This is a genomic window from Streptomyces sp. NPDC001292 (assembly GCF_042896465.1).
Classification (GTDB): domain Bacteria; phylum Actinomycetota; class Actinomycetes; order Streptomycetales; family Streptomycetaceae; genus Streptomyces.
The window spans coordinates 112,685-155,311 of record NZ_JBIAXG010000016.1 but is presented as its reverse complement, the minus strand read 5'-3'; the positions used below and the strand labels follow the sequence as shown (position 1 = coordinate 155,311).

At 71.1% G+C, this 42,627-nt stretch carries 39 protein-coding genes, 2 tRNA genes and 2 pseudogenes (1 of these 43 running past the window's edge); 23 read left to right on the top strand and 20 right to left on the bottom strand.

Going from position 1 to position 42,627, the window contains the following annotated elements; genetic code table 11:
- Nucleotides 1-90 precede the first annotated feature (90 nt).
- The 6 genes and pseudogenes from ACFY4A_RS19220 to xerC all read left to right on the top strand — a co-directional run bounded on the left by ACFY4A_RS19220 (nucleotide 91) and on the right by xerC (nucleotide 4,316).
- Nucleotides 91-573 carry a GNAT family N-acetyltransferase gene (locus tag ACFY4A_RS19220; RefSeq protein WP_390830581.1) on the top strand — a complete coding sequence of 161 codons (483 nt, stop codon included), beginning with the start codon at nucleotides 91-93 and terminating at the stop codon, nucleotides 571-573.
- Between the two features lie 1,728 nt (nucleotides 574-2,301).
- Nucleotides 2,302-2,618 (top strand): annotated as a pseudogene (locus ACFY4A_RS19215) (SpdD-like protein).
- A gap of 90 nt (nucleotides 2,619-2,708) precedes the next feature.
- Nucleotides 2,709-2,888 (top strand): hypothetical protein, encoded by a 180-nt coding sequence (locus ACFY4A_RS19210; protein ID WP_390830580.1) that lies wholly within the window; start codon nucleotides 2,709-2,711, stop codon nucleotides 2,886-2,888.
- Nucleotides 2,889-2,893: 5 nt separating this feature from the next.
- Nucleotides 2,894-3,130 (top strand): hypothetical protein, encoded by a 237-nt coding sequence (locus tag ACFY4A_RS19205; RefSeq protein WP_390830579.1) that lies wholly within the window; start codon nucleotides 2,894-2,896, stop codon nucleotides 3,128-3,130.
- A gap of 158 nt (nucleotides 3,131-3,288) precedes the next feature.
- Nucleotides 3,289-3,585: pseudogene (locus ACFY4A_RS19200) on the top strand (replication initiator); the annotation flags it as partial.
- Complete coding sequence (gene xerC, locus ACFY4A_RS19195) at nucleotides 3,582-4,316, top strand: tyrosine recombinase XerC (RefSeq protein ID WP_390830578.1); 735 nt, start codon at nucleotides 3,582-3,584, stop codon at nucleotides 4,314-4,316. The pseudogene ACFY4A_RS19200 and the gene xerC, both read left to right, overlap by 4 nt.
- 164 nt (nucleotides 4,317-4,480) lie before the next feature.
- Here the strand turns inward: xerC and ACFY4A_RS19190 are convergent.
- The 7 genes from ACFY4A_RS19190 to galU form a co-directional block, all read right to left on the bottom strand.
- Nucleotides 4,481-4,554 (bottom strand) — tRNA-Ala (locus tag ACFY4A_RS19190).
- Between the two features lie 75 nt (nucleotides 4,555-4,629).
- The gene (gene glpR, locus ACFY4A_RS19185) at nucleotides 4,630-5,838 is read right to left on the bottom strand and encodes a gephyrin-like molybdotransferase receptor GlpR (protein WP_390830577.1); all 1,209 of its coding nucleotides are present in this window, start codon (nucleotides 5,836-5,838) and stop codon (nucleotides 4,630-4,632) included.
- Nucleotides 5,839-6,033: 195 nt separating this feature from the next.
- On the bottom strand, nucleotides 6,034-6,660 hold the full coding sequence (locus ACFY4A_RS19180) for a GNAT family N-acetyltransferase (RefSeq protein WP_390830576.1): 627 nt from the start codon (nucleotides 6,658-6,660) through the stop codon (nucleotides 6,034-6,036).
- A gap of 20 nt (nucleotides 6,661-6,680) precedes the next feature.
- Entirely contained in the window at nucleotides 6,681-7,223 is a 543-nt protein-coding gene (locus ACFY4A_RS19175) for a molybdenum cofactor biosynthesis protein B (protein WP_390830575.1), read from the bottom strand.
- Nucleotides 7,220-7,732: a cyclic pyranopterin monophosphate synthase MoaC gene (moaC, locus tag ACFY4A_RS19170; RefSeq protein ID WP_326802854.1), complete on the bottom strand. Its 513-nt coding sequence runs from the start codon at nucleotides 7,730-7,732 to the stop codon at nucleotides 7,220-7,222. Before moaC ends, ACFY4A_RS19175 begins: the two co-directional genes overlap by 4 nt.
- An 85-nt stretch (nucleotides 7,733-7,817) precedes the next feature.
- Complete coding sequence (gene glp, locus ACFY4A_RS19165; protein ID WP_390830574.1) at nucleotides 7,818-9,140, bottom strand: gephyrin-like molybdotransferase Glp; 1,323 nt, start codon at nucleotides 9,138-9,140, stop codon at nucleotides 7,818-7,820.
- Nucleotides 9,141-9,145: 5 nt separating this feature from the next.
- Nucleotides 9,146-10,072 (bottom strand): UTP--glucose-1-phosphate uridylyltransferase GalU, encoded by a 927-nt coding sequence (gene galU / locus ACFY4A_RS19160; protein WP_390830573.1) that lies wholly within the window; start codon nucleotides 10,070-10,072, stop codon nucleotides 9,146-9,148.
- Nucleotides 10,073-10,175: 103 nt separating this feature from the next.
- Here galU and ACFY4A_RS19155 point away from each other — a divergent pair, with 103 nt between their 5' ends.
- A complete protein-coding gene (locus ACFY4A_RS19155; protein WP_390830572.1) occupies nucleotides 10,176-10,790 on the top strand; it encodes a 5-formyltetrahydrofolate cyclo-ligase in 615 nt (204 codons plus the stop codon).
- Nucleotides 10,791-10,885: 95 nt separating this feature from the next.
- Here ACFY4A_RS19155 and ACFY4A_RS19150 read toward each other — a convergent pair whose 3' ends face one another.
- Nucleotides 10,886-13,711, bottom strand: coding sequence for a penicillin acylase family protein (locus ACFY4A_RS19150; RefSeq protein WP_390830571.1), 2,826 nt, complete (start codon nucleotides 13,709-13,711; stop codon nucleotides 10,886-10,888).
- A gap of 215 nt (nucleotides 13,712-13,926) precedes the next feature.
- Between ACFY4A_RS19150 and ACFY4A_RS19145 the strand changes: the two genes are divergently transcribed.
- From ACFY4A_RS19145 to mscL, 6 genes are all read left to right on the top strand, one after another.
- Nucleotides 13,927-15,438: a potassium/proton antiporter gene (locus tag ACFY4A_RS19145; protein ID WP_390830587.1), complete on the top strand. Its 1,512-nt coding sequence runs from the start codon at nucleotides 13,927-13,929 to the stop codon at nucleotides 15,436-15,438.
- A gap of 202 nt (nucleotides 15,439-15,640) precedes the next feature.
- The gene (locus ACFY4A_RS19140) at nucleotides 15,641-16,936 is read left to right on the top strand and encodes an MFS transporter (RefSeq protein ID WP_390830570.1); all 1,296 of its coding nucleotides are present in this window, start codon (nucleotides 15,641-15,643) and stop codon (nucleotides 16,934-16,936) included.
- 67 nt (nucleotides 16,937-17,003) lie between these two features.
- A complete protein-coding gene (locus tag ACFY4A_RS19135) occupies nucleotides 17,004-17,327 on the top strand; it encodes an FmdB family zinc ribbon protein (RefSeq protein WP_390830569.1) in 324 nt (107 codons plus the stop codon).
- Nucleotides 17,328-17,402: 75 nt separating this feature from the next.
- Complete coding sequence (locus tag ACFY4A_RS19130; RefSeq protein WP_390830568.1) at nucleotides 17,403-18,236, top strand: S-methyl-5'-thioadenosine phosphorylase; 834 nt, start codon at nucleotides 17,403-17,405, stop codon at nucleotides 18,234-18,236.
- 245 nt (nucleotides 18,237-18,481) lie between these two features.
- The gene (locus ACFY4A_RS19125) at nucleotides 18,482-19,054 is read left to right on the top strand and encodes a hypothetical protein (protein ID WP_390830586.1); all 573 of its coding nucleotides are present in this window, start codon (nucleotides 18,482-18,484) and stop codon (nucleotides 19,052-19,054) included.
- Between the two features lie 63 nt (nucleotides 19,055-19,117).
- On the top strand, nucleotides 19,118-19,576 hold the full coding sequence (mscL, locus tag ACFY4A_RS19120) for a large conductance mechanosensitive channel protein MscL (protein ID WP_390830567.1): 459 nt from the start codon (nucleotides 19,118-19,120) through the stop codon (nucleotides 19,574-19,576).
- A 28-nt stretch (nucleotides 19,577-19,604) separates the two neighbouring features.
- Here mscL and ACFY4A_RS19115 read toward each other — a convergent pair whose 3' ends face one another.
- Nucleotides 19,605-19,775 carry a hypothetical protein gene (locus ACFY4A_RS19115; RefSeq protein ID WP_390830566.1) on the bottom strand — a complete coding sequence of 57 codons (171 nt, stop codon included), beginning with the start codon at nucleotides 19,773-19,775 and terminating at the stop codon, nucleotides 19,605-19,607.
- Nucleotides 19,776-19,893: 118 nt separating this feature from the next.
- Here ACFY4A_RS19115 and ACFY4A_RS19110 point away from each other — a divergent pair, with 118 nt between their 5' ends.
- On the top strand, nucleotides 19,894-20,922 hold the full coding sequence (locus ACFY4A_RS19110) for a P1 family peptidase (protein ID WP_390830565.1): 1,029 nt from the start codon (nucleotides 19,894-19,896) through the stop codon (nucleotides 20,920-20,922).
- Between the two features lie 206 nt (nucleotides 20,923-21,128).
- Nucleotides 21,129-21,875 carry a DUF6227 family protein gene (locus ACFY4A_RS19105; RefSeq protein WP_390830564.1) on the top strand — a complete coding sequence of 249 codons (747 nt, stop codon included), beginning with the start codon at nucleotides 21,129-21,131 and terminating at the stop codon, nucleotides 21,873-21,875.
- 22 nt (nucleotides 21,876-21,897) lie between these two features.
- Here ACFY4A_RS19105 and ACFY4A_RS19100 read toward each other — a convergent pair whose 3' ends face one another.
- From ACFY4A_RS19100 to ACFY4A_RS19080, 5 genes are all read right to left on the bottom strand, one after another.
- Entirely contained in the window at nucleotides 21,898-22,152 is a 255-nt protein-coding gene (locus tag ACFY4A_RS19100) for a hypothetical protein (RefSeq protein WP_390830563.1), read from the bottom strand.
- A 111-nt stretch (nucleotides 22,153-22,263) separates the two neighbouring features.
- Entirely contained in the window at nucleotides 22,264-24,492 is a 2,229-nt protein-coding gene (locus ACFY4A_RS19095; protein WP_390830562.1) for a fructose-specific PTS transporter subunit EIIC, read from the bottom strand.
- Between the two features lie 136 nt (nucleotides 24,493-24,628).
- On the bottom strand, nucleotides 24,629-25,576 hold the full coding sequence (gene pfkB / locus ACFY4A_RS19090) for a 1-phosphofructokinase (protein ID WP_390830561.1): 948 nt from the start codon (nucleotides 25,574-25,576) through the stop codon (nucleotides 24,629-24,631).
- A complete protein-coding gene (locus ACFY4A_RS19085; RefSeq protein ID WP_390830560.1) occupies nucleotides 25,573-26,334 on the bottom strand; it encodes a DeoR/GlpR family DNA-binding transcription regulator in 762 nt (253 codons plus the stop codon). The genes pfkB and ACFY4A_RS19085 overlap by 4 nt, the downstream gene beginning before the upstream one ends.
- Nucleotides 26,335-26,596: 262 nt before the next feature.
- Nucleotides 26,597-28,120, bottom strand: a complete 1,524-nt coding sequence (locus ACFY4A_RS19080) for an MFS transporter (RefSeq protein WP_390830559.1) — start codon at nucleotides 28,118-28,120, stop codon at nucleotides 26,597-26,599.
- Between the two features lie 61 nt (nucleotides 28,121-28,181).
- On the opposite strand from ACFY4A_RS19080, the gene ACFY4A_RS19075 reads away from it, so the two are divergent.
- Nucleotides 28,182-29,207 carry a helix-turn-helix transcriptional regulator gene (locus ACFY4A_RS19075; protein WP_390830558.1) on the top strand — a complete coding sequence of 342 codons (1,026 nt, stop codon included), beginning with the start codon at nucleotides 28,182-28,184 and terminating at the stop codon, nucleotides 29,205-29,207.
- A 499-nt stretch (nucleotides 29,208-29,706) separates the two neighbouring features.
- On the opposite strand, the gene ACFY4A_RS19070 is transcribed toward ACFY4A_RS19075, so the two are convergent.
- Nucleotides 29,707-30,705 carry an RNA polymerase sigma factor RpoD/SigA gene (locus ACFY4A_RS19070; RefSeq protein ID WP_390830557.1) on the bottom strand — a complete coding sequence of 333 codons (999 nt, stop codon included), beginning with the start codon at nucleotides 30,703-30,705 and terminating at the stop codon, nucleotides 29,707-29,709.
- A 436-nt stretch (nucleotides 30,706-31,141) separates the two neighbouring features.
- A complete protein-coding gene (locus ACFY4A_RS19065; protein ID WP_390830556.1) occupies nucleotides 31,142-31,933 on the bottom strand; it encodes a dioxygenase in 792 nt (263 codons plus the stop codon).
- A gap of 125 nt (nucleotides 31,934-32,058) precedes the next feature.
- Here ACFY4A_RS19065 and ACFY4A_RS19060 point away from each other — a divergent pair, with 125 nt between their 5' ends.
- A complete protein-coding gene (locus ACFY4A_RS19060; protein ID WP_390830555.1) occupies nucleotides 32,059-32,592 on the top strand; it encodes a MarR family winged helix-turn-helix transcriptional regulator in 534 nt (177 codons plus the stop codon).
- Between the two features lie 108 nt (nucleotides 32,593-32,700).
- On the opposite strand, the gene ACFY4A_RS19055 is transcribed toward ACFY4A_RS19060, so the two are convergent.
- Both ACFY4A_RS19055 and ACFY4A_RS19050 read right to left on the bottom strand, forming a co-directional pair.
- Nucleotides 32,701-34,245, bottom strand: coding sequence for an MFS transporter (locus tag ACFY4A_RS19055; RefSeq protein ID WP_390830554.1), 1,545 nt, complete (start codon nucleotides 34,243-34,245; stop codon nucleotides 32,701-32,703).
- Between the two features lie 229 nt (nucleotides 34,246-34,474).
- Nucleotides 34,475-35,128 (bottom strand): TetR/AcrR family transcriptional regulator, encoded by a 654-nt coding sequence (locus tag ACFY4A_RS19050; RefSeq protein ID WP_390830553.1) that lies wholly within the window; start codon nucleotides 35,126-35,128, stop codon nucleotides 34,475-34,477.
- 364 nt (nucleotides 35,129-35,492) lie between these two features.
- Here ACFY4A_RS19050 and ACFY4A_RS19045 point away from each other — a divergent pair, with 364 nt between their 5' ends.
- From ACFY4A_RS19045 to ACFY4A_RS19030, 4 genes are all read left to right on the top strand, one after another.
- A complete protein-coding gene (locus ACFY4A_RS19045; protein ID WP_390830552.1) occupies nucleotides 35,493-36,788 on the top strand; it encodes a M6 family metalloprotease domain-containing protein in 1,296 nt (431 codons plus the stop codon).
- A 143-nt stretch (nucleotides 36,789-36,931) separates the two neighbouring features.
- Nucleotides 36,932-38,569, top strand: coding sequence for an IclR family transcriptional regulator C-terminal domain-containing protein (locus ACFY4A_RS19040; RefSeq protein WP_390830551.1), 1,638 nt, complete (start codon nucleotides 36,932-36,934; stop codon nucleotides 38,567-38,569).
- A 56-nt stretch (nucleotides 38,570-38,625) separates the two neighbouring features.
- A tRNA-Arg gene (locus ACFY4A_RS19035) sits at nucleotides 38,626-38,698 on the top strand.
- Between the two features lie 113 nt (nucleotides 38,699-38,811).
- Nucleotides 38,812-39,159 (top strand): hypothetical protein, encoded by a 348-nt coding sequence (locus ACFY4A_RS19030; RefSeq protein WP_390830550.1) that lies wholly within the window; start codon nucleotides 38,812-38,814, stop codon nucleotides 39,157-39,159.
- 88 nt (nucleotides 39,160-39,247) lie between these two features.
- On the opposite strand, the gene ACFY4A_RS19025 is transcribed toward ACFY4A_RS19030, so the two are convergent.
- Nucleotides 39,248-39,952 (bottom strand): tyrosine-type recombinase/integrase, encoded by a 705-nt coding sequence (locus ACFY4A_RS19025; RefSeq protein WP_390830549.1) that lies wholly within the window; start codon nucleotides 39,950-39,952, stop codon nucleotides 39,248-39,250.
- A gap of 535 nt (nucleotides 39,953-40,487) precedes the next feature.
- Entirely contained in the window at nucleotides 40,488-40,769 is a 282-nt protein-coding gene (locus ACFY4A_RS19020) for a helix-turn-helix domain-containing protein (protein WP_028808341.1), read from the bottom strand.
- 466 nt (nucleotides 40,770-41,235) lie between these two features.
- On the opposite strand from ACFY4A_RS19020, the gene ACFY4A_RS19015 reads away from it, so the two are divergent.
- Both ACFY4A_RS19015 and ACFY4A_RS19010 read left to right on the top strand, forming a co-directional pair.
- Nucleotides 41,236-41,475, top strand: coding sequence for a helix-turn-helix domain-containing protein (locus ACFY4A_RS19015; protein WP_320585495.1), 240 nt, complete (start codon nucleotides 41,236-41,238; stop codon nucleotides 41,473-41,475).
- A gap of 131 nt (nucleotides 41,476-41,606) precedes the next feature.
- On the top strand, nucleotides 41,607-42,627 hold the 5' portion of the coding sequence (locus tag ACFY4A_RS19010) for a DUF3631 domain-containing protein (RefSeq protein ID WP_390830548.1). 233 nt of this gene lie beyond the right edge of the window; 1,021 of the gene's 1,254 nt are visible here — the first part of the coding sequence; it begins with the start codon at nucleotides 41,607-41,609; the stop codon falls past the right edge of the window.

Here is a 42,627-nt window from a genome sequence, read left to right as displayed (position 1 = left end):
CCTGACGGCGATTCGGCTTTCCCTGCCCTGCTCCGCAGGAGTCCGTTTCCTCCCCGGCCTGAAGTCCGGGGTATCCACGGAGGAATCCCGATGAACATCCGCCCCGTGCCCTTCGACCACCCCGACGCCGTCAAGCTGAACGACGAGGTACAGGCCGAGTACCACGTCCGCTACGGCGACGGTGGCGACGCCACGCCCCTCGACGCGGCCGACTTCCGGCCGCCGAACGGCGTGTACCTGATCGCCTACGACGAGGACGGCACCCCTGTCGCCACGGGCGGCTGGCGCAGCCAGGACAAGAACGCCGAGGGCAACGTGGACGGCGACGCCGAACTCAAGCGCATGTACGTGATCGAGTCGATGCGCGGCCGCGGTCTGGCCCGCCGTATCCTCGCCGTCCTGGAGGACGACGCCCGTGCCGCCGGGCGCCTCCGCATGGTCCTGGAGACCGGCGACCAGCAGCCGGAGGCCGTCGCCCTGTACACCTCCAGCGGCTACGAGCCGTGCACGAAGTTCGGCTACTACCGGGAGTACGAGTCGAGCATCTACCTGGCGAAGCCGCTCCAGTCCTGACGCGAGGCCCCTCCCGCCAGGGCGCGGCGGGAGAGGCGCTCAGTGGGCGCTACCAACTGTAGTGGATGACGTTGCGCAGGGTGGTGGGCGCCGCGCCCGCCGCCTGCTTGACCAGGGTCACACCCTCGGTCCCCATGAACTTCCCGGGTTCGGAACGCGGCCCGGACCAGGCAGCGCCGAACCTCGGGTCGTTCTGGCGGGGTATCTCGGAGGGCCCGAAGGTGTCCGGGCAGATGGGCGTCGTGACGGACGCGCCGCCCCCCTGGCCCTCAACGCTGACGGTGACGTCACCGCACTCGGCGACCCCGGGCGGCGTGTCCCCCGAGCGGCCTTTTTTGATAAGGCCACGACAAGCAGGCTACGGACACCCATTCGGCACGAGCCGCGCTTCTCCGGATGTGCACGTTTTTTCACCGGAGCCGCATGATCTCCGCGACCACGCAACACGTCAAAGCCCCGGTCGGTGATTCCCGACCGGGGCTTTGAGCTGCGTGGACCTGAGGGGATTTGAACCCCTGGCCCCCTCGATGCGAACTACGGGCGCGACGGTCTTTGAGGTTATGTGCGCTGGTTGCAGGGCGCGCTGGCGGTCTGCGCCGGTCACCTGCGGTTGACGCGGTTGCTGTACCTCACTGCTGTACCGCCACCAGCTTCGCTGGGCCTCATCCTCGCCAGGTCGATCACGGTCCCGCTGAGGACCGGAGAGATCCCAGCCTGACAACGGTCTACCGGCCGCTGAGGGCCGATCTCGTCCAGCCGTGTTCGTCGTTGCTGGTGTCAGCCGGTGGTGTCAGGCATCAGCCAGGCCCACCACCGCCGCCAGGGCCGGCGGGGAAGAGGCAATTGATGAGGCCTACACCTAGGCCGAGGTCGCTGCCGCCTTGTCGCGCGGTGCTATGAGATCAGATAACCGATAAGTGCCATGAGGACGACGAATGCAAGGACGCATGCCAGGGGAACCCAACCACCAGCGATCCGGCCCGGCCAAGCCGCAGCCCGCTCCTTGGCTTCCAGCCCCGTCCACACAGTGCCCATCCGGGTGATCGTCAAGGTTGCGACTCCGGCGAGGGCCCAGAGCACCCCGATCACGACGAGTGCGATTGACCCCACGATAGCCCCGAGTACGAGCATAAATGCTCCAAGCAGGGACGCATTGCGGCCCTCGTTCCGGATCGTGTCTTTCGGGTTCTCCGCATCGAAGTGGAGGTGCCCATCTCGCTCTGCTGTCGGCGTCAGGGCAAGCCCTCGACGCCAGCCGCAAACGCATGAGCCGCGCTTCGCCATCTTCTTTCCACAGGCCTTGCAGAGCACCTGGGTCGGAGCCCTCGCTGGAGTGTTCGGTGTGGACATCGTGCGCCTCCCTGGATCAGGAGAAGCTCTCCCTTCCAGTCCACCTCCGACAAGGCTGGAGTGCATGCCGGACCCCAATCCTGGGGGGTGGCTAGGAACGCCGGGTTGATCAACCCACCACCCTCCCCAGCTCCCATCCCGTACGCCGTCGACCCACACACCGTGGAGCGGGCGTGGTTCATGGCGTCCAGGTGGAGCGCGCCACTGCACGAACGACCCGAGGGCCGCGGTCGTCGGCTGGCTCGGCGTCAAGCTCATCCGCCCGCCGGCCTGGCTCATCGCCGTGCTCCTGCTCGGCGGCTTCCTCCTCGCCGACAGCGTCTTGGCCCCCGCCATCAACGGCCTGATCAAGTAACCCTCTCGGAAGGGAGTCCGACCATGCTCCGCCCGAAGATCCCGACTATGCCCACCCCGACCGGGCACGTCACCCCGCCGGCCCCCGTCGAGCCGACCGCCATCGTTCCCGGCGTCCAGGCCTCGCCGGTCGCCTCGACGGCCCCGGCGCCGTCCCGCCCGGTGGTGCAGCTCACCCCGGCCCCGTGCTCGCCCTCGTCGGCGGCGGTACCGCCGTCGTCCCGGTAGTCGGCGCCGTCCTCGTCTCCATGCTCCTGGCGGTCGCCATCACCGGCGTCTCGGTCGCCGTCGTCGCCGTCGTCCTGCGCTCGCTGCTCGCCTCCGAGACCAAGCGGCGCTGACCGGCCCCCGGAGCGGCCTCAACCGCCAAGTTTCCGCCGCTCCGGGCGCCTCCCCTTCCCGATCCACGGACCAGAAAGGCACGGCCCATCATGCCCCAGAGCAACCCGAACATGCCGATCTGCCGCGACTGCGACGGCTTCGCCTCCGTCGCCATCGACACCGGCACTGGCCACCTTGACGGCACCCGCGCCACCCTCCGCATCGACTGCCCGTCCTGCAAGGGCACCGGCTACACCCGTCCCGCCGCCCTCATCCGCGTCGGGAGGTGATCGGCGTGAAGAGCCTCACCACCTCGGCGCACATCGAGCCGGACACCCGCTTCCGCGTCACCCCCTTCGCTGACCGCGCCAACCCCTTCGTCAGCCTCCGCATCGAGGGCGACTCCATCGAAATCGCGTTGATCGCCTCCGCCGGAACCTCTACGGCCCTGCGCAACCTGGCCACCGCAGCGATCGAAGCCGCCGGCGCCCTGGACGCCATCACCACCGACGCACCGGAGGTGGTCGCGTGACCGACACCGCGACCTTCGCGGGCCTGGACCCGATCACCCTGGGGGACCTTCTCCGGGTGGCCGGGCTCCCCGGCTTCGACCGCTGGCAAGACCAGATCCAGCGCACCGGCGGCTGCTCTGACCCCATTCATCTGCGCGGCTGGGTGGTCCACAAGGACATGCTCGGCCTCCGCGGCCACTTCTCGTCGAAGTCCCGGCGCTACTCGACCACGCTCGGCGCCCTCCGCCAGGCACGTGCCGACTACCGCGCCGCACAGGAACGCGCCGCTCTCGGCCTGGACGACGTCGAGCCGGACACCGTCCTCGTCCTCGCCGACTGGCAGTACGCCGGCCACGGCCACACGCCCGGCGAATCGGTCCTCGCCGCCTCGATCGCCCGAGACATCCAGATCAACCGAGAAACCGCCCGTGAAGCCCTGCAAGACCAACTCAAATGGGAGGAAGCCGCAGCATGACGACAGCTGTGATCACACGCAAGTGGTACACCACGGCGGAAGTGGCCGAGATGCTCGGCTTCGGCCTGTCCAAGACCAAGATGCTCGTGCTGACGGGCGAGATCCGCTCCGCCCTGACCAACGCCATGACCGAGGAACTGATCTCGAAGAACGTCGCGGCCCTGGTCAAGGTGCGGTCGGCGCGCAGGACGAAGCGGCACCCGTGGTCGGTGGAAGAGGCTCGTCAGTTCCTTGAAGCGGCGAGCGCGGCCCATGACCCGCTGTACGCGGCCTACGTGCTGATCCTGGTTCTGGGCTTCCGACGCGGTGAGGTGCTGGGGCTCACCTGGGAGAACGTGAATCTGGACGCCGGTGAGATCACGGTGCAGATGCAGCTACAGCGGATCAATCGGCGCTTGGTCCATGACGAGACCAAGACCGAGGCGTCGACGGCGACGCTCCCGCTTCCTGAGATCTGCGTCGCGGCCCTGCAACGGCGACGGAAAGAACAGGACCTGTCCAGGCAGGCGGCCGGGGAGCTGCGGTCGACCAACGACTTCGTGTTCACGACTCGCTACGGCACGCCGTTCGAACCGCGCAACTTCAACCGTCGGTTCATGGACCGCTCCGCTCGCGCCGGCGTCCGCCGAATCCGGCTGCACGACACCCGGCACACCTGCGGCTCGCTGCTCGCTGCCCTGTACACCCCCGCGTCGCCATGCAGACCCTTCGGCACAGCAAGATCGCAGTGACCATGGAGGTGTACACGCACGTCCCGTCCGAGGCGACTCGACGGGCGCTGCGGAAGCTGGGCAAGTACCTCGGGAAGCAAGATCCGAAGTAGTTGCTGTACTTCGCTGCTGTACGACACGTCAAAGCCCCGGTCGGGAGATCCCTACCGGGGCTTTGAGCTGCGTGGACCTGAGGGGATTTGAACCCCTGGCCCCCTCGATGCGAACGAGGTGCGCTACCGGACTGCGCCACAGGCCCTTGCAACGAGTGAAACTCTAGCATCCTCGCCCGGGTGGTCGGTAATCCGTTCCCGGGCTGGTCAGGGGGTGGGGGTCACTCGTTGGCCGCGCGGGGGCGGTCTCCGTCCTCGTACTGGTCGAAGAGCGGGGTGCGGCCGCGCTCGCGGGAGCGGCGGGCCGAGGCGGCGCGGCGGGCGTCGGTGCGGCCGTCGGCGGCGGGCCTGTCCTCCGCGGGCGGCGCGGGTTCGGGCGCGGCCGGGGCCGTCTCCTGCTCCGGCACCGCGGCGGACGACCGCGCCGAGCTCCATGCGTCCGGCGCGCCGAGGTCCACGTCGGAGGTGGCCCGCGGGGCGACCGGGGCGGTGACGTAGGTGGGCAGCGGCACCGGAACCGGGTCCCAGCTGTCGCCCTGGCCGGGGCGGCGCTGGCGCTCGCGTTGCTGGTCGAGCCATTCGGCGTGGTCGGTCTGCTCGACCAGGGCGCGCCGATCGGCGGCGAGGGCGGAAAGGTCCGGGTCCGTCTCCGGCTCAGGCCCCGCGTCCGGCTCGTCCGCGGCGGGGTCGAGGGGCGTACGCCGGCGCGGCTGGCGGCGGCTCTCGCGCAGCCGCTGCGCGGCGACCTCGGCGCGGCGGCGGTCCATCTGGTAGGCGAAGCGGCGCCGCTCCTGGGAGCGCAGGTACGCGATGTACGCGCTGAGCAGCACGGCGGGCACTCCGGGCGCCCACAGGAAGGTGAGCCCGCCGACCGCGGCGACGATCGCGCCGAGGGTGAAGGCGAGGAAGAGGATGACGGTGGTGCGCCTGCGGCGCGCGAGGACCTTCGAGCGCCGTGCACGCGCCGCGGACACCTCCGCGCGGGGCGGGCGCCGGGCCGCGGGGACCCGCGGACGCGCGGACGCGTCGGCGGGCGGGGCCGCCACCGGGGACGCGGTCCGGGCGGCCGGCTTGGCGGTCCGGTCGCGCTCGTCGCGGCCGCGGACCGGCTCCCGCTCGTCCCGGGCCGGCGGCTGCTGCCGCTCCGGCGACCGGTACGGGGGCATGGCGAAGGCCCGGACGTCCACCGAGTCGGTGACGACGTCCGGCTCCCCGTCGACGGGCTCCCCCTCCTCGGCGGAGCGCGCCCTGAGGTCCCTGGCGTACCGGCGCTCCATCCCCGCCCGTCCGGACAGGAACCGGATGGCGGTGCTGAAGCGTTCCGTCGGACGGGCCTCGTTCAGCTCGTCCTGCCTACGGAGCCACATCGGCACCAAGTAGGCGGCCCAGGCCCCGACGATGACTGCGTAGATGAGGCCGCTGCTGCTCACGCCTCACACGGTAGAGGGGTTTGCATGAGGCCATCTGCCAATTGCGCCGGTGTGTCGCACGATCTGGCTGATATTTCGAACTTTTTTTGCGATCGATGTGATCAGCAGGGCGTCAAGGACGCGAATTCAATGCCACCCGGGCGATCGCGAGCAGGTCCCGTACAGATCACGCGCCGATCAATTTCGAACACTCATTCAATTTCCGGGTGGAGCGGGATTCTCCTTCGGCGCGCGCAGGGCACGGATGCGGCGCCAGCGGTTCAGCAGCCCTTCGGGCACCTCTTCCGCGGTGAGCGCGAACACCATGTGGTCGCGCCACGCACCGTCGATGTGGAGATAACGCGGCCGCAGGCCCTCCTCGCGGAATCCGAGTTTCTCCACCACCCGGCGGCTCGGCCCGTTCTCGGGCCGAATGCAGACCTCGATGCGGTGCAGTCCGACGGTGCGGAAACAGTGGTCCACAACCATCGCCACGGCCGTCGGCATCACCCCGCGGCCGGCCACCGACTCGTCGACCCAGTAACCGACGTGGCCCGAGCACATCGAGCCCCAGGTGATCCCGGCGACCGTCAACTGCCCGACCAGGCGCCCCTGGTACTCGATGACGAACGGCAGCATCCGCCCCGCGTGCGCCTCGGACCTGAGGTGGCGCACCATCTGCCGGTAGGTCGGCCGGTGCGTGATGGGCCCGCCGGGCGTGGGCGGCGGAATCGTCGCCTCCCAGGGCCTGAGCCAGTCCCTGTTGCGCCGGTTCACCTCGCGCCAGGCCCGCTGGTCGCGCAGCTTTATCGGCCGGAGGACGACATCGCCCTCCGCGAGCACGACGGGCCAGGATGGGCTGTTCAGCTCGCACCCCCACTACCGGCACCGGGTCTGACGTGGTCGCCGCCGCGCAGCTGGTCGACGGCGTGCGTCAACAGGGTTTCCAGGACGGCCAGTCCGTCCTTCACCCCGCCCGTCGAGCCCGGCAGGTTGACGATCAGCGTCCGTCCGGCCACTCCGGCCAGCCCCCGGGACAGCGCCGCGGTCGGTACCTTCCGCACGCCGAACGCCCGGATGGCCTCCGCGATTCCCGGCACCTCGGTCTCGATCACCCGGCGGGTCGCCTCGGGCGTGCGGTCGGTGGGCGAGACGCCGGTGCCGCCGGTGGTGACGACGGCGTCGTAACCGGCCTCGACGGCGGCGCGCAGCGCGGCCTCCACGGGGTCTCCGTCCGGTACGACCTGCGGCCCGTCGACGGCGAAGCCGAGGCGCCGAAGGCCGTCTGCGACCAGCGGACCACCCGTGTCCTCGTAGACCCCGGCGGCGGCCCGGTTGGAGGCCGTGACCACCAGAGCGCTGTACGGCGCGAGCGGTGCGCCCGAGGCCGATGCGTCCCGTGTCATGCCCGGCTCCAGTCGCCCGACTTGCCGCCCGTCTTCTCCTCCACCCGTACGTCCGTGATGACCGCTCCCTTGTCGACCGCCTTGACCATGTCGATCACGGTGAGCGCGGCGACGGACACCGCGGTGAGCGCCTCCATCTCGACGCCCGTACGATCCGTGGTCTTCACCGTGGCCTCGATCTCCACGGCGTCGTCCGCGACCGACAGCTCCAGTCTCACACCCGACACCGACAGCGGGTGGCACAGCGGGATGAGGTCCGGGGTGCGCTTGGCGCCCATGATCCCGGCGATCCGCGCGGTGGCGAGGGCGTCGCCCTTGGGGACCCCCTCACCGCGCAGCAGCTCGACCACGCGGGGCGAGACGAGGACGCGACCGCTGGCGCGGGCGGTGCGCGCGGTCACGTCCTTGCCGGAGACGTCGACCATGCGGGCGGCGCCCGCGTCGTCGATGTGCGTCAGCCGGTCCGGCGCTGGGGGTCCGGGGGTCTCCCCCCGGGAAGGCACAGTCATGATCGTTGGGGCTCCCGGTCCGTGCCCGCCGCCGTGCGGCGCACGGGCCTGTTGTGCGCGACACGGTACCGCCACCCCGCACGGCTCAGCCGAGCAGGACCACCTCGACCTCCGCACCGGGCTCGACGGCCTCGGCGTCCTCGGGGACGACGATGAGCGCGTCTGCCTGCGCGAGGGCGGCGATCAGATGGGATCCGGCGCCCCCCACGGGCCTGACCTCGCCGTCGGCGTACACCCCGCGCAGGAACTGCCTGCGTCCCTTCGGGGAGCTCAGCGCCCGGTCCGCGGCCAGCGTCGCGCGCACGGTCGGCCGGTGGACGTCCTGAAGCCCCATCAGGGTGCGGATCGCGGGGCGGACGAACAGCTCGAAGGAGACGTACGACGACACCGGGTTGCCGGGCAGGGCCAGCAGCGGGACGTGGTCGGCGCCGACGGTCCCGAAGCCCTGCGGCTTGCCGGGCTGCATGGCGAGCTTGCGGAACTCCACGCCGCCGCCCGGCTCGTCCTCGTCGCCGACGTGGGACAGCGCCTCCTTCACCACGTCGTAGGCCCCCACGCTCACCCCGCCGGTGGTGACCAGCAGATCGGCGCGGACGAGCTGGTCCTCGATGGTGGACCGCAAGGTGTCGGCGTCGTCGGCGACGGCGCCCACCCGGTAGGCGATGGCGCCCGCGTCCCGGGCGGCCGCGGTCAGGGCGAAGCTGTTGGAGTCGTAGATCTGGCCGTCGCCGAGCTGCTCGTCGGGCTGGACGAGTTCGCTGCCGGTGGACATCACCACCACGCGCGGGCGCGGCCGCACCAGGACCGTGCCGCGGCCGATCGCGGCGAGCAGCGCGATCTGCGGCGGCCCGAGGACCGTACCGGCCCGCAGCGCGCGCTCGCCCGTCTCCACGTCGCTGCCCTTAGCGCGCACGTGCGCGCGAGCCTCGGCCGGCCGGTACACGCGTACGTGCCCGCCGGCGCCCTCGGGGGCGAGGCTGCGGGCACGCATCGCGTTCACCGGGCCCTCGCCGAGCCCGCCGTCGGTCCACTCCACGGGGACGACCGCCTCGGCGCCGGGCGGCAGCGGGGCACCGGTCATGATCCGGGCCGCCTGTCCCGGGCCCACCCGGACCAGGCCGCCCGCGCCCGCCGCGACGTCCCCGACGACCTCCAGGACGGCCGGGAACTCCTCACTCGCGCCCGAGACGTCCGTGACCCGCACCGCGTAGCCGTCCATGGAGCTGTTGTCGAACGGCGGCAGGGAGAGCGGCACCGTGACGTCGTCGACCAGGACACAGCCCTGGGCGTCGAGCAGTTGCAGCTCGATGGGTTCCAGGGGCCGGACGGTGGTGAGGATGTCCTCCAGGTGCTCGTCCACCGACCACAGGTGGTCCGGGCCGGCGGTGCGGGGCTCGGCGCTGCTCAACGTCGTTACATCTCCTCGGCTACGTACCGCTGAAGCCAGGCCCTGAAGTCCGGGCCCAGGTCTTCACGTTCGCATGCGAGTCGGACAATGGCACGCAGATAGTCACCGCGGTCACCGGTGTCGTAGCGGCGGCCCTTGAAGACGACGCCGTGCACCGGGCCGCCGGCCCGCTGCTCGTCGGTGGTCGCCGACGCGTACGCCTCGGCGAGGTGCTGAAGGGCGTCGGTGAGCTGGATCTCACCGCCGCGACCGGGCTCGGTCTTGCGAAGTATGTCGAAGATGTGCGGGTCGAGGACGTAACGGCCGATGATCGCGTAGTTGGAGGGCGCCTGCGCCGCGTCCGGCTTCTCGACCAGGCCGGTCACCTGGACGACGTCGCCGTCCCCGGTGGTTTCCACGGCCGCGCAGCCGTAGAGGTGGATCTGCTCGGGCGCGACCTCCATGAGGGCGATCACGCTGCCGCCGTAGGTCTCCTGGACCTCGATCATCCGCTGGAGCAGCGGGTCGCGCGGGTCGATCAGGTCGTCGCCGAGCAGGACGGCGAAGGGCTCGCTGCCCACGTGCGGGGCCGCGCAGAGCACGGCGTGGCCCAGGCCCTTGGGGTCGCCCTGGCGGACGTAGTGGATCGACGCGAGGTCGCTGGACTCCTGCACCTTGGCGAGCCGCTCGCCGTCGCCCTTCTTCTCCAGGGCCGACTCCAGCTCGTAGTTGCGGTCGAAGTGGTCCTCCAGCGGCCGCTTGTTGCGGCCGGTCACCATGAGGACGTCGTCGAGGCCCGCGGAGACGGCCTCCTCGACCACGTACTGGATCGCCGGCTTGTCGACGACCGGCAGCATCTCCTTGGGAGTGGCCTTGGTGGCCGGCAGGAACCGGGTACCAAGACCTGCCGCGGGAATGACAGCCTTGCTGATCCTGGGGTGCGCCTGTGTCATGACCGCAACCTTATCCGCTGCCTTTGCGCGGAATCGGCCTCTCCGGTTAATTGACTCTCATATGAGCAGACATACCGGCAAAGGGAAGGGTACGGAAGGACCAGTGAGCCACACCGGACGCAGTGCCGAGCCTGCCAAGCGCACCTTGCGACGAGAAATCCTCACGGTGAGGAAGACATTGACCGTGGATGAAGTGCGGGAGGCGGCGCACGCGCTGGCGGAGCGCGCCCTGGAGCTGCCCGAGCTGACGGGGCCGCGCACGATCGCGGCGTACGTCTCCGTGGGCACCGAACCGGGAACCCCTCCGCTGCTCGACGCGCTGCGCGCGCGGGGCGCGCGCGTGCTGCTGCCCGCGCTGCTGCCCGACAACGACCTGGACTGGGGCGCGTACACCGGGGAGGGCTCCCTCGCGCGCGTGCGGCACGGCGGGAGGATGGCGCTGTTCGAGCCGGTCGGGGAGCGCCTCGGCCCGGACGCCGTGACGACCGCCGACGTGGTCCTGCTGCCCGGCCTCGCCGTCGACACGCGCGGGATGCGCCTGGGGCGCGGCGGAGGGTCCTACGACCGTGTTCTGGCCCGCCTGGAGGCGGCGCGGGCGCACCCCGCCCTCGTGGTCCTGCTGTACGACACGGAGGTCGTCGAGCACGTCCCCGAGGAGCCCCACGACCGGCCGGTGCAGGCCGTGGTGACACCTTCGGGGGTACGCCGCTTCACCTGACGCGCACGGCTTCGGCCGCGCGCACGGCTCTTGGTACGGCGAAGGCCCTCCACGCGCGCGTGGAGGGCCTTCGCCGCCGTTGCGGCCTCAGCGGCTCATGGCTTGAGCACCAGCGTGTCGCTCGTGCTCTTGTCGACCGCGTTCGGCGAGAAGGACCACGAGAGCAGCTCGCCCCTGGTCCACTTGCCCGTCTGGTCGGTGTAGTGGGCGCTGAAGGCGTGCCCGGAGGCGCCGGTGAGGTTGATCCATTTGGACTTGTCGAGGTCGTCGAGGTTGACCACCATCCGCATCGACGGCACCCAGACCACGCCGTAGCCGCCGGCGGCGTTCCAGCCGGAGGCGTTGACCGCGGCCTCGCCGCCGCTCAGCTTCCAGGGCCCGCGGTTGAGGACGTACTGCAGGACGTCGGGTCCCTCGGTTCCCAGGGTCTGGTTCTTCAGGAACAGGCGGTGCAGCCGGCCCCAGCTCCAGGTGTCGATGTCCTTGCCGAGCTTGGCGGTCAGCTCCCAGCGGGCGTCGATCATCGCGCGCTTGAACAGCTCGTCGCGGTTGTCCGCCTTGGGGCGGGTGCCCGACGCCGGGGTCTTCCACCAGTCGCTGTCCGGGCTGTCGACGAGCCCCCGGACCACCTCGAACCAGCGGTCGCCACCGTCCGGCTGCGCCTGGTCGGCGTCGCGCTGACCGCACTCGCGGACCTTCTGGTTCTCGTCAGCCGGGCCCGTGTTGCCGGCCGGCTCCACCCACAGGCACTGGCCGTTGACCCGCAGCTCCTTGGGCAGCTTGTTGCCGAAGGCCAGCTTGAGGATGTTGCGCCACACGGCGTTGAAGTACGCGGCGGCGGCCGAGTCGGCGTCCTGCGTGCGGTCCCAGCCCTCCAGCAGCTTCTGCGCCTGGCGGACGTCCTTGTCGCCGATGTCGATGTTCAGCAGCTTGGGCACCAGCAGGTTGGCGATCGCGCTGCTGTTGTCCATCTGCATCTGGCGCATGTCGTCGGTGGAGATCTTGCCGCCACCGTCGATCTTCTGCTGGATCAGGTCGGTGATCCGCCGGCTGCGGGTGCCGTAGCCCCAGTCCGTGGTGAGCGCGTACGGGTAGGCCTTCGGGTCGACGACGGCCTGGTTGGCGGTGACGATGTAGCCACGCTCGGGGTTGTACTCGTAGGGCAGTTCCTGCGGCTTGATGTAGCCGGTCCAGTCGTAGCGGGAGTCCCAGCCCGGCGCCGGGACGGAGCCGTCGTCGTTCTTCGCGCGCGTGGGGATGCGGCCGGGCAGCGTGTAGCCGATGTTGCCCTTGGTGTCGGCGTAGATCATGTTCTGCGAGGGCACGTCGAACAGCTCGGCGGCCGACCGGAAGGTGTTCCAGTCCTTCGCGCTGTTCATGGCGAAGACGGCGTCCATGGTGGTGCCCGGCTCCAGCGCGGTCCACTTCAGGGCGATCGCGTAACCGTCGCCGCGGTCGGGCGCCGCGGTGGTGACCGTGGCCTTCTTGCCGACCGTCCTCAGTTCGTCGGAGCGGTCGGACAGCAGGGGCATTCCGTCGTCGGTCTCGCGCACGACGATCGTCTTGGAACTGCCGCCGGCGACCTTGACGGTCTCCTCGCGGGTCCGGAACGGCACCGTCTTGTTGTCGCGCAGGTAGCCGTCGCCGCTGAGCTTCTCCAGGTACAGGTCCGTGACGTCGACACCGGAGTTGGTCATGCCCCAGGCGATGTCCTGGTTGTGGCCGATGATCACGCCGGGCATGCCCGCGAAGGTGTAGCCGGTGACGTCGTACGGACACGCCTTGGAGAGTTCGCGGCAGTGCAGGCCCATCTGGTACCAGACCGAGGGCAGCGAGGCCGACAGGTGCGGGTCGTTGGCGAGCAGCGGCTTGCCGGTGATCGTGTACCGCCCGGAGACGACCCAGGAGTTGGAGCCGATGCCGTTGCCGTTGACGCCGACGGCCGTCGGAAGGCCGTCCAGGACGTCGTGGAGGCCCATCAGCTGGCTCTGCACACCGGAGATGCCGCTCGTGCCCGACGCGTCCGTCGCGGTCGCGGTGTCGGTGCCACCCGTGCCCGTCGAGTCGGTCGCACCGGGCGTACCGGTCGCGGTGCCGGTCGAGGCGCCGCCGCTCGCGTCCGTCGTCCCGCCACTCGTTTCGAACGCCTGAGTGAGCGCGTTGTACTGGCCCTCGCTGACGATCGGCTTGTTCCGGCCGGACGGGTAGTCCGGGTACAGGTCCTTGATCTGCTTGGGGCCGAGACGGCTGGTCATCAGGGCCCGGTCGATCTCGTCCTGCATGTTGCCGCGCAGGTCCCAGGCCATCGCCTTCAGCCAGGAGATCGAGTCGACCGGGGTCCACTGCCCGGGCTTGTAGTCGTTGGCGAAGCCCAGGGCCGCGTACTCCAGGGAGATGTCCTTGGCTTGCCGCCCCTTGAGGTAGGCGTTGACCCCCTCGGTGTACGCCTGGAGGTACTTCTTGGTGGAGGCCGACAGCGTCTTGTCGTACTCCCGCCGGGCGACCCGGTCCCAGCCCAGCGTGCGCAGGAACTCGTCGTTCTTGATCTGGTCCTTGCCGAACATCTCCGACAGGCGCCCGGAGGTCATGTGCCGGCGCACGTCCATCTCGTAGAACCGGTCCTGCGCCTGCACGAAGCCCTGCGCCATGAAGAGGTCCTCCGCGGTGGAGGCGTAGACCTGCGGAATGCCGTAGCCGTCCCGTTTGACGTCGACGGGTCCCGACAGGCCCTGCAGCGTGAGGGTGCCCTTGGTCTGCGGGAAGGAGGCGCGCACGGTACTGACGGACCAGTAGGCGCCGTAGGCGGTGCCTCCGATGAGAGCCAGGACCAGGACAAGCACGAACAAGCGGGCTTTTCGCCCCTTCTTCCTGCCGGACTTGCCGGCCTTGTCACCCGTTGAGGCGGTGGTGTTCGGGGGCATCGCTGTCCTTGCTGTCCTAACGCGAGCGGCAGGTCGGGCTGTGACTTCGAATGAACGCTGGAGCAACCATAGGCGCAGGGCCCGGTAGCACTTGACGCGGAGTCGGGTCCAGCGGCGGTGAGACGTCTCCATCTCGTCACGGGACGCGTCAAGAAAGCGTCAAGAGTTAGGTAAGGTAACGAAGTAAACCGGGAAACTCGCGGAAGGAACCGCTGCTGACTGTTCACCACCTCAACCAGCTCCTGCTCGCCTGCTCGGTCGTCCTCCTCGTCGCGGTCGCAGCGGTCCGGATCTCCTCGCGCAGCGGGCTCCCCAGCCTGCTCGTCTACCTGGGGATCGGCGTCGTCATGGGCTCGGACGGCCTCGGCGGCATCCACTTCACCAACGCCGAACTGACCCAGGTCATCGGCTACGCGGCCCTCGTCGTGATCCTCGCCGAGGGCGGTCTCGGCACGAAGTGGAAGGAGATCAAGCCGGTCCTTCCGGCCGCCACCGCCCTGGCGGTGGTCGGCGTCGCCGTGAGCGTCGGCGTCACCGCGGCCGCCGCCCACTACCTCAGCGGTCTGGGGTGGCGTCAGTCGCTCATCATCGGCGCGGTGGTGTCCTCCACGGACGCGGCGGCCGTCTTCTCGGTGCTGCGCAAGGTCCCCCTTCCCGCGCGCGTGACGGGAACGCTGGAGGCCGAGTCCGGCTTCAACGACGCCCCGGTGGTCATCCTCGTCGTCGCCTTCTCCACCGCGGGACCGATCGAGCACTGGTACGTCCTGGTGGGCGAGATAGCCCTGGAGCTGGCCATCGGCGCGGCCATCGGCCTGGCGGTGGGCTGGCTCGGTTCCTGGGGTCTGCGGCACGTGGCGCTGCCCGCGTCCGGCCTCTACCCGATCGCCGTCATGGCGATCGCGGTCACGGCGTACGCCGCCGGCGCGCTGGCCCACGGCAGCGGCTTCCTCGCCGTCTACCTCGCGTCGATGGTGCTCGGCAACGCCAAGCTGCCGCACTGGCCCGCCACCCGCGGCTTCGCCGAAGGACTCGGCTGGATCGCCCAGATCGGCATGTTCGTCCTGCTCGGTCTGCTGGTCACCCCGCACGAGCTGGTCGACGACGTCTGGCCCGCCCTCGTCATCGGTCTGGTGCTGACCATGGTCGCGCGCCCGCTGGGCGTGGTGGCCAGCCTGCTGCCGTTCCGGGTGCCGTGGCAGGAGCAGATCCTGATGTCCTGGGCCGGACTGCGCGGCGCCGTGCCCGTCATCCTGGCGACGATCCCCATGGTGAACGGGGTCGACGCCACCCACCGCATCTTCAACATCGTCTTCGTCCTGGTCGTCGTCTACACCCTCGTACAGGGGCCGACCCTGCCCTGGCTGGCCCGCAAGCTGCGGCTGGGCTCCGGCGAGGAGGCCGCCGACCTCGGTATCGAGTCGGCGCCCCTGGAGCGGCTGCGCGGCCACCTGCTGTCCGTCGCCATCCCCAAGGGGTCGCGGATGCACGGCGTGGAGATCAACGAGCTGCGGCTGCCGTCGGGGTCCGCGGTCACCCTGATCGTCCGCGAGGGCAAGTCGTTCGTACCGCTGCCGACCACCACCCTGCGGCGCGGCGACGAACTCCTCGTGGTCGCCACCGACCCGGTCCGGGAGGCGGCCGAACAGCGCCTGCGTGCGGTCGGCCGGGGCGGCAAGCTGGCCGGATGGCTGGGCGCCGACGGAGCGGGGGCGGGCAGCAGAGGCTGAAGGGGGTCCCCGGGCCCCTGTACGATGAGGGCGCACCCTGATCGAACCAACTCTGCCTGACGCAGAGCTGGCGCGACCGTATGGCGGCCGGGTAGCCCCCCGCAGTGGGCGCCGGTATCTACCGCAGTCCGCGCAAGAGGACAGCTCTCGGCGCGCCCGCACGCCCGTGCCCGCGCCACCAGGCGGCAGAAAGGCACGGGCCGTGGGATCCACGGTCACCAGCAACGAACCGGCGCGGACCGCGACGGCATCCTCCCGCCCTGGATACGGGCAACTGCTGCGCACTCGCGGCGCCTGGACGTTCCTGCTCCCCGGTTTCGCCGCGCGCCAGCCGTTCGCGATGCTCACCATCTCCATCGTGCTGCTGGTGCAGCACACCACCGGCTCCTACGGCGCGGCCGGCGCCACCGCGGCCGTCACCGGCGTCTCCATGGCGCTGTTCGCGCCGTACAGCGGACGCCTCGCCGACCGCTACGGGCAGCGCGCGGTGCTGGTCCCCGGTGTTCTGGCACACACCCTGGCGGGGCTGACGCTGACCGCGCTCGCCCTGGCGCACGCCCCCCTGTGGGCGCTGTTCGCGGCGGCCGTGCCGACCGGCGCCTCGGTGCCGCAGGTCGGCCCGATGGTGCGTGCCCGCTGGGGCGTGACGCTCAAGGACTCGCCGCTGATGACCACCGCGGCCGCCTTCGAGTCTGTCACCGACGAGCTGACGTTCGTCGTCGGCCCCCTCCTGGCGACCGCACTGTGCACGACCGTCGCCCCGGCCGCCGGACTGGTCACGGAGGCCGGGCTGACCCTGGTCGGCGGTCTGCTGTTCGCCGCGCAGAAGCGCACCCAGCCGCCCGTCACCGGCGGCGGGCACGCGCGCGTGGAGCACGCCTCCGCCCTGCGCGTCCCCGGGGTGCGGGTGCTGATCGCGACCTTCCTCGGCATCGGCTCGGTCTTCGGCGGCATGCAGGTCTCGCTGGCCGCGTTCACCGAGTCGATCGGCGCGCCCGGCCTCAACGGCGTGCTGTACGGAACCTTCGCCGCGGGCAACATGCTCTCCGGCGTCGTCTGCGGCGCCATCGCCTGGAAGGCCGCACCGCAGCACCGCCTCCTCGTCGGCTACACCGCCCTGGCGCTGGCCGCGTCCGCACTGTGGACCGCGCACTCGGTGCCGCTCCTCGCGGCGCTCGGCCTCCTGGTCGGCATGTGCATCGCGCCCGCCCTGATCACCGGCTACACCCTGGTGGAGAGCCTGGTCCCGGCCGGCGCCCGCACCGAGGCGTTCACCTGGCTCACGGGCGCGGTCGCGCTCGGCCAGGCGGCGGCGGTCACCGCCGCCGGGCAGATGGAGGACCGGCTGTGGGGCGGCGCCGGCTTCCTGGTGCCGATGACCGGCACGGTGCTGGCCCTTCTCACCCTGGTGGCCCTCAGGTCGCGGCTCGCGGCCCGGTCGCACGGCCGCACGGTCGCACGTGGCGTCGGTCACCGCGCCCACGTCACAGTGGACTGATCCTCGGGAATACGTCACTATGGACCGTCGTTAGCACTCATCGAGTGAGAGTGCCAGGAGGAAGACAGTGCCCACCTATCAGTACCAGTGCACCGAGTGCGGCGAGGGCCTCGAGGCGGTGCAGAAGTTCACCGACGACGCGCTCACCGAGTGCCCCGGTTGCGGTGGCCGCCTGAAGAAGGTGTTCTCCGCGGTCGGCATTGTCTTCAAGGGATCCGGCTTCTACCGCAACGACAGCCGCGGCTCCTCGTCGAGCAGCAGCGCGGCGTCGTCGTCGAAGTCGTCGAACTCTTCTTCCTCTTCTTCCTCGTCTTCCTCGTCGGGGTCGTCCTCCGGCTCGTCCTCGTCGTCCTCGACGTCCACGAGCTCGGCCGGCAGCTCCGCCGCCTGAGGTCTTCCTTCCGGGACCCCGCCGTCTTGGGACGGTGGGGTCCTCGGCGTATGCGCGGGCGCTAGTGTGCTGGTCATGGCGAACGCAGAGATCGGTGTCATCGGCGGTTCCGGCTTCTACTCGTTCCTCGACGACGTGACCGAGGTCCGGGTGGACACGCCGTACGGGGCACCCAGTGACTCCCTCTTCCTCGGTGAGGTCGCCGGCCGGCGGGTCGCCTTCCTGCCCCGGCACGGCCGGGGCCACCACCTCCCGCCGCACCGCATCAACTACCGGGCCAACCTGTGGGCGCTGCGCTCCGTGGGCGTGCGCCAGGTGCTCGGGCCCTGCGCGGTGGGCGGGCTGCGCCCCGAGTACGGGCCGGGCACGCTGCTCGTGCCCGACCAGTTCGTCGACCGTACGAAGTCCCGGGCGCAGACCTACTTCGACGGGCTGCCTCGGCCCGACGGCACGATGCCGAACGTCGTGCACGTCTCGCTGGCCGACCCGTACTGCCCGGTGGGCCGGACGGCCGCGCTGAAGGCGGCACGCGGACGGGGCTGGGAGGCGGTGGACGGCGGCACCCTCGTCGTGGTGGAGGGGCCCCGCTTCTCGACCCGGGCCGAGTCGTTGTGGCACCAGGCGCAGGGCTGGTCGGTGGTGGGCATGACCGGCCACCCCGAGGCGGCGCTAGCCCGCGAACTGGAGCTCTGCTACACCTCTCTGACGCTGGTCACCGACCTGGACGCGGGCGCGGAGAGCGGCGAGGGCGTCTCGCACGAGGAGGTGCTGCGGGTGTTCGCGGCCAACGTGGAGCGGCTGCGGGGCGTTCTGTTCGACGCGGTGGCCGCGCTGCCCACGACCGAGGAGCGGGACTGCCTGTGCGCCGCGGCGCTCGGCGGGATGGACCCGGGGTTCGCGCTGCCGTAGTGGGGCGGAATTGCTCCTTCGGGTGAGGGAGTTGTCCACAACCGGCGAGTAGCACACGGGCTCCGGCGGGCGGCGGCGTGATGCCTCATCGTGGGGGTCGCAAGCCGAAATCCCCGTCGCTGGTGGTGGTCCGCATGTCCCAGCCGTCCTCGTCCTCCGCGTCCGTGTCCTTTCCGTCTCCCTACTCGCCGGTGCCCTCCTCGCCGGTGCCGCCCTCGCCCCTGCCCTCCCCGTCCTCCCCTCTCTTGGCGCCCTCTGCTCCCCCGGCGTCCCTCACGCGGTCCTCTCCGTACGCGCCCGGCACGGACGCCCCGGCCACATGTGAGGTGCCGCACTTCGCGCCGGTGCGCGTGCGCGGCGGGCGGTACGGGCTGCGCCGGCTCGTACGGCACCGGGGCCGCGCGGTGGCGGCCGGGCTCGCCGTCACCGCGGCGGCGCTCGTGGCAGCGGGCCCGCGGGATGCTCCAGACCCCCCTCGCGGCGGGCAGCCGGCGCCGGCCGACGGAGCCGGCCGGGCCGCCGGGCACCGCGGCGCGGACGAGGTGCGCACGGTGATCGCACCCGTGCGCATCGCGGACGCGGCCACGGTCCGGCTGCTGCGCCCCGGCGACCGGGTCGACGTGATCGCCGCGGAGGATCCGGCGACGGGCGGGCAGGCCCGAGTGGTCGCACACGGAGCCCGCGTGGCCAAGGTCCCGGAGCCCGTGGACGACGTGGCCGGGGGCGGAGCGCTGGTCGCGCTGTCGGTACCGCGCTCCACCGCGGCGGGGCTGGCCGGGGCGAGCGCGACGGCCAGGCTGGCGGTGACCCTGTGGTGAGCCGTAGGTTGCGGAGCTGTTTGTTCCGCACGTTGCAGTTGCATGTCCGAGGAGGGGCCGCAGGTGAGCGACAAGAAGGACCCGAGTGTCTGGCAGGGCTTCAAAGCCTTTCTGATGCGCGGGAACGTCGTCGATCTGGCAGTAGCCGTGGTCGTCGGCGCCGCCTTCACCAACATCGTCAACGCGGTGGTGAAGGGTGTGATCAGTCCGGTCGTCGGAGCGATCGGCACCAAGAACCTCGACCATTACGACTCGTGCCTGAGCGCCACCTGCGAGGGCGATCAGGGCATCCAGATAATGTGGGGTTCGGTCCTCGGCGCCGCCCTCCAGTTCCTGATCACCGCGGCGGTGGTCTACTTCCTGATGGTCCTGCCCATGGCGAAGTTCCTGGCCCGCCAGGAGGCGCGGAAGAAGGCCAGGGAGGGCGCGCAGGAGGTCGTGGAGGTGACCGAGCTGGAGGTGCTCAAGGAGATCCGCGACGAGCTGGTCGCCCGGCGCGGCTCCGAGTACGGCGAGCGGTAGCGTCCGCGCTCCGGCGGGCCCACCCGCCTCAGAGGTGGTGGGGAGGCTTCTCGTCCAGGAAGCGCTTGAGATCGGCGGCGGCGTCGCTGTCCGTGCGCTCGCCCCACCCGCGGTCGGTGTCGTCCGTGGACTGCTGGTTCAGCGGGTCGTCGAAGATCAGCGCGGCCTTCGGGTCACGCGGCTCGGGGGCGGTACTCATGCCTCAAGGGTACGGTCCGCGTCGGGTCGGGCGGCCTGACGTTTCCTGCCGTACCTCCGAAGAGGTCCATGACTCCGAAGAGGCCCGTGACCCCGCTGCGCCCGGGAGACTGGCTCCCATGACAGTGGACGCTCTGACGGACGTCGAAGGCGTGCGGGTGGGACATGCGACGCGCACGGGCGGCGGTTGGCTCACCGGCACGACGGTCGTGCTCGCGCCGGAAGGCGGCGCCGTCGCCGCCGTGGAGGTGCGCGGCGGCGGCCCCGGAACCAAGGAGACCGACGCCCTCGATCCGCGCAATCTGGTGCGGACGGTGGAGGCGGTGGTCCTGACCGGCGGCAGTGCCTACGGGCTGGACGCCGCCTCGGGGGTGATGGCCTGGCTGGAGGAGCAGGGGCGCGGAGTCCGGGTCGGGCCGGACCCTTCGCACGTCGTACCGGTCGTACCCGCCGCCTGCGTGTTCGACCTGGGCCGCGGTGGTGACTTCCGGGCCCGGCCGGACGCGGCCACCGGGCGCGCCGCGGTCGAGGCCGCGGCGGCGAGCGAGGTGGGCGGACGCGTGCCCGAGGGGTGCGTGGGCGCCGGGACCGGAGCGGCCGTGGGACCGCTCAAGGGAGGGGTCGGCACGGCGAGCACGGTGCTCGACTCCGGCGTCACGGTCGCCGCGCTGGCGGTGGCCAACGCGGTGGGGTCGGCGGTCGATCCGGAAACGGGGGTGCTGTACGGGGAGTTGTTCCAGGGGCCGGTGGAGTATCCCCACGCGGGGGTGCACGAGGTGGCGCGGCGGCGCCTCGCCGAGGCCGCCGCTAGGAACGCGCCGCCCCCGCTGAACACCACCCTGGCGGTGGTCGCCACCGACGCGGACCTGACCAAGGCGCAGGCGCAGAAGCTGGCCGGCACGGCGCACGACGGCATCGCGCGCGCCGTACGTCCGGTGCATCTGCTCAACGACGGCGACACGGTGTTCGCGCTGGCCACTGGGGCGCGTCCGCTCGACCCCGGTTCCCCGCTCGCCCTGAACGAGATCCTCGCGGCGGGCGCGGACCAGGTGACCCGCGCGATCGTCCGCGCGGTACGGGCCGCCGAGGCGGTGACCGGACCGGGTGGAGAGTGGCCGGCCTACGAGGAGCTGTACGGCGCCCGTTGACCTTTCGCAGCGCCCTCTGCTCGGTGCCTGCTTCACAACGCGCTCTTGACCAGCGGATTTTGACGGAACAACGGCTGACGCGGGAACTTCTCGCGCGGGCCGGCCGTTTTCCTCGCGGACGTTTTCTCGGTTCGCGGACATGATGCTCGACCGAGGGGCTACGGTATGCACCCACAAGGTGACATGCAGCAACGCCGGGAGAAACCTTGAGCGTTCCGTACGAGACGACTGCGTACGAGCCACGCGAGTCGCCCGAGTCTCCGGAGGAGCACCTCGCGCGGCTCCTCGGCAGCGCCCTGAACTCCTTCGAGTTACCCGACCAGACGATACAGCGGCTCGACTGCGCCCTGGCCTATGACGGTTCACTGCACTCCGCGCACCACAGCGCCGGACTGCACCGGGAGACCTACCGGCACACCTGGCTGCTCGCCGACGGCTCGGCGCTCACCCTCTGGGAGCTGGTGCACAACACCGCGCCCGGCAGCGAGGTGCAGCACGAGGTGTACGACGACGAGGAGGAGCTGAACACCGCCACCGCCCGGCTGCCGCTCCCGCCGGACGCGCCGGAGTTCGAGCTGCCGATACTGGTCCAGCTCCCGCCGCCGCCCCAGACACGGCACGCGTACGCGTCCGGCGACTCCGCCGACCACGCACGCCGTCTGCTGCGGCGCGCGGAGAACGCCGACCGGCCGGGCGCGGACGTCGCGTCCCTGCTGGCGACGGCGTCCGGTCACCGGATCACGCAGGCCTTCGGCCGCCCCTGCCGCGCGGGCCGCGCCGGGCTGTGCTTCTCGCTCTACGAGCACGCGTTCCTGCTGGACGACGGCGTGGAGGTCTCGCTCTGGGAGGTCGAGCACACGGCGACCGCCGACGGTCGCCACATGTGCGAGGTGTACGTGACGGAGGACGCGGCCCGCAGCGCGATGGAACAGCGCGCGGCGCAGATGTCCTAGACCCTGTCGGCCGGTATGGGCCTCAGCGGCCGTTGCCGAGTCGACGCACCAGGCCCGCGAAGGCGTCCTTCTCCTCCGAGGTCAGTTCGACGAACTCCCTGCCGGGTCCGGCCCCGCGCTGGAGCGGAAGGCCCGGCAGCCTCGGGGTGGACTGCTGTCGAGCGGTCTCGAGGCGGATGCCGCGTCGGATGCGGGCGAGGCCGATCAGGCAGGCGACGGACAGTGCGGCGGGGACGGCCACACCGATCCACATCAGGGTCGAGACATGCTGAGGCATGTGCCCCAGTAGACACCACGGTCCGGGACTTTGGCCCCGGACCGTGACGTATCTCGCAGGTGCCGTGAACAACTCACAGCACACCAAAGGGACAAGGAGACGAGGAGCGGATCAGGCCGCCACCGGCTGCTTCCGGTCGGCGGGTTCGGGCGGCGCGCCCTCGCCCGCCTCGGCGGCAGCCGCGCCCCGCACCGGCTTTCGCAGGGTCTTCACGGCGACCACCAGGGCGGTGGTCACGCACACGCCCGCCGCGATGGCGATCAGATAGAGGAACGGGTTGCCGATCAGCGGGACCACGAAGATGCCGCCGTGCGGGGCACGGAGCGTGGCACCGAAGAGCATCGACAGGGCGCCGGTGAGCGCGCCGCCGATCATCGACGACGGAATGACGCGCAGCGGGTCGGCCGCCGCGAACGGAATGGCGCCCTCGGAGATGAAGGAGGCGCCCAGGACCCAGGCGGCCTTGCCGTTCTCCCGCTCGGTGTGGGTGAACAGCTTGCCGCGCACGGTCGTGGCCAGGGCCATCGCCAGCGGCGGGACCATTCCGGCCGCCATCACCGCGGCCATGATCTTCATGGCGGAGTCGCTGGGATTGGACACCGCGATACCGGCGGTGGCGAAGGTGTAGGCGACCTTGTTGACCGGACCGCCGAGGTCGAAGCACATCATCAGGCCGAGCAGCGCGCCGAGCAGGACGGCGTTGGTGCCGGTCAGCCCGTTCAGCCAGTCGGTCATGCCCTTCTGCGCGGTGGCGATGGGTTTGCCGATGACCACGAACATCAGGAACCCGACGACCGCCGAGGAGATCAGCGGGATCACCACCACCGGCATGATGCCGCGCAGGGCAGCCGGGATGCGCACCTTCTGGATCGCCATCACCACACCACCGGCGACCAGACCGGCCGCCAGACCGCCGAGGAAGCCGGCGTTGATGGTGAGCGCGATCGAGCCGCCGACGAAGCCGGGGACGAGTCCGGGGCGGTCCGCCATGCCGTAGGCGATGTAGCCGGCCAGCACCGGGACGAGGAAGGCGAAGGCCACGCCACCGATCTGGAACAGCAGGGCGGCCCAGCTGTCGGCCTGGGTCCAGACGAAGTGGTCCATCACCGACGGCGCCTTGTTGATCTTGTAGCCGCCGATCGCGAACCCGAGGGCGATCAGCAGACCGCCCGCGGCGACGAAGGGAACCATGTAACTGACGCCGGACATGAGCCACTTGCGCAGCTTCGTACCATAGCGCTCGCCCGGTTCGCCGACCCGCTCGACCGGTGTGCCGCCCGGCACCGCCGCCGCGGTCGCCTCACCGCGCGCGGCCTTGGCGCGGACCTCGGTGATCAGCTCGCCGGGCCGGTTGATGCCCGCCTTCACACCGACGTCGACGACCGGCTTCCTGGCGAAGCGGTCCTTGTCGCGTACGGGGACGTCGTGGGCGAAGATCACGCCGTCGGCCGCCGCGATCACCGCCGGGTCGAGCCGGGTGAAGCCGGCCGAACCCTGTGTCTCGACGACGACCTCGACGCCCGCCTCGCGGCCGGCGTTCTCCAGCGACTCGGCCGCCATGTAGGTGTGCGCGATACCGGTGGGGCAGGAGGTGACGGCGACGATCCGGAACGGACGCTCGCCGGAAGCATGGGGAGCACCGGAAACGCCGGAAGCGCCCGCGGTGCCGCCCGGCTCCGGAGCGGACTCGGACTTCTTCGCGCCGGACCCGTCCGTAGCGCTCGCGTCCGGCGCCGGAGCCGTGCTGCCCGCCACGGCGCCGGAGGAGGCCGCCCCCGGCGTCGCGGCGGTGTCTTCGGGGGCGCCCGCCGCCTGCCCGGAGGCGTCTTCGGCGGTCGCGGCGGAACCCTCGGTGTCCGTGGCGGAGCCCTTGTCCCCTGCCGTGGCCTCGTTCGAAGCCTCCTCCCCGCGGATGAGCGCGGCAGCGGCCGCCGCGTCGTCCACCGACCGCAGCGCGGAGGTGAACTCGCCGTTCATCAGCTGCCGGGCCAGCGAGGAGAGGATCTTCAGGTGGGCGTCGTCGGCGCCGGCCGGGGCCGCGATCAGGAAGATCAGGTCCGCGGGCCCGTCCGCCGCGCCGAAGTCGACGCCGGCGGCGCTGCGGCCGAAGGCGAGCGTCGGCTCGACCACGTGCTCGCTGCGGCAGTGCGGGATGCCGATGCCGCCGTCGAGGCCGGTGGGCATCTGCGCCTCGCGGGCGGCCACGTCGGCGAGGAAGCCCTCCAGGTCGGTCACCCGGCCCAGGGCCACCATCCGCTCGGCGAGGGAGCGCGCCGCCGCTTCCTTGGTGTCGGCGGACAGGTCGAGGTCGACCAGGTCCGCGGTGATCATGTCGCTCATCGCGGGCTCCTCAGCGCGCGTATCGCCCGGTCAGTGGGATGGGCGGGGGTGGGGACGGGGGCAGTGCGGGGAGAGTCGTAAGGGGTGCGGGCCGGCGGAGGCGTCGTACGGCACCGGGTGCGGGACGGACGGGGGGTCATGTCACCGGCTCCGTCAGCGCGCGGTCCACCGGCACGTCCGCCGTGACCGTCACCGCCGCCGGGTCCAGGTCGGCGGGTGTCGGCATCAGGCTGCCCGGCAGCTGGACGGCGGCCGCGCCGTGCGCGACGGCGAGGGCGAGGGCCTCCGGGCCGGTGCCGCCGGCGATCAGGAAACCGGCGAGGGAGGAGTCGCCGGCACCGACGTTGCTGCGGACGGCGTCCACGCGTGCGCTGCCGAACCAGGCGCCCGCGCCGTCCACGAGCAACTGACCGTCGGCGCCCAGACTCGCGAGTACGGTGCGCGCGCCGAGTCCGCGCAGTTCCTCGGCCGCCTTCACCGCGTCGCCGACCGTCGCCAGGGAGCGCCCGACGGCCTCGGCGAGCTCCGCGGCGTTGGGCTTGACCAGGTCCGGTCGCTCGCGTAGCGCCTCCAGCAGCGCGGGTCCGGAGGTGTCCAGCGCGATGCGTACACCGGCCTCGTGCGCCCGCGCGACCAGGTCGGCGTACCAGGACGGCGCGAGTCCTCGCGGCAGGCTGCCGCAGCACGCGATCCAGTCGGCCCCGCGCGACTGCCGCCGCACGGTCTCCAGCAGCAACTCCTGCTCTTCGGAGGAGAGTTCAGGACCCGGCGCGTTGATCTTCGTCAGGACACCGTCGGCCTCCGCCAGCGCGATGTTCGAGCGGGTGGCCCCGGCGACCGGCACCGGTGCGACGTCGATGCCCTGCGCGTCGAGCAGGTCCGCGACGAGCGCGCCCGGCGCGCCGCCCAGGGGCAGCACGGCGACCGTGCGCCGGCCGGCGGCCGCCACGGCGCGCGAGACGTTCACGCCCTTGCCGCCCGGGTCCATGCGCTCGCCGGTGGCCCGGACGACCTGGCCGCGCTCGAGCGAGGGGACCTCGTAGGTGCGGTCCAGAGAAGGGTTGGGGGTGACGGTGACGATCATGCGCGCACTGCTTCCGTGCCGCCGCGTTCGATGGCGGCCGCGTCCTCGGGACTCAATCCGCTGTCGGTGATCAGCAGGTCCACGTCGTTCAGACCGCCGAAGCGGGCGAAGTGCTCCTGGCCGTGCTTGGTCGAGTCGGCGAGCAGCACCACACGGCGGGCGGCGGCGATCGCCGCCCGCTTCACCGCGGCCTCGGCGAGGTCGGGGGTGGTCAGACCGTGTTCGGCGGAGAAGCCGTTGGCGGCGACGAACAGCACGTCGGCGCGGATCTCGCCGTAGGCCCGCAGCGCCCAGGCGTCCACGGCGGCGCGCGTGCGGTTGCGCACCCGCCCGCCCACGAGGTGGAGCTGAAGACCGGGGTGGTCCGCGAGGCGGGCCGCGATCGGCAGGGAGTGCGTGACGACGGTGAGCGAGGCCTCCAGGGGCAGGGCGGCGGCCACGCGGGCCACCGTCGTACCGGCGTCGAGGATCAGCGTGCCCTCGGCCGGCAGTTCGGCCAGGGCCGCCTTGGCGATGCGGTCCTTCTCGTCGGCCGCGGTGGACTCGCGCTCGGTGAGGTCCGGCTCGAAGTCGAGACGGCCGGCCGGGATGGCGCCGCCGTGCACCCTGCGCAGCAGGCCCGCGCGGTCGAGGGCCTTCAGGTCGCGGCGGATCGTCTCCGCCGTCACCTGGAACTCCTCGGCGAGCGACACGACGTCCACGCGGCCGCCGTCCCGGGCGAGCCGGAGGATCTCCTGCTGCCGCTCCGGTGCGTACATGTCCGTTCGCCTCCGATTGATGCCCGACCTTGTGGTTTCTCCTCGCAGGCTACGCCGGGGCGTCCAGGAAGTAAACAGGTTCGGGCATGGAATCGGGCATGAACGGACTTCCGGTTGTGTCCGGGACACCCATGGGCCCGGCATCGCTCTTCCGCCGATGGGCCCCGCACCGCTCGTACACCGAGGGGCCGGACCCGCTCGTACGCCGATGGGGCCCGGCACCGCCCAGGATGCCGGGCCCATCGGCCATCGCTCGCGCAGGTCAGCCCACCAGCTCGCCCGCCCGCTCCGCCACCACGGCCCGCTCCCCGGGCTCCCCGGCCCCCTCCGCCTGCCGGCCCGGCCGCTCGGGCAGGGCCGACATCAGGACGAAGATGACCCCCAGCACCGCGGCCACCCACACCAGCGCGTGCTGGAAGGCGTTGACGAAGGCGGGGCCCACCTCGGCCGGGGTCAACCGGTCGCCGATGACCCCGAAGAACACCACCGACACCAGACCGAGCCCCAGCGCGTTGCCCATCTGCTGCACGGTGTTGATCAGTCCGGACGCCGAACCCGCGTGCTCACGCGGCACCTCCGAGAGCACCGCGTCGGTCAGCGGCGCCACGATCAGGCCCATGCCCACGCCCATCACGACCAGCGGGAGCGCCATCTGCCAGGGGGCGATGTGCAGGCCATACCACTCCGACTCCCAGATGTAGAGCAGGACACCGGCCGCCATCACCAGCGCGCCCGCCTGGAGCACCTTGCGGCCGAAGCGCGGGACCAGTTTCTGCACCGACATCCCGGCCGCGGTGGACACGGCGATCGAGAACGGTACGCCCGTCAGGCCCGCCCGCAGCGGGCTCCAGCCCAGGCCGACCTGCATGTACAGCGTCCAGACCAGGAAGAACACGCCCATCGCGACACCGAAGACGGTCTGCACCGCGATGCCCGCGGCGAAGCTCTTCACCCGGAACAGCGACAGCTCGATGAGCGGCGAGCCGTCCCGCGCCGCCTTGCTCCGCTCGTACGCCACCAGCGCCGCGAAGACCACCAGCGCGCCCGCCATCGAGACGTACCCCCACAGCGGCCAGCCCAGCTCGCGGCCCCGGGTCAGCGGGTAGAGCAGCATCAGCAGACCCAGGGTGACCAGGGTTACCCCCACGAGGTCCAGCTTCAGTGCCCGAGGCGCCCTGGACTCGCTGATGAAACGGTTGCCGAGGACAAGGGCCAGGACGCCGACTGGCAGGTTGATGAGGAAGATCGGCCGCCATTCCAGCCCGAACAGGTTCCACTCGGTGAGCAGCGCGCCGAGCAGCGGCCCGGAGACCGCGCCCAGGCCGACGATCGCGCCGAACAGGCCGAAGACCTTGCCGCGTTCGTGCGCCGGGAAGGTGGCGTGCACGATCGACAGCACCTGCGGGACCATCATCGCCGCCATGGCGCCCTGCAGGAGGCGGGCGGCGACCAGCATCTCCGGGTTCGCGGCGAAGCCGCACAGCGCGGACGCGACGGTGAAGCCGCCGATGCCGAGAAGGAACAGCCGCTTGCGGCCGTGGATGTCGCCGAGCCGGCCGCCGGTGATCAGGCCGGCCGCGAAGGCGAGGGCGTAACCGGCGGTGATCCACTGGATCTGGCTGAAGGACGCGCCGGCGTCCCGCTGGATGGACGGAATCGCGATGTTGACGATCGTGACGTCGACGAGGTCCATGAAGGCCGCGGTCATCACGATCGCCAGCGCGAACCAGCGACGGCGGTCGGCGGTCCGGGCCGGGCTGTCGGCAAGGGTTTCGGTGGAGGACATGACGCCAAGCTAGGCAGGCATTAGGCCAGATCGTGTCCTACTTCTGCGGCATTCTCAGATCATGACGACGGACACTCCGGCCCGGCTCCTCCAGCTCCTCTCCCTCCTCCAGACGCCCCGAGAGTGGCCCGGCGGTGAACTCGCCGAACGGCTCAGGGTGTCCCGGCGCACGGTCCGGCGGGACATCGACCGGCTGCGTGAGCTGGGCTATCCGGTGCAGGCGACCAAGGGGGCCGACGGCGGCTACCGGCTGGTCGCGGGAAAGGCCATGCCGCCCCTCGTGCTCGACGACGAGGAGGCGGTGGCGATCGCGGTCGGGCTGCGCGCTGGGGCCGGGCACGCGATCGAGGGCGTGGACGAGGCTTCGGTACGGGCGCTGGCGAAGCTGGAACAGGTGCTGCCGGCCCGGCTGCGGCACCGCGTCTCCACGCTTCAGTCCGCGACGACTCCGCTGACCAGCGGAGACGGGGCGAGCGTCGCGACGGAGACGCTCACCGTCATGGCCTCCGCGGTGGCCGGGTACGAGCGGCTGCGGTTCGCCTACCGGGCCGGCGACGGGGCCGCGTCGCGGCGGCTGACCGAGCCGTACCGGCTCGTGTCGACCGGTCGGCGCTGGTACCTCGTGGCGTACGACCTGGACCGCGCGGACTGGCGGACGTTCCGCGTCGACCGGGTGAGCGAGCCCTTGGCCACCGGTGCGCGGTTCGCTCCGCGGGAGCTGCCGACCGGAAGCGCGGCCGAGTACCTCCGGCAGTCGATGTACCACCGGCAGGAGACCTACACGTTCACGGTGACCTTCGCCGGCCCGGCGGAGGTGGTCGCGGCGCGGCTGCCCGCGTGGCTCGGCGCACCGGAGCCGCTCGGCACGGGTGGCTGCCGGCTGCGGGCCACGGCCGGCGACAGGGTCGAGTGGCTCGCGGTGCGGCTGGCGATGGTGGGTTGCGAGTTCACGGTGCTGGAGCCCGATGAACTCGTGCAGTGTGTACGGAAGTTGGGGGCTCGGCTGACGCGGGCCGGCGGGGGCGGTGGGGAGCAGGGGGAGGGCGGGCCGGCCGTCCCGTCCGGCCTCCCGGGGGAGGTTTCGTAGGGCCGTAGGCCGCCAGGGTTGCACAGAGGCAGGGCGGCCTCCGGCGCGGGTGGCGCGCCTCTCGCCAACTCGAGACCCCGGGGACCGAAGCAGGAGCCGGGCTCCGGCGCCCCGGGGGGAGAGGCGCCGAAACCCGGCTCGGGGAGAGTCCCGGCGCCGGGGGGAGTGCGTCGGGACTTGGCTCTGGACATCAGTGCGTTCCGCCGAAGGCGGCCGGAGCAGGTCCGGGCCGGAACCCGTCCGGGGACCGAACTCCTGGGCTCTGAAGGGTTGTTCCCATGCCCCCGCCCCTTGAAGCGGCGGTACACGGCCATGTTTGCGCGGCCTTTCGCCACCGGGCGCACGCGGTCGCCCGGTGCACCGACAGCCTCACGCGCCCGGTCTCACCACGCCCCGGCCGGCCGTCCACCGGGGACGAACGTCCGCCGGGACGGCCCTGCGGGCGCGCCCCCGGACGATTCCCTGGTCGATCCCTGGCCGGATCGCTTTCGGAACGGCCTCACGCCGCCGCGTCGAACCCGGTGTCGCGGGCCAGCTTCTTCAGCTCCAGCAGCGCGTGCTTCTCGATCTGGCGGATGCGTTCACGCGTCAGCCCGTGCTCCTTGCCGACCTCGGTGAGCGTACGCTCGCGACCGTCCTCTATGCCGTACCGCATCTTGATGATGGAGGCCGTGCGCTGGTCGAGGCGGCCGATGAGGTCGTCGAGTCCCTCGCTGCGCAGAAGCGTCATGACCGACTGCTCGGGCGACACCGCGGAAGTGTCCTCCAGCAGGTCCCCGAACTGGGTCTCGCCCTCGTCGTCCACCGACATGTTCAGCGAGACCGGGTCACGGGCCCAGTCGAGGACGTCCGAGACGCGCTCGGGCGTCGAGCCGAGCTCCTCGGCGATCTCCACGGGCTCCGGGTCGCGGCCGTGCTCCCGGTTGAACTCGCGCTGGACGCGGCGGATACGGCCGAGCTCCTCCACGAGGTGGACGGGCAGCCGAATGGTGCGCGACTGGTCGGCTATCGAGCGCGTGATCGCCTGGCGGATCCACCAGGTGGCGTACGTCGAGAACTTGAAGCCCTTGCGGTAGTCGAACTTCTCCACCGCGCGCACCAGGCCCGCGTTGCCCTCCTGGATCAGGTCCAGCAGGGGCAGGCCGCTGCGCGGGTACCGCCGGGCGACCGCCACGACCAGGCGCAGGTTGGAACGGATGAAGACGTCCTTGGCCCGCTCCCCCTGGGCGACCAGGGCCCGAAGCTCCTCGTCGGTGGTGTCCGTCTTCGTCTGCTCGTGCCCGTCGAGGATCTGCTGCGCGAACACACCCGCCTCGATGATCTGGGACAGCTCGACCTCCTTGGCGGCGTCGAGCAGCGGTGTACGCGCGATCTCGTCAAGATACATGCCGACCAGGTCGCGATCGGCGATCTCGCCGCCATGGGCGCGAACACTGCTTGCCGCGTCGGCCGTCTCGCCGGTGGCGGACTGACGACGGGCGACGGCACGGGTTGCCATGCGTGCTCCCTTGCGATGGTGGGTCAGCGGGTGGTCCTTCAGATGCTCGGCACCTGCTTCGGAACTCTCCTCGGGTGCCCGGCATCCGATGGAAACAACGACTGGAATCCGGACAGAATTCCCAACCCGCCCCCCAATTTTCTGATCATGCAGTACCCTGTCTCGTCGCAGCCGCCGAACGTCGCCGCCGACGGTTACGGAACCGCAGGTCAGGGTGGCACCGAGGGCTTCCCGGGTCCCTCAAGGACCCCGCCGGTCGCCCCGGATGCGAGACCCCGCTCACACCGATGGCGCCACTTCCGGAAGAGCGTCCCCTTCGACCGCCTTCCACCCTGATTGACGAATCGCACCGGCGGAAGGTTGCCGCGAACCCGGACTCTCGGGAAAATCCAAGACTCTCCACACCCTCGTCTTACGCAGCGGGGGCGCACATGTCTCAGCCGAACTGCACCGAGCGCTTGGCCAGGCCCATCCAGAAGCCGTCGATCACCGAGTTCTGCGTACCCAGCTCGCCGCCGGCCTCCGCCGCGCCCATGGTCACGAACAGCGGGGCGAAGTGCTCGGTGCGCGGGTGGGCGTACCGGCCGGCCGGGGCCTTGTCGAGGAAGTCCAGCAGGGCGTCCCAGTCACGGGCCTCCAGGGCACGCCTGCCCCAGTCGTCGAACTCCGCCGACCAGCTCGGGACCCCGCTCCCGGTGTGCCGCAGGGCGGCCAGGTTGTGGGTGAAGAAGCCGGAGCCGACGATCAGTACACCCTCGTCGCGCAGCGGCGCCAGCCTGCGGCCGATGTCCATGAGCCTGACCGGGTCGAGGGTCGGCATGGAGACCTGGAGCACGGGTATGTCGGCCGCGGGGAACATCTCGACGAGCGGGACGTAGGCGCCGTGGTCGAGGCCGCGGTCCGGGACGTCCTGCAAGGGCATTCCGGGGGCGCGCAGCAACTTCCGCACGCTCTCGGCGAGTTCGGGGGCGCCGGGGGCGTCGTACCGCACCCGGTAGTAGTGCTCGGGGAAGCCCCAGAAGTCGTGGACCAGGGGGACCGTCTCGATGGCGCCGAGGGCCAGCGGGGCCTCCTCCCAGTGGGCCGAGACCACGAGGATCGCCTTGGGGCGGGGCAGCTCGGCGGACCAGGCGGCGAGCTGACCGGGCCAGACCGGGTCGTCCGCGAGCGGCGGGGCACCGTGGCTGAGGTAGAGGGCGGGCATGCGTTCCCGAGCGGCGGCGGACATGGTGGCGACTCCCTGCGACGTAGAGGTCCGTGACCCCTGGGCAGAATGCTTGAAACCTAAAGCTCCACAGCCCACATTACATCCAGTTTGTTTAACATTCAAGAAGCAGCTCGTACAGTGGACGTATGAACACGGCACCCGCTTCCGCCCCCGAGCCCGCCCCCGCAGAGGCCGATGCCCACCGCTGGCTCACCGCCGAGGAGCAGCGCGTCTGGCGTTCCTACCTGCACGCCACCACCCTGCTCGAGGACCACCTCGACCGCCAGCTCCAGCGCGACGCCGGCATGCCGCACATCTACTACGGCCTCCTCGTCAAGCTCGCCGAGGCTCCGCAGCACCGGCTGCGGATGACCGAGCTGGCCATGGACGCCAAGATCACCCGCTCCCGCCTCTCCCACGCCATCGCCCGCCTGGAGAAGAACGGCTGGGTGCGCCGCGAGGACTGCCCCTCCGACAAGCGCGGCCAGTTCGCGGTCCTGACCGACCAGGGCCTTCAGGTGCTGCGCCGCACCGCGCCGGGCCATGTGACCGCCGTACGCCAGGCGCTCTTCGACCGGCTCAGCCCGGCACAGCAGAAGTCCCTCGGCGAGATCATGCAGATCGTCGCCGAGGGACTCCAGCCGGACGAAGCGGGTGCGGACCTGCCCTGGCTCCGCTGAGGCCGGCTGAGGTGCGTACCGCCCGGTGGGCGCCTCAGCGGGTGCCTCGGGGCGGGCACCTCGGGGCCGGCGCCTCGGTGGGCGCCTCAGCGGTGCCTCTGCAGCGCCTCAGTGGGCGATGACCGGCACCGCCGCCTCGTCCTCGGCGCCCGCGCCGGAACCGGACCCGGTCACCTTGGTACCGCCCGGACGCCCCGCGTCGACGAGGGTCAGGGCTATCACGGCGGCAACGACCAGGATGCCGACGGCGAACCAGACGGCGCTGGTGTAGCCGTGCACCATGCCCTGCAGCTGGACCAGCTGCTGCTGGGGCCTGGTGGCGGCACCCGCGATGTGGTCCTGGATGTACGAGGTCGTGGCCGAGGCCGCGATCGTGTTCAGCAGGGCCGTGCCGATGGCGCCGCCCACCTGCTGCGAGGTGTTGACCATCGCGGAGGCGACGCCCGCGTCCCGCGGCTGGACACCCTGCGTGGCCAGGGACATGGCCGGCATGAACGCCGTACCCATGCCGAGGCCCAGCAGCAGCATCGCGGGCAGCAGCAGGGCGGCGTAGGAGGAGCCGGTCTCCAGCTGGGTCAGCAGCAGCATGCCCGAGGCGGCGACCAGGAAGCCGGGGCCCATCAGCAGTCGCGGTGCGACCCGGGTCATCAGGCGGGTGCCGATCTGGGTGGAGCCGGTGATCATGCCCGCGACCATCGGGAGGAAGGCGAAGCCGGTCCGCACCGGCGTGTACCCCCGCACGACCTGGAGGTAGTACGTCAGGAAGAGGAACAGGCCGAACATCCCGATGACCGCCAGGCCCAGCGACAGGTAGATCCCGCCGCGGTTGCGGTCGGTGACCACGCGCAGCGGCAGCAGCGGGGCCTTCACCCGTGACTCGACCAGTGCGAAGGCCAGCAGCAGAACGGCGGACGCGACGAACATCGAGACGGTCAGGGTGTCGCTCCAGCCCTCGGACTCGGCCCGGGTGAAGCCGTACACCAGGGCGACCAGGCCGAGGGTGGACAGCACCACGCCCGGGACGTCGAGCGGGGAGCGGTTGCGGCCGCCGGACGGCTCACGGACGACGAAGTAGGCGCCGGCCGCGGCGACGACGGCGAACGGGATGTTCACGAAGAACGTCCAGCGCCAGTCCAGGTACTCGGTGAGGAATCCGCCCAGGATCAGGCCGACGGCACCACCGCCACCGGCGATCGCGCCGTAGATGCCGAACGCCTTGGCGCGCTCCTTGGCGTCGGTGAACGTCACCGCGAGCAGGGAGAGCGCGGCGGGCGCGAGCAGCGCGCCGAAGACGCCCTGCAACGCGCGGGCGCCGAACATCATCGCGCCGGTCGTGGCCGCGCCGCCGAGCGCGGAGGCCGCCGCGAAGCCGGTGAGACCGGTCACGAAGGCGCGCTTGCGGCCCCACAGGTCGGCGATCCGGCCGCCGAAGAGCAGCAGTCCGCCGAAGGCCAGGGCGTAGGCCGTGACGACCCACTGCCGGTTGCCGTCGGAGATGCCCAGGTCGTGCTGGGCGGAGGGCAGGGCGATGTTCACGATGGTCGCGTCCAGCACGACCATCAACTGGGCGAGCGCGATGAAGACGAGCGCCTTCCAGCGGCCCGGGTCGCCGGTCTCCGGGACGCCGGGAGCCTTTTCGGCTGTTTCAGACATGGGGGTACCCACTTCGGGACTTCGTGACGGAAAAAGACAGAGAGATGGAAGAGACCGGAAGAGACTGGAAAAGAAAGACGGAAAAGGCGGTGTCGGAAGGTCGCGGCCGACCCTCACGGCCGGCCCGGGGCTCGGTTTCGGATGATGAGTTCGGTTGGCGGGGCGACGGCCGGACTGCCGGCACCGGCGATGACCGGAGGACGGTCCCGGGCCGATCGCTCCCGGCCGGTCAGGCCCGGCGGAGGTCCTCCAGGGTCGCGGCCGCACCCGGCAGGGCAGATCGGGCCGGGGCCCGCAGGCCGTCCAGGAACAGTTGCAGATGACGGTGCACGAAGCGGTCGATGCTGCCGCAGCCGGTGCCGGCCGGCGGCCGGGAGAGCTGGGCCACGGCGATCGTCACATCGCCGACGCCCACGTCGGGGCGCAGTTGCCCGGCCTCCTTGGCGCGGTCCATGACCTCCTCGATGAGGTGCTCGATCCTCTCGCGGGCGGCTTCCAGGTCGGGGTGGTGCCGGTCGAAAGTGCTGGAGACCATCGGGCACAGCGCGCTGATCCGCTCGTCGGCGGCGGCGTGCACGAAGTGCTCCAGGGCGTCGAAGGCATCGCCCGTCTCGGCCAGCGCCCGCTCGGCCGCCCGCGCCGTACGGTCCATGACCGAGCAGACGACCTCGCGCACGAGGGCGTCACGGTCCGGGAAGTTGCGGTACAGCGTGGCGTTGCCGATGCCGGCCCGGCGGGCGATCTCGTCAAGCGGCACCTCGGGGCCGTGCTCGACGAACATCTCGCGGGCGGCGGTGACGATCCGCTCCCGGTTGCGCAGGGCGTCGGCGCGAGGCCTGGTTGCCTTGCGCCGCACGGGGTTCGCGGTCGTCGCGGCCTGCACGGCGTACTCCTCACGTCGGTCGGTCAGTCGGGCGGCCAGTCGGCCGATCGGTCGGCCGGTTGATCGGTCGGCCGGGCCGTCGGTCAGTCGGGCCGGTGATGAGTCGGGCGGGGCGATCCGGGGAGCGAGTCCCCGTTTCGCTCGGACACATGACCAAACGGGGAAGAGGTCCCCGGTTATTTCCCGACCGTCGCGAGCCTCTCCGTGATCTGGGTCACATCCACCTGGACGCACGCATTCGCACCACCGGGCGGCCCGTCCCACGACCGGACCGCTCCAGCGCGCGCCGAAAGCCCCAGCGACACAGGGTGATCGCAAGGGTGCAGCCGGAGACCGGTGGCTGCCTGGCGCGAAAGGTGAACGCATGCAGGCGCAGCCGCCCCGCCGCCGGACAGGCCCGATACCCAAGCGCCGTGCGGTCGCCATGGCCTCCGTCACGGCGCTGATCCTCGCGGTCGGCACTTCGGCCGGAACCGGGCACCTCACGGCGGGCGGCACGGTGCCCGGCTCCGGAACGACTGTGCCGGCCCAGTCCCCCGCCCTGACCCCCTGCATGATCAGCGGATCCCCCTCCGTACAGATGTCGGAGGGCGTCCCCACCACCGGCGGCTACGCCCGCTCCCTCGGTACCGTCCACGCCCTGACCGTGATGGTCGACTTCTCCGACGCGCCCGGCGAGGACAGCGCGCTCGACCGCTTCCACGAGTTCTTCCCGCAGACCCAGGAGTGGTTCCGCACCGCCTCCTACGGCCGCCTCGACTACCGCGCGGAGACCCCGATAACCGGGTGGCTGCGCATGCCGAAACCGTTCAAGGACTACGGCCTGGAGCGCGGTGCCCCGTTCGACCCCGGCTACCGCCAACTGATCAAGGACATAGTCGCGGCCGCCGACCCGACCGTGGACTTCCGGCACTACGACCTGATCAACGTACTCATGACCCCGAACGCGGGCCCCTCCGCCCTGGACACGGTCCTGTCGGTGACCTTCGCCGGCAACTCGGACGCACCCGTCGCCAACGGGGTCGCCATCGCCAACGTCTCCTTCATCTACTCCCGCCAGGACGACGGCTCCGGCTCCTACGAGAACACCGGCTTCCGCGTCCTGCCCCACGAGAACGGCCACGTCTTCGGCCTGCCCGACCTCTACACCCGGGAAGGCGGGGATGCGGTCGGCCACTGGGACATCATGAGCGAGGACTGGGGCGCCAACAACGACCTGCTCGGCTGGCACAAGTGGAAGCTGGGCTGGCTGGACGCCTCCCAGGTGAGCTGCGCGTCCAAGAAGGGCTCCGCCGAGTACACCCTCACCCCGCTGGGCCACACGGGCGGCCACAAACTGGTCCTCGTTCCCCTCGACGGACGGACCGGCTACGCCCTCGAACTGCGCACCCGCGCGGGCAACGACGAGGAGGTGTGCCGACCGGGCATCCTGGTCTACAAGGTCGACGCCGGAGTCGACACCGGGCAGGGCCCGATCACGGTGCACGACTCCCGCCCCCACTCCGGCGGCTGCACCCGCAGCCCCAACGTCGAGGCGGAACTCTCCGACGCGCCCTTCGCACCGGGCGAGTCCTTCAAGGACCCCAAGGCACACGTCCGCGTCGACGTTCTCTCGGCCGACCGCGCGGCGAACTACCGGGTACGGGTCACGAGGCAGTGACGCGCGGACTCTGCCGGAGCACCCGGGCGCCGCTGCAGGTGGGTGAGGCGGGCGAGGTGACGCGGGCGAGGTGACGCGGACTGACTCGCGAACGGACTACCGTAGGCCTGCTGCGACCGCCGCCGTACCGGAGAACCGAACCGATGCCCGCGAACACCACGACGGATCCGGAGGCCCACGAGGCTGCCGGCGCCGACGCCCGCACCGGGCACCCCACGGCAAGCGCGCACCCCGCCGTACCCGCCGAGGTGGTCACCCCCTTGATGCGGGGCGTCACCGTGCTGCGGCAGCTCACGCGGGCCGGGGGCGCGCTGAGCCCCAGCGCCCTGGAGCGCGCCACGGGCCTCGCCCGCTCGACGGTGGACCGCGTCACGGCGACGCTCGCCCGGATGGGATACGTCCGCCTCGACGGCCGCGACGTCGTCCTCGCCCCCCGCCTGATGGAACTGGGCAACGCCTACCTGGCCGCCCTGCGCCTGCCGGCCCTGCTCGGCGCGCGCGCCGACGCACTCGCCGACGCGCTGGACGAATCGGTGTCCCTGGCGGTCGGCGACCGTGACGGGATCCGCTTCATCCACCAGGCGACCCGCCGCCGTGCGATGTCCCTGAGCTTCCGCATCGGCGATCTGCTCCCGGCCGAACGCACCGCGCCCGGCGCGCTGTTCGCCACCGAGTGGACGGACGAGGACTGGCACCGCTGGCACGAGCGCCGCTCGGCCGACCCGGAGGACCTGAACTTCCCGGCGGTACCGTCACGTCCCCCGGGGCCGGACGGCTTCGAGGAGCGAACCGCTCAAGCCGCCCGGGAGGGCTGGTCGTTGGACGACCAGCTGATCGAACCGGGCCTCGTCGCGGTCTCCGTTCCGGTACGGGACCCCGCCGACGGCCGGATCGCGTGCGTGGCGAGCGTGGTGAGCCACACCAGCCGCCACTCGGCACGTGACCTGTGCACGACGCTGCTGCCCCGCCTGCGGGAGACGGTCGCGGCCATGGAACGGGACCTTCGTCAGGCCCCGCCCCCGGTGCCCGCCCCGCCCCCGGTGCCCGCCCCGCCGCAGTCCGGCCTGGCGACCTGGACGGCCGCCTCGAAACAGGAACTGGGCCGCCACTTCGTCGAATCCCTGGCCCGCGGACTGACGGTCCTGACCGCCTTCGACGAGGGCCGGACCGCCCTGACCCTGACGGAGGTGGCCAAGGCCACGGGGCTGGCCAGGGCGACGGCCCGCAGGGCGCTGATCACCTACGAGCACCTGGGGCTGGTGAGCCAGTCCCGGGACACCCGCACGTTCACGCTCACCCCCGGGGTCCTGTCCCTGGGCTTCCCGCCCCTCTCCCGCGCCTCCCTGTCCGGGATCGCCCAGCCGCACCTGGAGGACCTGGCGGCCCACGTGCACGAGACGACCTCACTCGCCGTGCTGACGCCGTCCGGCGAGGAGATCCAGTACACGGCCAGCGCCACCACGAGCCGCATCATGAGCGTCGACATCACGGTCGGCGCCCGCCTCCCGGCCCGCGCGACCTCCTTGGGCCGAGCCCTCCTGGCAGGCCACGGCTACGCCCTGGTCGACGAGGAACTGGAACAGGGCGTGCGCTCGATCGCCGTCCCCATCCGCGACCGCGCGGGCAGAGCGGTCGCCGCGACGAACATCGCCCTGCACGCGGCCCGCCACACCCGCGAGGAGTGCGTCGAGGACCTCCTCCCCGCCCTGATCCGAACCGCCCACCACATAGAGGAAGACCTCCACATGGCCTCCCGCTTCACCCGTGTCGCCCTGACCTGACTCCCCACCGCCCCGATCCGGTACGCTGACGCCTGTGGCCCACACGACCACGTTCCGCCTTCGTAGCTCAGGGGATAGAGCACCGCTCTCCTAAAGCGGGTGTCGCAGGTTCGAATCCTGCCGGGGGCACAGAGAAACACCAGGTCAGGGGCCCTTCCGTCCAGCGGACGGGAGGGCCCCTGCGCTTGCAGCACACATATGGCACACATGCCGTGCGCGCGGATGGTGGGGAGCTGTGCAGGATGCCCGACAAGGACGAGCTGGCCCGGCGCCGGTACGAGAAGCTGGTGGAGCGGCTTGAGCCGCTGATGCAGGGCGCTTTGAAGCCGGAGTACCAGGGCTACTACGGGCAGCTGGTCCTCGGCGCGGACGATCTTGCGGAGATGGGCGAGCTGAAAGACGTCCGACGTGCTGCCAGGGAGGCGGGACGACGTCTCGGCTGGAAGGCGACCACTCACCTCGTCGGCGGAAGGCTCTTCGTCCTCGACGAGCGCGAGGTACCCGAGGAGATCGAGCGGCTGGCTGGGAATGCGGCCGCTGCTGCGATTGACCGGGCCTGGGAGGAAGGCCGCCGGCCGCGACTGACCTGACCCGAGAAAGACGCGAGGGGCACCCCACCGCATCAGCACGGCTGGGTGGCCACTCGCTTACGGCGCTCCGGCACAGGTTAGGCACACATCACGCGGCATCGACCTCCAGGATGGCCACGGTCTCGGCGGCCTTGCGGGCCTTCCGCTCAGCCTTCTCCAGCTTGGCCTTCGCCTTGGCCAGTTGCTTGGCGCGACGCTTGTGCATCTTCTTCGACACCTCGTCGAGACGGTCAGGGAAGAGGTGCCCGTACGTGTCGAGCGTCAGGGTCGCGGACTTGTGGCCGAGCATCGTCTGCACGACGTTGACGTCCGCCCCGCTGGCGATGGCGAGCGAGGCCGCCGTGTGCCGCAGCTTGTGCGGGGTGACCTTGAGGTGGCCCAGCCCGGCCTTCACGACCGCCGGTACGAAGAACCGCTGACGGAAGTTCCGCGCCCTCAGCGGTCCGCCCTGCGGGGCAGTGAAGAGCAACTCCTCATCTCCCCGCCCCTGAACGTGCAGCTTCAACTCCTCTGCCAGGAACCGCGGGATCGGTACTGACCTGCGCTCATGGTTCTTGGGGGTGTCGAGGTAGAGCTTCCCGTTGTCCTCGGCATACGCCTCGGCGATGTGGGCCCGGCAGGAGGCCAGGTCCACGCGGCCCACCGTCAGCGCAGACGCCTCACCCCAGCGCAGACCGGTATAGGCCAGCAGGAGGATGAACACCCGGTAGGCGCCCGACGCGTTGGCCAGTGCGTCGACCTGCATGTCGTCGAGGTACACGTGGTCGGCCGGCGCCGCCTTCGGCAGAGGCACGCCGACAGCCGGGTTGACCGCAAGACGACGGGCCTTCACCGCGTAGCCGAGAACGCGGCTGAGGACAACGTACGCCTTGCGGACCAACCTGGGGCTGAGCTTCCTCCCGCCGGTCGCCTCGCCGGACAGCAGGTCCGCGAGCCACTCGGCGATGTCCTCGAAGTTGATGCGATCCAGCGGGGTGGTGCCCCCATCTAGGGATCACATGGACGTCGAGAACTCCGCGATAGCGGCCCCGGGTCGAACGCTTGAGATGGATCTGCGCGGCCAGCCAGGACTCCGCCACCTCTGCGAATTTCACGCGTGCGGCTGCGGGATCACGGTAGGAGCCGTCGTTGAGACGGGACTCCATCCTCGTCCGCTCCGCCTCGGCGTCGACCTTTCGGGCGAAGGTCTTCATCTTCGGCTTGCCGTCGGGGTCGTACCAGCGGACCCGGTAGCGTCCGGGTGGCGTACGGCCCGCCCGCTTGGCATCAGCTGCGGCACGTGCGTATGCCGCGTGCCCTATGCGGTCCTCGATCCAGACCCGCGCCAACTAGCACCCCTCCCGGTCGCCGCTGGTCACCGACGGGAGCGGCAGGAGCAGGGTCGCGGCGGGGATGCCCAGCGCGGTGGCGATGACGACGAGGTCGTCGATGTCGCAGCGACGGCGCGCGCGTTCGGTGCGGCTGAGGGCGGTGTTGGTCATCGGTCGGCCCAGCGCGGTGCAGCGAGCGGCGAGCTGCTGCTGGGTCAGGCCGCGCACGAGGCGTAGGTGCTCGATGGCGCGGGCGGTGTGGAGGCCGGCGGGGCCTATTTCGACAGGTCGGGTTGCCATAACAGTTAGCTGTAACTTGCGGCCGGGCGCTATGGCAAGAGTTGGTTCTTAAACTCTACAGAAGTCACCCCACGACTGAGTGGCGTTCCTCTCATTGAATTCCGGCACATCACGGGCCGTCCCTTCTGGAATGTCGTGCTACCTTCCCATCGCGCTCTGAGTATGGGTGATTCGAGCAGGTATCAGCCGAACAGTGCACCGGGTGCATCGGATGACACCCGCGCACTCCGCAACACCACCGACCTGCGGAGGTGTCGGATTCCGACACATCTACCGATAGCTTCGCCGTAAAAAAATTCGGGTTCCGTGGAAGCGATTTTGGCAACCGCTCATCCACCCTTACTGTTTTCGCCTCCCCAGCCACGCTGAGAGAAGTAGTACAGAGTTTCAGAACCAACTCTGGACTTCTCTCCGTGAGGTGTGGCTGTGTTGTCCAGGCCGTTGTCCAAGACCGAAAAGGAGCCGCATGCCGACCTCTTCTCCCCGTAGCACCAATGCCCCTGCAACCGCTGCAGCTGCCCGTGGCCCGCTCGCCACCCCTGCGGAGGTCGCGGCCTTTCTCGGGGTGCCGGTGAAGACCCTCTACCAGTGGAAGTACCGGGGCATCGGCCCCAACGTGCACAAGGTCGGTCGCCACCTGCGCTACCGCTGGCCCGAGGTGGACGCCTGGGTGAACGCCCAGTCCGCGTACGACCTCACGGCCTGAAGCCGCCGGGACAGCGAAACGGCTCTCGGCGAGCCACCGCCGAGAGCCACAGAGTCCCTGCCCCATCGCCCTTGAACGATCGAATCGGTGGGCCGGGCCTTGCCCGTCCGGCCCACCGGGAAGGAACGCCTATGGACGAATCTACGTCTCCCACCACCCCCGCCGCATCCTCGCTACCCGCCTGGCCGCCCGTCGCCGTCCCCGGCCAGGACCCCGCCTTGGGTGCCTCCGCCGCCGAGGACGACGAGCCAGGGCAGGCCGGCGAAGGCGCGCAGCTGCTGGACGAACTGCGGGAAGCCATCGCGCGGTACGTGGTCCTTCCCAGCAGTGCGGCGCTGACCGCCGTCACACTGTGGGTGGCGGCCACGCACATCCAGCCTGCGCTGCAACACGCACCGCGTCTGGCGGTGGTCGGGCCGGCGAAGCGGTGCGGCAAGTCCCGCCTGCTGGATGTGATCACGGAAACCGTGCGCGAGCCGCTGATCACGGTCAACACCAGCCCAGCGGTCGTCTTCCGCGCCATCGGTGACGACCCGCCCACCCTGCTGGTGGACGAGGCCGACACCATCTTCGGCAGCCTCAAGGCCGCCGAGAAGAACGAGGAGCTGCGCGGCCTGCTCAACGCCGGCCACCAGCGCAACCGGCCCGCCCTGCGCATCTCCGGCCCCGAGCACAAGCCGCAGGCGTTCCCCACCTTCGCCATGGCCGCGCTCGCCGGCATCGGGGACCTGCCGGACACGGTCATGGACCGGGCCGTGGTAGTCCGCATGCAGCGGCGCAAGCCGGGTGAGCGAGTGGAGCAGTTCCGCTCCCGCCGCGACATCCCCGCCCTGCACGCCCTGCGTGACCGACTGACCGCCTGGCTGCGCCCCCTGATGGACACTGCAGCCGACCTGGTGCCGCCGATGCCGGTGCAGGACCGGGCTGCGGACACCTGGGAGCCGCTGGTGGTCGTCGCTGAACTGGCAGGCGGCACCTGGCCGGAGAGAGCACGGGCAGCGTGCGCAGCGATGTGCGCGGCCGAGGTCGGCCAGGACGACGAGTCCAACGTGAAGACGCGCCTGCTGAAGGACATCCGCCGCGTCTTCGCGTGCTACGGCGATCCCGACACCGTGCGCACGCGGGACCTGCTGGAGGAACTGCTCAAGGACC

Coding starts and splice junctions, on each gene's coding strand:
- ACFY4A_RS19220 (WP_390830581.1), top strand. CDS start 91: ATGAACATCCGCCCCGTGCCCTTCGACCACCCCGACGCCGTCAAGCTG.
- ACFY4A_RS19210 (WP_390830580.1), top strand. CDS start 2,709: ATGCCCCAGAGCAACCCGAACATGCCGATCTGCCGCGACTGCGACGGC.
- xerC (WP_390830578.1), top strand. CDS start 3,582: ATGACGACAGCTGTGATCACACGCAAGTGGTACACCACGGCGGAAGTG.
- ACFY4A_RS19175 (WP_390830575.1), bottom strand. CDS start 7,223: ATGACACGGGACGCATCGGCCTCGGGCGCACCGCTCGCGCCGTACAGC.
- moaC (WP_326802854.1), bottom strand. CDS start 7,732: ATGACTGTGCCTTCCCGGGGGGAGACCCCCGGACCCCCAGCGCCGGAC.
- galU (WP_390830573.1), bottom strand. CDS start 10,072: ATGACACAGGCGCACCCCAGGATCAGCAAGGCTGTCATTCCCGCGGCA.
- ACFY4A_RS19150 (WP_390830571.1), bottom strand. CDS start 13,711: ATGCCCCCGAACACCACCGCCTCAACGGGTGACAAGGCCGGCAAGTCC.
- ACFY4A_RS19130 (WP_390830568.1), top strand. CDS start 17,403: ATGGCGAACGCAGAGATCGGTGTCATCGGCGGTTCCGGCTTCTACTCG.
- ACFY4A_RS19115 (WP_390830566.1), bottom strand. CDS start 19,775: ATGAGTACCGCCCCCGAGCCGCGTGACCCGAAGGCCGCGCTGATCTTC.
- ACFY4A_RS19110 (WP_390830565.1), top strand. CDS start 19,894: ATGACAGTGGACGCTCTGACGGACGTCGAAGGCGTGCGGGTGGGACAT.
- ACFY4A_RS19100 (WP_390830563.1), bottom strand. CDS start 22,152: ATGCCTCAGCATGTCTCGACCCTGATGTGGATCGGTGTGGCCGTCCCC.
- ACFY4A_RS19095 (WP_390830562.1), bottom strand. CDS start 24,492: ATGAGCGACATGATCACCGCGGACCTGGTCGACCTCGACCTGTCCGCC.
- pfkB (WP_390830561.1), bottom strand. CDS start 25,576: ATGATCGTCACCGTCACCCCCAACCCTTCTCTGGACCGCACCTACGAG.
- ACFY4A_RS19085 (WP_390830560.1), bottom strand. CDS start 26,334: ATGTACGCACCGGAGCGGCAGCAGGAGATCCTCCGGCTCGCCCGGGAC.
- ACFY4A_RS19080 (WP_390830559.1), bottom strand. CDS start 28,120: ATGTCCTCCACCGAAACCCTTGCCGACAGCCCGGCCCGGACCGCCGAC.
- ACFY4A_RS19075 (WP_390830558.1), top strand. CDS start 28,182: ATGACGACGGACACTCCGGCCCGGCTCCTCCAGCTCCTCTCCCTCCTC.
- ACFY4A_RS19070 (WP_390830557.1), bottom strand. CDS start 30,705: ATGGCAACCCGTGCCGTCGCCCGTCGTCAGTCCGCCACCGGCGAGACG.
- ACFY4A_RS19065 (WP_390830556.1), bottom strand. CDS start 31,933: ATGTCCGCCGCCGCTCGGGAACGCATGCCCGCCCTCTACCTCAGCCAC.
- ACFY4A_RS19060 (WP_390830555.1), top strand. CDS start 32,059: ATGAACACGGCACCCGCTTCCGCCCCCGAGCCCGCCCCCGCAGAGGCC.
- ACFY4A_RS19055 (WP_390830554.1), bottom strand. CDS start 34,245: ATGTCTGAAACAGCCGAAAAGGCTCCCGGCGTCCCGGAGACCGGCGAC.
- ACFY4A_RS19045 (WP_390830552.1), top strand. CDS start 35,493: ATGCAGGCGCAGCCGCCCCGCCGCCGGACAGGCCCGATACCCAAGCGC.
- ACFY4A_RS19040 (WP_390830551.1), top strand. CDS start 36,932: ATGCCCGCGAACACCACGACGGATCCGGAGGCCCACGAGGCTGCCGGC.
- ACFY4A_RS19030 (WP_390830550.1), top strand. CDS start 38,812: ATGCCCGACAAGGACGAGCTGGCCCGGCGCCGGTACGAGAAGCTGGTG.
- ACFY4A_RS19020 (WP_028808341.1), bottom strand. CDS start 40,769: ATGGCAACCCGACCTGTCGAAATAGGCCCCGCCGGCCTCCACACCGCC.
- ACFY4A_RS19015 (WP_320585495.1), top strand. CDS start 41,236: ATGCCGACCTCTTCTCCCCGTAGCACCAATGCCCCTGCAACCGCTGCA.